General features: G+C 61.9%; 53 protein-coding genes (2 of these 53 cut by a window edge). 23 read left to right on the forward strand and 30 right to left on the reverse strand.

Annotated features, from left to right (window positions below; genetic code table 11):
• Nucleotides 1-83, forward strand: partial view of an aldo/keto reductase gene (locus tag ACYPXD_RS15505; RefSeq protein ID WP_459712763.1) — the 3' portion only. Its footprint begins 748 nt before the window's first position; only the last 83 of its 831 coding nucleotides appear in the window; the start codon falls outside the window, past its left edge; the stop codon is at nt 81-83.
• Between the two features lie 218 nt (nt 84-301).
• A complete protein-coding gene (locus ACYPXD_RS15510) occupies nt 302-892 on the forward strand; it encodes a BPSL1445 family SYLF domain-containing lipoprotein (protein WP_459712765.1) in 591 nt (196 codons plus the stop codon).
• On the opposite strand, the gene ACYPXD_RS15515 is transcribed toward ACYPXD_RS15510, so the two are convergent.
• The gene (locus ACYPXD_RS15515; RefSeq protein ID WP_459712768.1) at nt 889-1,128 is read right to left on the reverse strand and encodes a tautomerase family protein; all 240 of its coding nucleotides are present in this window, start codon (nt 1,126-1,128) and stop codon (nt 889-891) included. The two genes, ACYPXD_RS15510 and ACYPXD_RS15515, sit on opposite strands and share 4 nt — an antisense overlap.
• 105 nt (nt 1,129-1,233) lie before the next feature.
• Nucleotides 1,234-2,214: an alpha/beta fold hydrolase gene (locus ACYPXD_RS15520; RefSeq protein ID WP_459712771.1), complete on the reverse strand. Its 981-nt coding sequence runs from the start codon at nt 2,212-2,214 to the stop codon at nt 1,234-1,236.
• 237 nt (nt 2,215-2,451) lie between these two features.
• On the opposite strand from ACYPXD_RS15520, the gene ACYPXD_RS15525 reads away from it, so the two are divergent.
• Complete coding sequence (locus ACYPXD_RS15525; RefSeq protein WP_459712774.1) at nt 2,452-4,368, forward strand: glycoside hydrolase family 35 protein; 1,917 nt, start codon at nt 2,452-2,454, stop codon at nt 4,366-4,368.
• A gap of 16 nt (nt 4,369-4,384) precedes the next feature.
• Here ACYPXD_RS15525 and ACYPXD_RS15530 read toward each other — a convergent pair whose 3' ends face one another.
• Complete coding sequence (locus tag ACYPXD_RS15530; RefSeq protein ID WP_459712776.1) at nt 4,385-6,364, reverse strand: alpha-amylase family protein; 1,980 nt, start codon at nt 6,362-6,364, stop codon at nt 4,385-4,387.
• Nucleotides 6,365-6,708: 344 nt separating this feature from the next.
• On the opposite strand from ACYPXD_RS15530, the gene ACYPXD_RS15535 reads away from it, so the two are divergent.
• Entirely contained in the window at nt 6,709-7,710 is a 1,002-nt protein-coding gene (locus tag ACYPXD_RS15535; RefSeq protein ID WP_459712778.1) for a helix-turn-helix transcriptional regulator, read from the forward strand.
• A gap of 101 nt (nt 7,711-7,811) precedes the next feature.
• Nucleotides 7,812-8,939: a DMT family transporter gene (locus ACYPXD_RS15540; RefSeq protein ID WP_459712781.1), complete on the forward strand. Its 1,128-nt coding sequence runs from the start codon at nt 7,812-7,814 to the stop codon at nt 8,937-8,939.
• Between the two features lie 79 nt (nt 8,940-9,018).
• Here ACYPXD_RS15540 and ACYPXD_RS15545 read toward each other — a convergent pair whose 3' ends face one another.
• From ACYPXD_RS15545 to msrB, 5 genes are all read right to left on the reverse strand, one after another.
• A complete protein-coding gene (locus ACYPXD_RS15545) occupies nt 9,019-9,522 on the reverse strand; it encodes a DoxX family protein (RefSeq protein WP_459712783.1) in 504 nt (167 codons plus the stop codon).
• A gap of 5 nt (nt 9,523-9,527) precedes the next feature.
• Nucleotides 9,528-10,406 carry an HvfC/BufC N-terminal domain-containing protein gene (locus ACYPXD_RS15550; protein ID WP_459712785.1) on the reverse strand — a complete coding sequence of 293 codons (879 nt, stop codon included), beginning with the start codon at nt 10,404-10,406 and terminating at the stop codon, nt 9,528-9,530.
• Complete coding sequence (gene bufB, locus ACYPXD_RS15555) at nt 10,396-11,280, reverse strand: MNIO family bufferin maturase (RefSeq protein WP_459712788.1); 885 nt, start codon at nt 11,278-11,280, stop codon at nt 10,396-10,398. Before bufB ends, ACYPXD_RS15550 begins: the two co-directional genes overlap by 11 nt.
• A 66-nt stretch (nt 11,281-11,346) precedes the next feature.
• Nucleotides 11,347-11,661, reverse strand: a complete 315-nt coding sequence (locus tag ACYPXD_RS15560; RefSeq protein ID WP_459712791.1) for a BufA1 family periplasmic bufferin-type metallophore — start codon at nt 11,659-11,661, stop codon at nt 11,347-11,349.
• 353 nt (nt 11,662-12,014) lie between these two features.
• Nucleotides 12,015-12,572, reverse strand: coding sequence for a peptide-methionine (R)-S-oxide reductase MsrB (msrB, locus tag ACYPXD_RS15565; RefSeq protein WP_459712793.1), 558 nt, complete (start codon nt 12,570-12,572; stop codon nt 12,015-12,017).
• 184 nt (nt 12,573-12,756) lie between these two features.
• Here msrB and ACYPXD_RS15570 point away from each other — a divergent pair, with 184 nt between their 5' ends.
• Together ACYPXD_RS15570 and ACYPXD_RS15575 are read left to right on the forward strand one after the other, a co-directional pair.
• Nucleotides 12,757-13,479 carry a response regulator transcription factor gene (locus ACYPXD_RS15570; RefSeq protein ID WP_459712796.1) on the forward strand — a complete coding sequence of 241 codons (723 nt, stop codon included), beginning with the start codon at nt 12,757-12,759 and terminating at the stop codon, nt 13,477-13,479.
• A 59-nt stretch (nt 13,480-13,538) separates the two neighbouring features.
• Entirely contained in the window at nt 13,539-15,032 is a 1,494-nt protein-coding gene (locus tag ACYPXD_RS15575) for a sensor histidine kinase (protein WP_459713357.1), read from the forward strand.
• A gap of 59 nt (nt 15,033-15,091) precedes the next feature.
• Here ACYPXD_RS15575 and ACYPXD_RS15580 read toward each other — a convergent pair whose 3' ends face one another.
• The 3 genes from ACYPXD_RS15580 to ACYPXD_RS15590 form a co-directional block, all read right to left on the reverse strand.
• Nucleotides 15,092-15,700 carry a hypothetical protein gene (locus tag ACYPXD_RS15580; protein WP_459712798.1) on the reverse strand — a complete coding sequence of 203 codons (609 nt, stop codon included), beginning with the start codon at nt 15,698-15,700 and terminating at the stop codon, nt 15,092-15,094.
• 49 nt (nt 15,701-15,749) lie between these two features.
• Nucleotides 15,750-16,094, reverse strand: coding sequence for an H-NS histone family protein (locus ACYPXD_RS15585; RefSeq protein WP_459712800.1), 345 nt, complete (start codon nt 16,092-16,094; stop codon nt 15,750-15,752).
• Nucleotides 16,095-16,190: 96 nt separating this feature from the next.
• Entirely contained in the window at nt 16,191-16,553 is a 363-nt protein-coding gene (locus ACYPXD_RS15590) for a hypothetical protein (protein ID WP_459712803.1), read from the reverse strand.
• Between the two features lie 397 nt (nt 16,554-16,950).
• Here ACYPXD_RS15590 and tkt point away from each other — a divergent pair, with 397 nt between their 5' ends.
• From tkt to ACYPXD_RS15610, 4 genes are all read left to right on the forward strand, one after another.
• Nucleotides 16,951-19,032 (forward strand): transketolase, encoded by a 2,082-nt coding sequence (gene tkt, locus ACYPXD_RS15595; protein ID WP_459712805.1) that lies wholly within the window; start codon nt 16,951-16,953, stop codon nt 19,030-19,032.
• Nucleotides 19,033-19,038: 6 nt separating this feature from the next.
• Complete coding sequence (gene gnd, locus ACYPXD_RS15600; protein ID WP_459712807.1) at nt 19,039-20,019, forward strand: phosphogluconate dehydrogenase (NAD(+)-dependent, decarboxylating); 981 nt, start codon at nt 19,039-19,041, stop codon at nt 20,017-20,019.
• Nucleotides 20,020-20,182: 163 nt separating this feature from the next.
• Complete coding sequence (locus ACYPXD_RS15605; RefSeq protein WP_459712809.1) at nt 20,183-20,845, forward strand: TolB family protein; 663 nt, start codon at nt 20,183-20,185, stop codon at nt 20,843-20,845.
• Nucleotides 20,846-21,094: 249 nt separating this feature from the next.
• The gene (locus ACYPXD_RS15610; RefSeq protein WP_459712811.1) at nt 21,095-22,435 is read left to right on the forward strand and encodes a cytosine deaminase; all 1,341 of its coding nucleotides are present in this window, start codon (nt 21,095-21,097) and stop codon (nt 22,433-22,435) included.
• A 78-nt stretch (nt 22,436-22,513) separates the two neighbouring features.
• On the opposite strand, the gene ACYPXD_RS15615 is transcribed toward ACYPXD_RS15610, so the two are convergent.
• From ACYPXD_RS15615 to ACYPXD_RS15625, 3 genes are all read right to left on the reverse strand, one after another.
• The gene (locus ACYPXD_RS15615; RefSeq protein WP_459712813.1) at nt 22,514-24,226 is read right to left on the reverse strand and encodes a thiamine pyrophosphate-dependent enzyme; all 1,713 of its coding nucleotides are present in this window, start codon (nt 24,224-24,226) and stop codon (nt 22,514-22,516) included.
• 147 nt (nt 24,227-24,373) lie between these two features.
• Nucleotides 24,374-27,466 carry an ATP-binding protein gene (locus tag ACYPXD_RS15620; protein WP_459712816.1) on the reverse strand — a complete coding sequence of 1,031 codons (3,093 nt, stop codon included), beginning with the start codon at nt 27,464-27,466 and terminating at the stop codon, nt 24,374-24,376.
• A gap of 14 nt (nt 27,467-27,480) precedes the next feature.
• Nucleotides 27,481-29,037 (reverse strand): LuxR C-terminal-related transcriptional regulator, encoded by a 1,557-nt coding sequence (locus ACYPXD_RS15625; protein WP_459712818.1) that lies wholly within the window; start codon nt 29,035-29,037, stop codon nt 27,481-27,483.
• Nucleotides 29,038-29,372: 335 nt separating this feature from the next.
• Between ACYPXD_RS15625 and ACYPXD_RS15630 the strand changes: the two genes are divergently transcribed.
• The 8 genes from ACYPXD_RS15630 (at nt 29,373) to ACYPXD_RS15665 (ending at nt 36,128) form a co-directional block, all read left to right on the forward strand.
• Nucleotides 29,373-29,765 (forward strand): Ros/MucR family transcriptional regulator, encoded by a 393-nt coding sequence (locus ACYPXD_RS15630; protein WP_459712820.1) that lies wholly within the window; start codon nt 29,373-29,375, stop codon nt 29,763-29,765.
• A 186-nt stretch (nt 29,766-29,951) separates the two neighbouring features.
• Complete coding sequence (locus tag ACYPXD_RS15635; protein ID WP_459712823.1) at nt 29,952-30,278, forward strand: YtcA family lipoprotein; 327 nt, start codon at nt 29,952-29,954, stop codon at nt 30,276-30,278.
• A 16-nt stretch (nt 30,279-30,294) separates the two neighbouring features.
• Complete coding sequence (gene mdtN, locus ACYPXD_RS15640; RefSeq protein WP_459712825.1) at nt 30,295-31,362, forward strand: multidrug transporter subunit MdtN; 1,068 nt, start codon at nt 30,295-30,297, stop codon at nt 31,360-31,362.
• The gene (locus ACYPXD_RS15645) at nt 31,359-33,455 is read left to right on the forward strand and encodes an FUSC family protein (RefSeq protein WP_459712827.1); all 2,097 of its coding nucleotides are present in this window, start codon (nt 31,359-31,361) and stop codon (nt 33,453-33,455) included. Before mdtN ends, ACYPXD_RS15645 begins: the two co-directional genes overlap by 4 nt.
• Nucleotides 33,452-34,930, forward strand: coding sequence for an MdtP family multidrug efflux transporter outer membrane subunit (locus tag ACYPXD_RS15650; protein ID WP_459712829.1), 1,479 nt, complete (start codon nt 33,452-33,454; stop codon nt 34,928-34,930). Before ACYPXD_RS15645 ends, ACYPXD_RS15650 begins: the two co-directional genes overlap by 4 nt.
• Nucleotides 34,931-35,046: 116 nt before the next feature.
• Nucleotides 35,047-35,547, forward strand: a complete 501-nt coding sequence (locus ACYPXD_RS15655) for a hypothetical protein (RefSeq protein WP_459712831.1) — start codon at nt 35,047-35,049, stop codon at nt 35,545-35,547.
• 52 nt (nt 35,548-35,599) lie between these two features.
• The gene (locus tag ACYPXD_RS15660; protein WP_459712833.1) at nt 35,600-35,881 is read left to right on the forward strand and encodes a BrnT family toxin; all 282 of its coding nucleotides are present in this window, start codon (nt 35,600-35,602) and stop codon (nt 35,879-35,881) included.
• A complete protein-coding gene (locus ACYPXD_RS15665; protein ID WP_459712835.1) occupies nt 35,853-36,128 on the forward strand; it encodes a BrnA antitoxin family protein in 276 nt (91 codons plus the stop codon). The genes ACYPXD_RS15660 and ACYPXD_RS15665 overlap by 29 nt, the downstream gene beginning before the upstream one ends.
• 83 nt (nt 36,129-36,211) lie before the next feature.
• Here ACYPXD_RS15665 and ACYPXD_RS15670 read toward each other — a convergent pair whose 3' ends face one another.
• From ACYPXD_RS15670 to ACYPXD_RS15680, 3 genes are all read right to left on the reverse strand, one after another.
• On the reverse strand, nt 36,212-37,111 hold the full coding sequence (locus ACYPXD_RS15670) for a serine protease family protein (protein ID WP_459712838.1): 900 nt from the start codon (nt 37,109-37,111) through the stop codon (nt 36,212-36,214).
• Between the two features lie 166 nt (nt 37,112-37,277).
• The gene (locus tag ACYPXD_RS15675; RefSeq protein ID WP_459712840.1) at nt 37,278-37,616 is read right to left on the reverse strand and encodes a hypothetical protein; all 339 of its coding nucleotides are present in this window, start codon (nt 37,614-37,616) and stop codon (nt 37,278-37,280) included.
• A 412-nt stretch (nt 37,617-38,028) separates the two neighbouring features.
• Nucleotides 38,029-38,820: a rolling circle replication-associated protein gene (locus ACYPXD_RS15680; protein WP_459712843.1), complete on the reverse strand. Its 792-nt coding sequence runs from the start codon at nt 38,818-38,820 to the stop codon at nt 38,029-38,031.
• Nucleotides 38,821-39,466: 646 nt separating this feature from the next.
• Between ACYPXD_RS15680 and ACYPXD_RS15685 the strand changes: the two genes are divergently transcribed.
• Entirely contained in the window at nt 39,467-39,751 is a 285-nt protein-coding gene (locus tag ACYPXD_RS15685) for a hypothetical protein (protein WP_459712845.1), read from the forward strand.
• Nucleotides 39,752-40,094: 343 nt separating this feature from the next.
• Here ACYPXD_RS15685 and ACYPXD_RS15690 read toward each other — a convergent pair whose 3' ends face one another.
• The 9 genes from ACYPXD_RS15690 to ACYPXD_RS15730 form a co-directional block, all read right to left on the reverse strand.
• Complete coding sequence (locus ACYPXD_RS15690) at nt 40,095-41,507, reverse strand: type II secretion system protein GspD (protein WP_459712848.1); 1,413 nt, start codon at nt 41,505-41,507, stop codon at nt 40,095-40,097.
• Nucleotides 41,504-42,424, reverse strand: a complete 921-nt coding sequence (locus tag ACYPXD_RS15695; RefSeq protein WP_459712850.1) for a zonular occludens toxin domain-containing protein — start codon at nt 42,422-42,424, stop codon at nt 41,504-41,506. Before ACYPXD_RS15695 ends, ACYPXD_RS15690 begins: the two co-directional genes overlap by 4 nt.
• 9 nt (nt 42,425-42,433) lie before the next feature.
• Nucleotides 42,434-42,712 carry a DUF2523 family protein gene (locus tag ACYPXD_RS15700; RefSeq protein WP_459712853.1) on the reverse strand — a complete coding sequence of 93 codons (279 nt, stop codon included), beginning with the start codon at nt 42,710-42,712 and terminating at the stop codon, nt 42,434-42,436.
• A gap of 1 nt (nt 42,713) precedes the next feature.
• Nucleotides 42,714-42,986 carry a virulence factor TspB C-terminal domain-related protein gene (locus ACYPXD_RS15705; RefSeq protein WP_459713360.1) on the reverse strand — a complete coding sequence of 91 codons (273 nt, stop codon included), beginning with the start codon at nt 42,984-42,986 and terminating at the stop codon, nt 42,714-42,716.
• 21 nt (nt 42,987-43,007) lie between these two features.
• The gene (locus tag ACYPXD_RS15710; RefSeq protein WP_459712855.1) at nt 43,008-44,357 is read right to left on the reverse strand and encodes a hypothetical protein; all 1,350 of its coding nucleotides are present in this window, start codon (nt 44,355-44,357) and stop codon (nt 43,008-43,010) included.
• An 80-nt stretch (nt 44,358-44,437) separates the two neighbouring features.
• Complete coding sequence (locus tag ACYPXD_RS15715) at nt 44,438-44,731, reverse strand: hypothetical protein (RefSeq protein WP_459712857.1); 294 nt, start codon at nt 44,729-44,731, stop codon at nt 44,438-44,440.
• A gap of 70 nt (nt 44,732-44,801) precedes the next feature.
• The gene (locus tag ACYPXD_RS15720; protein ID WP_459712859.1) at nt 44,802-45,029 is read right to left on the reverse strand and encodes a major capsid protein; all 228 of its coding nucleotides are present in this window, start codon (nt 45,027-45,029) and stop codon (nt 44,802-44,804) included.
• Nucleotides 45,030-45,237: 208 nt separating this feature from the next.
• Nucleotides 45,238-45,384: a hypothetical protein gene (locus ACYPXD_RS15725; protein ID WP_459712861.1), complete on the reverse strand. Its 147-nt coding sequence runs from the start codon at nt 45,382-45,384 to the stop codon at nt 45,238-45,240.
• Nucleotide 45,385: 1 nt separating this feature from the next.
• Nucleotides 45,386-45,706: a cellulose synthase gene (locus tag ACYPXD_RS15730; protein ID WP_459712863.1), complete on the reverse strand. Its 321-nt coding sequence runs from the start codon at nt 45,704-45,706 to the stop codon at nt 45,386-45,388.
• Nucleotides 45,707-46,251: 545 nt separating this feature from the next.
• Between ACYPXD_RS15730 and ACYPXD_RS15735 the strand changes: the two genes are divergently transcribed.
• From ACYPXD_RS15735 to ACYPXD_RS15745, 3 genes are all read left to right on the forward strand, one after another.
• Nucleotides 46,252-46,551 (forward strand): hypothetical protein, encoded by a 300-nt coding sequence (locus ACYPXD_RS15735; protein WP_459712865.1) that lies wholly within the window; start codon nt 46,252-46,254, stop codon nt 46,549-46,551.
• 447 nt (nt 46,552-46,998) lie between these two features.
• On the forward strand, nt 46,999-47,295 hold the full coding sequence (locus tag ACYPXD_RS15740; protein ID WP_459712868.1) for a helix-turn-helix domain-containing protein: 297 nt from the start codon (nt 46,999-47,001) through the stop codon (nt 47,293-47,295).
• A gap of 150 nt (nt 47,296-47,445) precedes the next feature.
• Nucleotides 47,446-48,921, forward strand: coding sequence for an ISNCY family transposase (locus ACYPXD_RS15745; RefSeq protein WP_459712870.1), 1,476 nt, complete (start codon nt 47,446-47,448; stop codon nt 48,919-48,921).
• A 328-nt stretch (nt 48,922-49,249) separates the two neighbouring features.
• On the opposite strand, the gene ACYPXD_RS15750 is transcribed toward ACYPXD_RS15745, so the two are convergent.
• The 4 genes from ACYPXD_RS15750 to ACYPXD_RS15765 all read right to left on the reverse strand — a co-directional run.
• Nucleotides 49,250-50,539: an amidohydrolase family protein gene (locus ACYPXD_RS15750; RefSeq protein ID WP_459712872.1), complete on the reverse strand. Its 1,290-nt coding sequence runs from the start codon at nt 50,537-50,539 to the stop codon at nt 49,250-49,252.
• 431 nt (nt 50,540-50,970) lie between these two features.
• Nucleotides 50,971-54,933 (reverse strand): hypothetical protein, encoded by a 3,963-nt coding sequence (locus tag ACYPXD_RS15755; protein ID WP_459712874.1) that lies wholly within the window; start codon nt 54,931-54,933, stop codon nt 50,971-50,973.
• Between the two features lie 378 nt (nt 54,934-55,311).
• On the reverse strand, nt 55,312-56,415 hold the full coding sequence (locus ACYPXD_RS15760) for a porin (protein WP_459712876.1): 1,104 nt from the start codon (nt 56,413-56,415) through the stop codon (nt 55,312-55,314).
• Between the two features lie 237 nt (nt 56,416-56,652).
• Nucleotides 56,653-56,752: the end of a LysR family transcriptional regulator gene (locus ACYPXD_RS15765; RefSeq protein WP_459712878.1), read on the reverse strand. Its footprint extends 833 nt past the window's final position; 100 of the gene's 933 nt are visible here — the last part of the coding sequence; the start codon falls outside the window, past its right edge — the gene reads right to left on this strand; the stop codon is at nt 56,653-56,655.

The following is a 56,752-nucleotide window of genomic DNA, read 5'->3' on the forward strand; positions in this document are numbered from 1 at the left end:
ACGAAGACCGTCGCGCGATCGCGGCGCTGCCGAAAGACCAGCGTTATGTGTCGCCGCCGTTTGCGCCGAAGTGGGACGACTGATGCGCCACTGACGCACCGCGCGTGCGCCGGCGTTGACGGATTACAACAGCCCGAAGCGCGGCAAGGCTTGCTTTCGACGACACCCTTCAAGTAACGTGCACGGTAATTTGAACCCTGCGTGCCACGCAGCGGTCATCTAACACGAGGGCGACGCGGCTCATCAAAAATCAGCAGAACTCGCGGACTTCGTGAACCGTGTCTGAAGGAGGAAAGCGCGCATGCAACGTCGTCGATTTATCGCCGTTACCCCTGTGCTTGCCGCGTCGGGCGCGCTTGCGCTCGCCGCGTGCACGACCACGCCGCCATCGTCGGATGCGTCGCCCGAGGCCAATGCCGGCCGCCGCCGCACCATCGACGCCGATGCCGACGCGACCATGACGCGCCTCTACGAAACCGTGAAAGGCTCACGCGAGCTCGTCGCGCAGGCGGTCGGAATGCTTGTGTTTCCGCGTGTGATTTCGGCCGGCTTCTGGTTCGGCGGCCAGTACGGGCAGGGCGCGTTGCGCGTCGGCACGCAAACAACCGGTTACTACAGCATTGCAGCCGCTTCGTTCGGGCTGCAGATTGGCGCGCAGTCGAAAGCGGTGATCCTGCTCTTCATGACGAAGAACGCGCTCGACGGTTTCGTGGGCAGCCAGGGCTGGGCCGCCGGCGTCGATGCAACCGTCGCGCTCGTGAAAATCGGCGCGAACGGCAACATCGACACATCCACGGCCACGAGCCCGGTCGAGGCGATCGTCATGACGAATGCCGGCCTGATGGCCGGCGTGTCGCTCGAAGGCTCGAAGATCTCTCGGCTGATCATTTAAGCGCACCATGTGGCGCCGATCGCATCGGTTATCGCGGCGGCGCCCTGTTTCACGGCCTCCTGCTTCGCGTCCTCCCGCTTCACGTCTTCCGGCTTCACGTCTTCAATAATCACTGTGACGGAGCGCGGTTTTTCCCCTTCGAACTCCACCATCACATCGGTCAGTTTCCTGATCAGCTGACGTTTCTGCTCGGGCGTGAAGACGCCTTCGATTCCTTTGACGGTCACCATCGACATCGCAAACCTCCTTGTTCCGGGCGTCGCAAGAGAGAAGGGCACGGGAGCCGACGCTCGAAGCTTCCGCACACGGCGATCGGTACAAGACGCGAGCGGGTCGCTTCCCTAGCCAAGTTCGTCGAGAAATTCGATCAGGGCTGCGTTCACTTCGCGCGGCCGCTCCTGCTGCGTCCAATGGCCACAACCGGACAGAATCAGCGAGCGGCGCAACAGCGGCACACGTTGCGCAAGCGTCGCGAGCACCTCGCTCATGCCGTCGAAGTGCATCACGAGATCGCGCTCGCCGGCGATGTAAAGGGCCGGCACCGTGATCTGCAGACCGTCGAACGGCGCGAGCAACTCCTGATTGCGGTCGATGTTCCTGTACCAGTTCAACCCGCCGCGAAAGCCGGTATGCGCGAACTGCTCGGCGTAGTAGTCGATGTCTTCGTCGGTGAGCCACGCGGGCAGCAGCGGCGCGTCGGGCAGCGCGGCCGCGAGGCCGCGGTTGCGCGGCACCATGCCGAAGCGGCGCGCATCGTCGTCGTCCGGTGTCATCTGCCGGTCGCCGCTCAACGTGTAGAGCACGTTGCGCATGAAACGGCGCACGTCGCGCTCGAGATCGGCTTCAGCGACGCCCGGCTGCTGAAAATAGAGCTGGTAGAACATCTCGTCGTCGGTGCGCGGAAACCGCGTCGACGGATGAACCTTGGCGCGTGGCCTGAACGGCACACTCAGTGCCACGACACCGGAGACGCGGTCCGGACGCAGCAGCGCCGTATGCCACGCAACCGGCGCGCCCCAATCGTGTCCGACGATCACCGCCTTGCCGACATCGAGCGCATCGAGCACGCCGATCACATCGCCGACCAGGTGCAGCATCGTGTATTGCTCGATCTCGTGCGGGCGATCGGTGCGCCCGTAGCCGCGCATATCGACGGCGATCGCGCGAAAGCCCTCTTCGGCAAGCACCGGAATCTGATGACGCCACGAGTACCAGCTCTCGGGAAAGCCGTGGCAGAGCAGCACGGCCGGCCCGTCGCCCTGTTCAACCACGTGGATGTTGATGCCGTTCGCGTTGACCGTTCGATGAATGAGTTCCGACATGGCGTGTGCTCCTCCGGGATTGAATGGCGTACGCGTTCGAGTAGTCGTTTGCGTGTGCCGTGCGCGAGTGGATCGCGTGTTTCCAAAAAACACTGGAGTACGCTTGCTTATTCCGATCCAGCCCGGCGAGCCGTCCGAACGCGGGCCGCGGACCAGCGCGCGGGCACGCGCAGGCAAGCACAGCAGCGCGAATTCGTGTGAGTTCGACAATGAAGCAAACCTCAACGGGTGGGCCGTATGCGGAATTTTTCATTTTCGATCGATGGTGAGCATTTCCTGCTCGACGGCGCGCCGCTGCAGATTCGCAGCGCGGAGATGCATCCCGCGCGCATGCCAGCCGAATACTGGTTGCATCGCATCCGGATGGCGAAAGCGCTGGGCATGAATACGGTTGCGCTCTACGTGATGTGGAATTACCACGAGACGAGCGACGGCGGGTTCGACTTCGAAAGCGGCAATCGCGACATCGCGGCGTTTATCCGTGCGTGCCAGGCGGAAAGCATGTGGGTGCTGCTGCGGCCGGGGCCTTATGTCTGCGCTGAATGGGATCTGGGCGGCTTGCCGTCCTCGCTGCTGAGCGGGCCCGATATGCGCCTGCGCACCGATTCGGCGAGCGAGCCGCGCTATATGGCCGCCGTGGCCCGCTACATCCGCGCGCTCGCGGCGCGCATCGCACCGCTGATGATCGCGGCCGGCGGCCCGATTCTGATGATTCAGATCGAAAACGAGTTCGGCTCGTACGGGAGCAACTCCGCCTATCTCGACGAAATTCGCGCACTGTGGGTCGGCTGCGGTATCGCGGGGCCGTTTTATACCGAAGATGGTCTTGCGCAACTGCGGCAGAACCGCACGACGGTCGGCGGTGGCGCGATCGCGCTCAGCAACGGCGACGCGGCGCAGATCGATGCCGCGCGGCGCGAATTTCCAGGCGTGCCCGTGATGGCCGGCGAGGTGTATCCGGGCTGGCTCACGCATTGGGGCGACGCGGCGCTGCAAGGCACGGCCGTCGATCTGTCCGGCACGCTCGACACGTTGATGCGGCGCGGCCTGTCGTTCAACCTGTACGTCGCGCATGGCGGCACGAGCTTCGGCTTTTATGCGGGGGCGAATCTCGACCCCGCGAGCGGCGAGTATCAGCCCGATATCACGAGCTACGACTACGCGGCGCCGATCAGCGAGCAGGGCGTCGCGACGCCGAAGTTCGTTGCCTACCGGAACATCGTCGCGCGCTACCTGAACGAAGCGTTGCCGGACATCCCGCCCGCGCTTCCAACCATTGAACGCCGTGGGCGCGATGCGTTGCAGCCCGATTTATTCGCGTCTCTTTGGGACAACTTGCCGAACGTACAAAGGGTTGAACGTGAGATAGAAAAAGCGGCTACGCATCGGCATCGGACCGACGCTCGCCCGCAAACATTCGAACAGGCCGGACAGGCATTCGGCTTTGCGTTGTATCGTCATACGATGCGCCATGCGGAAATGGCCCATATGCATGCGATTGCGCTCGAGACCGGTTGCGTTCGCGACTATGCAACCGTGTATGTCGACGAGCGCTATGTGGGCGCCGTGTCGCGAGCCCGCATGCCCGCGGCACAAGCGCTGCCGTTGAACGTCGTGCATGGCGGCGTGCCGCTGCCGCTTTTGTCGAAACACGCGCAATCGCGGGTGAACGGTCGCCAAGCCGACGAAGTCGAGGCGGTACTCGACATCCTCGTGGAGGGCATGGGGCGCATCAATTACGGCGCCGGCGACGCGATGCTGGACCGCAAAGGCCTGATCGGCGACGCCGTACTGCGCGATGCGGCCGGTGCGCGACACACGCTCACGGGCTGGGAGATGTTCCTGCTGCCGATGGACGACGCCTATATCGCGAATCTGCGCGGCGTCTGCTCGAATCCGGGTAGAAGCGGTCTGTTTTTTCGCGCGGGCTTCGAGCTGGACTCGCCCGGCGACACGTACCTCGACATGAGCGGTTGGACCAAAGGCGTGGTGTGGGTCAACGGCCACAATCTCGGCCGCTATTGGCATATCGGTCCGCAAACGAGGCTGTTTTGTCCGGCGCCGTGGTTAAAACGCGGCGAAAACGTCGTGACGATCTTCGATCTGCATCAGACCGCCGCGCCCCCCATCGAACTGAGGCGCACGCTTGACTGATCGGTTGGCATGGGCGCTAGCCCGGCTCGATGGCGGGACCGATCGGATCGAGTTCCAGCGTAAGCACTTCGAAGGGCGCAAGGTCGATGGTTTGCCTCGTGTCCGCATCGAGCTGCGCGATGACGTTTGGGCGGCCAACTTCGGACCATCGCGTATGCGCTTCGAAGCGCGCCTGTGCATCGGCGGGCAATTGCAGTTGCGCACGTAAATCGAGCACGGTTTGGCGCGTGCGGCTATCGGGATTGCGTAGCGTGACGATCGCCTTCGACGGTGTCCACGCGGCCCAGCCGTAGACGTCGAGCTCGTCTGGCGCACCGCCGATCCAATGATTGTCGCGCAGCACGCCGGCCGCGCCGCGCGCCCATTTCGCCGCGTCGGCAAGCGTGTCCCACGCGCGATCGCCGATCAGCGATGGTGTGACGTAGAGCTCCTGCAATTGCGTGCCGCTGCCGAAAAACGCATGCGCGTCGTGCGCGAAGTCCGCGCCTTCGCTCGAATTGAGCCGCGTATTCTCCCGCGCGCAGATCATGCCGTGCAGCATCAGCGAATTCAGCGGAAAGAGCGGACTCTGAAGCACGACGTTCCGATAGATCTGCGTATCGCGATAGGTGATCGATTGCTCGCGGTCGCTGCCGATACCGGCAAAACCGAAGTCCTGGCCGCCGCGCCAGATCGTATCGGCATGGCGCAGCCAGAACGGCGACGGCAGCGTGCCCGTCGACAGGTTGATAAAAGCGTCTGGCGCTTCGCGGCGAATATCGGCAATCAGCGCAATCGCGGCGTCCCAGTCGCTGTCGAAACGGCTGCCGGGAAAAACGCTATTCGCATTGCCGGTGCCGTCGAACTTGAAATGACGGATGCCATGCCGGCGCAGCAGATCCATCGTCACCTGATGAAAGCGGCGATAGTAGTGCGCGCCGGATAGCGCGAAACCGTTGCCCACCGTTTCGAGTCCGGCCGCGGCGCCGCGCGCGACGCGTTCATCACGCGGCGGACCGTAACCGCCCCACGGCGACAACCAGGCACCCGGCGCCGCGCCATAGCGCGCGGCCGCTTTGCACAGCGGCTCGAAGCCGTGCGGAAATGCGTCGCTGAACGACCAGTTGCCGCTGTAATCGTCCCAGCCGTCGTCGAACACGAAGCCATCGATCGTCACGCCGCGCTCGTCGTGCAGCGCGCGCCCGATCGCGGCGATGCGTTCGAGCGCCTGCGCTTGTGTATAGCGCGTGAGGTAACCGATATCGAACCACGAGTTGTAGTGCAGAAAGGCGCGCGACGGATGCGCACGCTCGCGTTCGAGATAGCTGGCGAAATCGCGCCGCAACTGACCGTCGCGCGCGACGCCGGCAACCGTCGAATAGACAACGGTCTTGCCTGGCTCGATCGGCAGGGTTCGCTTCATGGTGAAACGCAGGCCAGCCGTCTCGCCGGTCAGGTCACTTTGCGAAAGCGGATCTTCGCAACCGAGATAAACGTGATCGACGCTAACGGGCAAGCCGTCGATGGTGCCGGTCGTGCGCGCGCCGGGCGTTTCTGTTTCGAGCAGCGAAACGGCACTCACACGCAGCGGTTCGGCCGCCGCGGTAATGGCCAGATGCATCCGCAAATAGGGCGAGCCATCGCGTTGCTCGACGCTCCATTCAATGCGCAGACGGCCGCTTGCGTCCCGCAGCATGACGGCGACGCGGACACCTGCGATGCCGCTGGCGATGCGCGAAGCGGCGGGATCGGCGGCAAGCGGCTCGGTGCGCAGCGGCGCCACCGGTATCAGGTCGGCGAGCCGCAGTGCGCGGCCATCCGCGAAGCGCAATGTGAAGGGCTCGGTAATGCCTGACATGCGGGCGTGGACGCGATCGGCGAGCGCGAATCCGTGAAGGCGCCCGTCGCCGATGGTCCATTGCAACGCAATCGCCGCATTGCCGAAGGTGTGCTGCGCGCCGTCTATCCGCAGGGCGGGACGTCCTGGGGCAAGGAAGGCCATAAGGTTCGTCTGCATCGGATCGCCCCGAAGGTATCGATGCGTCTATCTTGCCACGCGCGATCCACCTCTCGTGCTGAGCGGACTGATCGAGCGGGGCGGGTTACGGGCCGACAGGTAGAACGACCATTCCATATCTGGACGGATGCATCCCATTCTGCAGGCTGTTCAGTACCCGTGCGGGTATCTACCATGAGCAGATTCTTTCAAGACAAAAATGGCCGGCCATTTTCACCGGTAGATGAGGATTGCTACATGCATACGATATCCGTCATTGTCTGTACTACCCAAAAAGAGTACCGCACCCGTCAAAACGTGGCGCGGCGGCACGCGTCGGCTCCGTGAACAAGGAGGGCTGCTCAGTGGACGTACTGGCCCGGCCGCATACATGGTGCGGCACGCCTGTCGATCGTCATGGATGGATCGACGCGATGTCGAAGATCGGCTTGTCGTGCCGCTTCGATGCGTCGTACTTCGGCCCGTCGAGCGCCGCGTACGGGCAGGCGGGGAACATGCTGATCGGCCGGCTCGAGATCGCCGGCCAGACCCTTTCGCCGATCTCGCGCGCGGCCGGCCAGTGGCCGAACCAGGAAATCCGGCTGAAGGTCGTCCGGTCCGGCAGCATGCTGATCGAGCAAAATGGGCAGGCGCTGCGGGTCGGCCCTGGCGAGATCGTGGTCGCCGATCCTTCGTTTCATTTCGTCGCATCGGTTCGCGAGCCGACGCAGTTGTCGATCGTGCGTATTCCGAAGCCCTTGCTGCACGATCGCGGATGGGTGCATCACTTTCATCGGGCCTTCGAAGCGGTGCCGATGTCCGCCGATGTCACCGCGGTGCGCGATTTCGTGCTCGCTCTGACCGCGCAGATCGGCCGCGCGAGCGAGCCGCTGCTCGCGCGCATGGGCATGCAGTGCCTCGATCTGATGGACGTGTTGCTGACGCCTTGTCAGCCGGTGCTCGGGCGCCGCTCGGGCGCGAAGGTCGCGTGGCTGGCGAAGCAGGCAATCGCACGGCGGATCGGCGATGCGTCGCTCGATGTGACGAGCGTGGCCGCGGCGGTCAACGTGTCGCCCAGTTGCCTGTCGCGCGCGCTGAAAGCCGAAGGCCTGTCGGCGATGCGCTATGCGTACTCGCTGCGAATCGAGCATGCGGCGCAACTGCTCGCCAATGTCCCGCACCTGATGATTCGCGAAGTGGCCGACCAGTGCGGCTTCCTGAATGCCGCGCATTTCAGCCGCGTGTTCAAGGAACATCACGGTATGACGCCACGCGAGTTTGCGTTGCGCTGTGCCGCACTTCACAGCACGCAGCGCGCAGAAGCGCCGCCGCATAACGAAGCGACGAGCATCGCGCGCGATGGCTGAGTCGACATTCCACCCTTGCGAAAGGCAGGTTGTTGGCGAACTGTCGGGCGGTGCCCGATACACTGTCGCTTTGCACGCCACTGCGCCCTCGCAGATTGTCAATGAACCCACGATTCGGCGCGATATCGACTGCGCTTGCTGCCGCTGTGCTATTCGGCGCCGCCACGCCGCTTGCAAAGGTGCTGCTTGGCGCGATGTCGCCATTCATGGTCGCGGGGCTGTTTTATCTCGGCAGCGGGATCGGGCTCTTCGCTGTGAGCGTCGTGCGACGGCTGATCAAGCCTTCTCATGCCGGCGACGGCCATCGCGAGCCGCCCGGTTCGGCCAGTACGGCTAGTACGGCTGGTTCGGCCGGTTCCGTTGGCTCGATCGCTCCGGTTAGTCGTGCCGAATGGCCCTGGTTCCTCGGCGCGATTGCGGCAGGCGGTATCGCGGGGCCGGCGCTGCTGATGCTCGGGCTGTGGAGCACACCCGCGGCCACAACCGCGTTATTGCTTAACCTTGAAGGCGTATTGACAGCCGTGATCGCATGGGTCGTGTTCCGCGAGAACGTCGATATCCCCGTGTTTCTCGGCATGGTCGCGATTGTCGCCGGTGGCGTCGTGCTGTCGTGGCAGCCGGGCGATACGGCCGTGCCGCTCGGCGCGCTGCTGATTATCGGCGCATGCCTGTGTTGGGCGATCGACAACAACCTGACGCGCAAGGTGTCGACCAACGATGCGATGGCGATCGCGAGCGTCAAAGGCCTCATCGCGGGCCCGGTGAACCTTGCAATCGCGTTCGCGACCGGTGCGTCGTGGCCTCCGGCGGCGGCGGTGGCCGCCGCGATGTTGACGGGGCTCGTCGGTTACGGCGTGAGTCTCGTGCTATTCGTCGTCGCGCTGCGCCATCTGGGCACGGCGCGCACCGGCGCGTATTTTTCCGTTGCGCCGCTGTTCGGCGTCGCGTTGTCGCTGCTGCTATGGCCCGAATGGCCGCATGTCGCATTCTGGGTCGCCGCGGTGCTGATGACGATCGGTATCGTCTTGCACATGCGCGAGCGGCACGAGCACGAACATACGCACGACTGGCTGGAGCATACGCATCGGCATGTGCACGACGCGCATCATCGGCATGAGCACGACACGCCCTACGAGGGCGATGAACCGCATACGCATCGGCACGTGCATCCGCCGATCACGCATTCGCACGCGCATTTTCCCGATGTTCATCACCGGCATCGGCATTGATGCTTGAGGTTGCCGTCGATGCGCGCGCGAACAGGTCAAGCATTCACGCATGAAGGCGCGCGCGTGCGACGCCGCCGGATCAACCGCGCTTCACCGCCCGCGACAGCAGGTAATCGATCGAGATCGGGCCCGGACCCCATGCGGCAATCCCCAATGCCATCGCGGCCCACGTGATGTGAATCGGCCAGCCGTCGGGGATGGTCAGCTCGATGATGCATGTCATGAGGAACAGGCCCAGCGCCGCAAAGCGGGTGCCGAAACCCAGCACGAGCAGCACGGGAAAACCGACCTCGCCACACGCCGACAGAAAGGCAAAGACCGCAGGCGCCGGAAACGGGTAGGGGCCGCCGGGCAGATGCAACTGGAACGCATCGGTGAAGAGATCCACCGCTGTATCGTTCAGCTGAAGAAATCCATGCCACTTGAGAATGCCCGACCGCCAGAACGGTACGGACAGCGCAAGGCGCAGCACCAGTTGGGTGAGCCAGGGCTGCGCCAGTTGCCGCACGAGGCCGCTTGCCTGGCCGATCTTCGTTGCCACGCAAGCGGCAAAAGCGGGCTTCGCGTTTTCCAGTTCGGACATTGTCCTCAATCTCCACGTTGAATGGCGGTAAATACGCCGGACACGATCATCCCGTTCAGACTGGCCGGGAGGTCGAACGAGGGCGCTTCGTCGAAAGCCGCGGCTACCGCGACGCCCAACGATTCGCCTGCAATAAGCGTGTTCAGGAACGCCGCGCCGCCGTCGGGCAGCTGCGACACGATCACGTCCGCTTCGGGCCGCGTCGCGAGCGCGTCCTCGCGCTTGCCCGCATCGAGCGGTTCAGGCAATTCGGTGGGCCCGTCGCGCCGGTTCGTCGCGAAGATCGAGACCGCGGAATACGCGGAGCGAACGACGCGCGCGGCCGGATGCGGCGTGAAACGCAGTTCGCCTAATTGCGCGGGGTCGATGCCTTCGAATATCTGTACCGGCAAAACCGGCAGGTCGGCCGCGTGGTAGGCGTCGAGCCACGCGCGTTCGATACGCGCGACATCGGCGAGCCACGGCATGCCTTTCGCGTACTCGTACTGTTCGATAAAGCGTGGAAAGTCGCGTCCGTATTCGAACAGCAGCGGCGACACCGGAGGCGTCGCGCGCATGTGAAAGCGCGCCATTGCCCTGAAAAAATCGGCGCCGGTAATGCGTTGCACGGCCGGATAGATCGCCGCAAGCGCGTCGATCAGGCTGACCGTCACGTTGTTGCGATAGACGTTGTAGCGCTTCTGGGCGCCTTTTCTTGTGCTTTTAATTGCGCCTTTAATTGCGCTTTTACCTGCGCCCTTTGCGCCGGTTGCATCGCTTCTCGCGGCCGTTGCCAGTGCGCCCACGACGCCTTCCGGCGGCGGCACGTCCGGGTTCGTCAGGCCACGTGCGAATGCCGCTGCAAAGTCGGTTGCGCGCATATCGCGGCCTTCTTCAGATTTCATTGAAGACGTCCGTCGTAACGGGTATCCGATGCGGTTCCATCAGATCCCTTGCCGCGAGTGCCTGCGCTCTCAGCACGGACCACGCGGGCAGCTTGCTGTCCCACTCGATAAGCGTGGCCGTCGGGCCGATGCGCTCGATGACGTTTTCATAGAGTGCCCAGACCGGATCGGCGACCGGGCCGTCGTGACTGTCGATCAGCAGCCGCTCGCCTTCGTCGTCGACTTGTTCGGCGTGTCCCGCCAGATGGATCTCGTCGACATGATCGAGCGGGAACGCATCGAGGTAAGCCGAAGCGGCATAACCGTGATTGATCGCCGATACGAATACGTTGTTGACGTCGAGCAGCAGCCGGCAGCCGGTGCGACGCACGATTGCCGTGATGAATTCGGTTTCGCTCATCGTTGCCGATTGAAAGGCGACGTAGGTGGACGGGTTTTCCAGCAGGATCGGCCGGGCGATCGCCTGCTGCACTTCGTCGATATGCCGGCATACGCGCGCGAGCGTGTCTTCGGTGTACGGCAGCGGCAGCAGATCGTTGAAGAAGGTACCGCCATGCGTGGACCAGGCGAGATGCTCGGACACGAGCGCGGGCTCATAGCGATCGACCAGCTCGCGAAAACGCGCGAGGTGCGGCTGGTTCAGCGGCTCGCTGCCGCCGATCGACATGCATACGCCGTGAAGCGACACCGGATAGCGCTCGCGTATCGCGGCGAGCATGCGATGCGGCGGGCCACCGGCGCCCATGTAGTTTTCCGCGTGAACCTCGAAAAAGCCATGGTTGACACCGTCGGCAAGAATTGCTGCGAGATGTTCGTGCTTGAAGCTCGTGCCGACCCATCCCGCAGTCTCCGACGTCAAGCCACGGGGACGCATGTCTGCGCGCATCGTTGTGGTGCTGGTCAATCCGCTCATCACAGTCCCCGTGCTTGACACTGGTGTTTAGGACTTGATCGGCGTCAGCGAACCATGGTTGCCGGCCGGCGTGACGATGTCCGTGCACGTGCCCGCCGGGGTGAACTTCCACGAGTTGCCCTGGAAGTCCATGGTCGACGTACCCTGGCACGTCGTGCCGGGACCGGCCGCGCAGTCGTTCTGTCCTTTCAATGCGACGCCAAAGCACTTCTCCTTGTGAGCGGCGGTGGCCGCGCTGACTTCCGCCTTGGTGAGCGGCGCAGCGTGTGCGGCCGTTGCGAGCAGGGTGGCCACTGCGCTTGCGAGCAGGGCGGAGCTAACAGCGTTCTTCTTTGCAGACATTGACATCTCTCCATTGAGTTGGACTGGCGTACCGCAAGAGGTACGGTCGCCGATATTAACCAGGAGCTCATCCGATTGCAGCGGGCCCGTGCTAAGGACCGCCGAATCGGGCGCTCTCCTGATGAGGCTTCTGGCGAACTGCTCGAATTCACGTATTCCTTACAGTTCGCATTGCCACACCTTGCACGCCGCCAGCGATGAGTCGCGCGACGTTTGTAACCGCTAATCCCGCCTTACAAAGGCGCTCCACCGGATAGGTAATACACCGTCGATTTTTGACATACTTGTGAAAAATATTCAAAATTGTCTTGACGCGTAGGCGTATATACCAATTTGGCTACGGCGTTCCGCGCTCAGGCAGAATGCGATAGAAAATTCATTGCGAGCCCGTTCATGCAATAGCGCAGACCTGTCGGTTGCGGTCCATCGTCGAACACATGGCCGAGGTGCCCGCCGCACCGGCTGCAATGAACTTCGGTGCGCGTCATGTGAAACGAACGGTCGGTGTGCGTCGCCACCGCGTGATCGAGCGGCGCGTAAAAGCTCGGCCAACCGGTGTGGCTCTCGAACTTCGTACGCGACGAAAAGAGTTGCAAGGCGCAGCCCGCGCACGCAAAAACGCCCACCCGGTGTTCATCGTTGAGCGGGCTCGAGTACGGGCGCTCGGTCGCCGCTTCGCGCAGCACCGCAAATTGTGCGGGCGTGAGGAGATCGCGCCATTGCGCTTCGGTGTGCGTGACGTCGAAGTGTTCGTCGGCAGTGCGTTCGTTCGTCAGGTGTTCGTCCGATCCTGCGGTCATGGTGCTGGCCGCATCGGGCAGGACGCCTGCCAGCGCGCGCCACTGCGTGAGCGCGGCGAGCGCCGCAAGCGCGGTGGTTCCCGCAATAAGAACGCGTCTACGGTATTGCATGGCTGCCTCCGGGCAGGTCGGGCCGGCGTCGCCGTGCTGCACGCCGTGCCGTTTCGAACATGCAGTCAGACTAACGGCTGCGCGGTGTCCAAGTCCTCACGGAAAGTTAAATTTATCGTGATAACTGACGCGTCCGAAAGACTGCACAATGTGCTCCGGTCGCCACTGTTTTCGTTAAATTCCCATGGCTCAAGCGAAGCGCGTTCTGATCGTCGAAGACGATATCGATATTGCCAACGTGCTGGGTCTGCATCTGCGCGACGAGCAGTACGAGGTCGTGCACTGCGCGAACGGCGATGACGGCCTGCGCCTGCTGACGCAAGGCGGCTGGGACGCGCTCGTGCTCGATCTGATGCTGCCGGGCGTCGACGGCCTCGAGATCTGCAAGCGCGCGCGGGCGATGGCGAGCTACACGCCGATCATCATCATCAGTGCGCGTTCGAGCGAGGTGCACCGCATCATCGGTCTCGAACTCGGTGCTGACGATTACCTTGCAAAACCGTTTTCGGTGCTCGAACTGATCGCGCGCCTCAAGGCGCTGCTGCGCCGCGTCGACGCGATGGCGAAGGACTTGCGCGTCCAGGCCGGCATTCGCACGTCGTTCGGACTGTCAATCGATCCCTTGACGCGCGATGTCAGTATCGACGGACGGCGCGTCGAGCTGACGCCAAGGGAATTCGATCTGCTTTACCACTTCGCGAGCCACCCAGGAAAAGTCTTCTCGCGCATGGATCTTCTGAATACGGTGTGGGGTTACTCGCACGAAGGCTACGAGCACACGGTCAACACACACATCAACCGGCTGCGCGCGAAGATCGAAGCCGATCCAACCGAGCCAGTGCGCATCGTAACCGTCTGGGGACGCGGTTACCGGTTCGACGCCAATCCCGCCTCGGGACAGACGTGAAGCGGCCCGACCGGCGCCTGAGCGCCTGCCTGAGCACCTCGACGCCCCGCGAGAAAGGAATAAACGTGAATCTGTCGCAGCGCCTCTCACTGGTATTTTCTGCACTGCTGCTCGCATGCTGCGCGGTGTCGGCGTGGCTGCAGATTCGCGCAAGCGATCTGCACGACCAGCAGGTGATCCAAAGCGTGTCGCACGATCTCGCGTCGCATATCGCGCAGAACGGTCCGCTGATCGATCGGAGCGGCCCGCGTGACGACATGCTGCGCTCGCTCTTTAGCCAGTTGATGGCTGTGAACCCAAGCGTCGAGGTGTACCTGCTCGATGCGAACGGCGCCATCCGCGGCGACGACGCGCCGCCGGGCCATGTGAAGCGCGATCGCGTCGACGTGCGGCCGATACGGCGCTTTCTTGCCGGCGAGGCGTTGCCGATTTTCGGCGACGATCCGCGCAGCGTCGGCGGCCGCAAGGTGTTTAGCGCCGCCGCATTGCCCGGGACGAACGGTGCGACGGCCGGCTACATCTATGTGGTGCTGCTCGGTGAAGCGCACGACGAGTGGGCCGCGCGCATCGCGACGAATGCCGTTTTGCGCACGACGCTATGGTCGATGACGCTCGTCGCGTTGGCCGGTCTGATCGCCGGCCTGATCGCGTTTCGCCTGATTACGCGGCCGCTTGGCCGCCTGACGGAGGCGGTACGCGATTTCGATGCCGGCGATGAACGCGGCGCGGCCGAGAAACTTTCTTCACTTGGCATGTTGTCCGCGCGTGGCCGCGCGCGCGGCGAAATCGCGATACTCGAACGCACGTTCCAGCAGATGTCGAACCGTATCGCGCAACAATGGCGCGAGCTGACGTACCGCGACCAGGAGCGCCGCGAACTGATCGCGAACATTTCGCACGACCTGCGCACGCCGCTCACTTCGTTGCATGGGTATCTCGAAGCGCTGTCGTTGAAGTTCGATCAGCTCGCCCAGCCCGAGCGTCGGCGCTATCTGAGCATTGCGCTGTTGCAAAGCGCGAAAGTAGGGCGCCTCGCGCAATCGCTCTTCGAGCTCGCGCGGCTCGAGCATGGCCAGATTCAACCGGCGCCGGAAGCGTTTTCGCTGGCGGATCTGTTGCAGGACGTATTCGAGAAGTTCGAGCTCGCCGCGCAGGCGCGCCGCATCAGTCTGCGCGCGCGGATATCGACGCGTCTGCCCGATGTGTCAGCGGACCTCGGCATGATCGAACGCGTCATGACGAATCTGCTCGACAACGCAATACGGCATACGCCGGAGGGCGGGATGATCGAAGTCGAACTCGAGTCTTCAAACGGCAGGGTCGCCGTCACCGTGAGCGACACGGGCCCGGGCATTCCGCCGGCGCTGCGCGATAGCCTCTTTCAGCGGCCGGTCAACGTGGGTGGCGCCCAGCGCATAGGCGGGCTGGGCCTGTTGATCGTTCAGCAGATTCTGCACTTGCATGGCAGTGCCATTGCGCTCGTCGATCGCGAGGGGAAGGGCGGCACGTTCGTGTTCTCGCTCGATACGGCGTTGACGGTTGCGGACCGCTAAGATCAACGAAACATCAACCGAGCATCAACCGACGCATTAATCGATGCATCAACCGAACCTCAGAAGACTCGCTTCGATGCGAGTGCGCATTGCCATGTCGGCGCGGTAGCGGAATAGATTGCGGCTTCGTCGTAGAAACGATAGTCGCCGGTCAAACGATTGAGCGTGTGTGTCTCGCCGTTGAATACCGCGCCCGACGGGTCGCGCGACTGCGTCGTCCAGCGGATTTCCGTGTCGGATACTTCGGCTTGCACGCCATTGACCGTATCGGCGTCGAGATCGACCGAGAGACTTTGCGATGCGGGTTGGCCTTGCACGGTCGCGTTGCACAGCAGCGAGAACCGGTGCGGCGCCGTTGAATGCACGGGTGCCGCGGCTTGCACGGGAGCGGGTGTCTGAACCGGCGCGGGCGCTGGCTCGGGCGTCTGCGGTTGGGCAGGCGCCGCGATTTGTGCGCTCGTCGAGACGGTAGCGGAGGTGGGGAGGGAGGGCGCTTCATCGGGGCGCCTGACTTCGTAACCGGCAGCCTTCAGCACGGACATCGCCTGGCCGACGTCCATCGCGGGCCGCGCTTGTCCCGCGCTGCAATCTTTCACCTCTTCAGCGCGGCGATTGCAGCCGCTCAAAGCAACGGACGCAACGACGACGAAAAGCGCAACTTTGTGCATGGCCTACCCCGAAGGCTTGTGATTGGCTGCCGGTCTAACGCCGGTCAAATCAGATCAGATACAGGCTGCGGTCCTTGACGTTCCTGATCCATGCCGGTGGGCGCGCATGGCCGCTCCACGTTGCGCCCGTCTGCGGGTCGCGGTACTTCGGCGGCAGCTTGCCTTTGCCTTGCGGGACCGCACGCACCGCGCCGCCCGCGGACCCGTGCCGCGAGCCGCGCTTCGCACCGCGCGTTTCATCAAGATGTGCGGCCACGTCCGCTACGGTCAAACCGTGCTTCTCCATGATGCCGCGAATGCGCTCGATCACCGCCGAGTTCTGTTTAGCCGCGGCTGCTTCGGCCTGTGCCCGCAAACGTTCAATCTTTCTCTGGAGTGCTTCCAGCGTGGCCATCTTCTTCTCCGTACGCAAATGGCCGCACTTTGCCACAGAACATGCTTAAAGCGCCATCTTTTGTTGGTGGCTTCCGGTCGATCACACGATTGAAATTTAAAGCGCCTCGTGACACGCTTCGTGACAAAGCGTCATCATTCTTTGCACCATCGTGCTCGCTTCGTTGAGTTCCATTTCGTCGGTGAAGAGCGCGGACACGCTCGAGAGCCGCACCGCGATACCCGCATTTTCAAGGTCGTCGCGCGCGATTTTCAGCGCGAGCTGACCAATGCGTACGCGCTCGAGCCAGCGCATTTTCGTGTCGTTCTTGCGAAGCCACTGGCGGCAGCATTGCACGACATGGTCGACGCGCCATTCCTGCGTGAGCGCATACGAGGCCGCGGCAACCGCGACAAGGAAACACAATAGTTCCGCTCGCGCACGGGTCGCGGGCGTCGATTCGGTGAATTCGCGTTCCATTTCCGTTGATGTCCCTATTTTCCACTCCGCATTCGGGCCTTCAGCACACGTTCAGCTTGCGCCCGGCACACGACACATGCGGACGTCGATGCGAGATTCAATCGACTAATGGTAGCAGCAAGTATCGGAGCGACGCGTCAAACACGGCTGACCGCGCGTTCACCTGAGTAATTTTTCCCGCCGCTGCGCGGTGTTTTCCCGCTGTGTCTTTGCGAAGGGTCGGCTTGTCGGGGCCGCGAGCGCGGCACGCGATTGCCTGAAACAGACCGTGTGGACTGACGCAGAGTACCGAATCTGCAATGCCGCTTCGGAGGCACTACACTTGCTCAATCGACCTGGTTGCCCGCTGCGGCATCTGGTGTGCCGCAGCACACTCTTGATAGGGGAGTTGTCGCTCATGTCCTCAGCACCGAACCTCGATCGCCTCGCCATCGATACCATCCGCACGCTATCGATGGATGCCGTCCAGAAGGCCAATTCGGGCCATCCCGGCACACCGATGGCGCTAGCCCCGGTCGCGTTTCATTTATGGCAGAACCATCTCAGGTATGACCCGGACGAGCCGAACTGGCCGAACCGCGACCGCTTCGTGCTGTCGGTCGGGCACGCCTCGATGCTGCTGTATTCGCTGCTGCATCTATACGGCGTCAAGGAAGTCGATGCGCAAGGCAAGCCGACCGGCAAGCCCGCGGTGTCGCTCGACGACATCAAGCAGTTCCGGCAGCTCGACAGCAAGACGCCGGGCCACCCGGAATATGGCATGACGACCGGCGTCGAAACGACGACGGGCCCGCTTGGCCAGGGGCTTGGCAATAGCGTCGGCATGGCGATGGCCGCGCGCTGGAAAGAGGCGCACTTCAACCAGTCCGATGCGCCGCTGTTCGATTACCGCGTCTATGCGCTATGCGGCGACGGCGACATGATGGAAGGCGTGTCGCATGAAGCCGCATCGCTCGCGGGGCATCTGCAACTCTCGAACCTGATCTGGATTTACGACAGCAACCGCGTCACCATCGAAGGGCATACCGATCTCGCATACAGCGACGACGTCGAAGCGCGCTTTCGCGGCTACAACTGGAACACGCTGCACGTCGACGACGCGAACGACGCGGCCGCGTTCGAATCCGCGCTGCAAAAGGCGAAAGCGACAACCGACCGGCCGACGCTGATCGTCGTGAAAAGCATTATCGGCTGGGGCGCGCCGCATAAGCAGGACACCTCGGGCGCGCATGGCGAGCCGCTCGGCGAGGAAGAAGTGAAGCTCGCGAAGCGCACCTACGGCTGGCCCGAAGACGCGCAATTCCTCGTACCCGATGGCGTGATGGAGCACCTCGCGAAGGGCATGGGCGCACGCGGCAAGAGCGCACATAGCGAGTGGCAAAAGCGTTTCGACACGTACGGCAAGCAGTATCCTGAGCTCGCGAAGGAATTGACGCTGATGCTCGAATCGAAGCTGCCCGATAACTGGGACGCCGCCATTCCGACCTTCGACGCCGATCCGAAAGGCATCGCGACGCGCGAATCGTCGGGCAAGGTGTTGAATGCGATTGCACAGCGCATTCCATGGTTGATCGGCGGCGCGGCGGATCTCTCGCCGTCGACAAAAACGAATCTGAAGTTCGAAGGCGCGGGCAGCTTCGAGCACGGCAGCTATGGCGGCCGCAACCTGCACTTCGGCATACGCGAGCATGGCATGGGCGCGGTGGCGAATGGTCTCGCGCTATCGGGCCTGCGCCCCTATGCGTCGACGTTCCTGATTTTCAGCGACTATATGAAACCGCCGATTCGCCTGTCGGCGATTATGGAAGTACCGGTGGTTTATGTGTTTACGCACGATTCGATCGGCGTCGGCGAAGACGGTCCGACGCACCAGCCGATCGAGCAGCTCGCATCGCTGCGCGGCGTACCGGGGCTCACGACGTTGCGGCCGGCCGATGCGAATGAAGTCGGAGAAGCCTGGCGGGTCGCGCTCACGCATCCGCACGAGCCGGCCTGCATCGTCGTGACACGCCAGCCGCTGCCGACGTTCGATCGCAAGAAATATGGATCGGCCGAGGGTGTACGGCGCGGCGCCTATGTGCTCGCCGACACCGAGGGCGGCAAGAAGCCCGAGGTGCTGCTGCTGGCGACCGGCAGCGAGGTGTCGCTGTGCGTCGAGGCTTACGAGAAACTGAAGGCCGAAGGCGTCGCGGCGCGTGTCGTGTCGATGCCGTCGTGGGACATTTTCGAAAAGCAGGATCTCGCCTATAAGGAGTCGGTGCTGCCGCCCGACGTGCATGCGCGCGTCGCCGTCGAGCAGGCCGCGACGCTCGGCTGGGACCGCTACGTCGGACGCCTCGGCTCGCAAATCGTGATGCATACCTTCGGAGCCTCGGCCCCCTTGAAGGCCCTGAAAACGAAGTTCGGTTTTACGCCCGAGCGCGTCTACGAAGCAGCGAAGAAACAGATCGAGCGAGTGAAATCCAACGGCAAGGAGTGACACATCATGCAGATCGGAATCGTGGGATTGGGACGCATGGGCGGCAATATCGGCCGCCGGCTCATGCGCGGAGGGCATCAGTGCGTTGTTTATGACCACAATCCTCAGGCCACCGAAGCGCTTTCGAAGGAAGGCGCGACCGGCGCGAAGGACCTCGGCGATCTCGTCGCGAAGCTGTCGGCACCGCGCGTGGTCTGGCTGATGCTGCCGGCCGGCAAGATTACCGAGGATACGCTGGGCGATCTGCGCACCTTGCTGAGCAAGGACGACGTCATCATCGACGGCGGCAATACGTTCTACAAGGACGATATTCGCCGCGCCGCGCAGTTGCGCGAGCAGGGCCTGCATTACGTGGACGTCGGCACGTCGGGCGGCATCTGGGGGCTCGAGCGCGGCTACTGCATGATGATTGGCGGTGAAAACGACGTCGTGCAGCGCATCGACCCGATCCTGTCGGTGCTCGCGCCGGGACGCGGCGATATACCAGGCACCCCGAACCGCGAGGGCCGCGACAAGCGCGTGGAGAACGGCTATATGCACGTGGGGCCGGTCGGGTCAGGGCACTTCGTGAAGATGGTGCATAACGGCATCGAGTACGGGCTGATGCAGGCCTATGCCGAAGGGTTCCATATTCTCGAGCACAAGAGCATGGACGAGTTGCCGGAAGACCAGCGGTATCAGATCGATCTCGCCGACGTCGCGGAAGTGTGGCGGCGCGGCAGCGTCGTATCGTCATGGCTGCTCGACCTGACGGCAGGCGCGCTCGCGCAGGACAACACGCTCCAGCATTTTTCGACCGAGGTCGCGGACAGCGGAGAAGGGCGCTGGACCATCGAAGCGGCGATCGAGGAGGCGGTGCCGGCGCAGGTGTTGTCGGCGGCGCTTTATACGCGGTTCCGGTCACGCGATGCGGAGGCATTTCCTGAACGGATGCTTTCGGCGATGCGGTTTGGGTTCGGCGGGCATAAGGAGTTTCCGGTCAAGTAAGCGAAGCGGGTGGCGGTTCCCGAAGGTTCCTGACGATTTCCCGATTGGCGATCGGCCTCAAGACGTTCGATGCGTGGCCGATATAAGCGGTATCGACAATCCGGCGATGGCGGTTTGGCTGCTCCATCGCCCGCTTTTTCAGGAAACCGCGAGGAAACCGCCCATGAGACCGGCATTACCGGCAATCGCTGCAGTTTGCTTTTTCACCTTTGCACCCCATGCGTCACGGGCTGCCGCTCCGATCGGCGCCGTGTCGGTGCAGGAAGGCAACATTGTCTATACGGCGCCCGGCGGCGCCACCGAAGCACTGACCGGAACGGGCGCCGACGACGCGCCCGCGATCTCGCCAGCCGGCGACGCCGTCGCTTTCACGAGGCTGACACGCGGCGTCGACGAGGCGCACGATAGTCCTGCCGTACGCGACCTCTGGGTCATCCATCTGAAAGATCACAGGGCCGTTCGGCTCGTGACCGGCAAGCCGGAGGGGAAGGAAAAGCCAGAGCGCGTGCTGGCGGACATCGATCATCCGATTTTTTCTCCGGACGGCGCGACCGTTTACTTTCTGACTGCGGCGTCGGATGCGACGGCGGCCATTCACGCCGTGCCGACCTCAGGCGGTCCGCAACGATTCGTGGCCGACGGCAACGCGCTGAGCGTGGTGTCGCGCGGCAAGTATATGGGGGCGCTGCTGGTCGAGCAGCATCGCGAGATGAGCGGGCACGGCGCGTGGGATCCGCAGGTGCTCATCTCGTCGAACGGCAAGACGATCAAGGTGGTGGGTGAAGATCCGGACGCGCTGCGGCGTGTCGAGGCGGAGCGGAACTGACTGCTGCTAGCGCCACTGTTCGGAACTCCAGGTGCGACGTGCGGAAAGCCGGCGATTCGACGCGGCGATGGGCTCCCGCGTTGCGCCCCGAACACGGAATTTCTGACACCTCCCCGCTGTTCTGTAGGCAAGGCATTGTTCGATCCACGCCGCCGCACCAGGAAGTGGAAACTTCGCTGCGATCATGCGTGTGCTGGTTCGGAACACAATCTCATGTCTGCCCTCAAACGAGGCCTCAAGCTAGCGTGAATGATGTCCCGGACCTTCATATCGATTCCGCGTCAAACCAGCTACACACTGAGAAACGCAAACCTCCCGGCCTGCCTGTTTGAAGGTGCAGAAACCGAGGTGCGCACACCTCAGCTCGATTTTGTCAATGCGGACATTTTCATTAAAGACGGGATGATTGCTGCGATATCTCCCGCCGGGACAGCGCGCCCGGAAACAGGACCGGATGTCGATCGTTCGATGGTCTTGCCTGGCATGATAGATTGCCACGCGCATCTGGATAAGGCGCAAATTGCGCCGAGAACAGCCAATATAACCGGCGACTTTGCTGGCGCCAGTGTTGCAAACAGGGAAGACCGCGCTGCCCACTGGACTGCGGACGACGTGCGTCGTCGCATGGAGTTTGGCTTATTGACCGCGTTGGCACACGGCGTCGTTGCAATACGCACGAACCTCGACTGTCACGGAACGCAGGCAGATATCACACTGCCGGTTTTCTGCGAACTGCGCGACCAATGGGCGGGGCGTATTGAGCTACAGGCAAACGCACTTATCCCCCTGCAAGACTTCTTATCGATTGATGTCGCGAGATTCGCCGACAGGATCGCACAGGTCAAAGGATCGATCGGTTCCGTATTGAAGGCCACGCGCACCTCTACGGGGCTCACGATGGAGAGCATGGACGAGGCTGTCACCCGATTGCTCCGGGTGGCCGCCGAGAGAGACCTCGATGTCGATCTGCACGTGGATGAAACAGGGGATCAGGACAGTCGCACGCTCGCAGACGTCGCTCGTATAGCGACGCGCGAACGCTTCCCCAGGAGACTTACCTGCAGTCATTGCTGTTCGTTAGCGCTGCAGTCGCAGGACTTCATCGATCAAACCCTTGACGCGTTATTCGCGGCCAATATCTCGATCGTATGTCTGCCTACCGTCAATATGTACCTTCAGGCAAGAGCGAGGGGGCGCACCCCGAAATGGAGAGGGGTAACGCTCGTTCACGAGATGAAAGCTCGAGGGCTGCAGGTGGCCGTGGCAGGTGATAACTGCCGTGACGCGTTTCATGCATATGGCGATCATGACATGCTGGACACGTTCTCCCAGGCCGTCAAAATCCTGCACCTCGATCACCCGTTTGGCGATTGGTTGAAGACGGCAACCGCGACGCCAGCAGCCATCATGGGCATCGAAGATAGATTCGGGACGCTAGCGGCGGGAAGGAAGGCCGATCTGATAATTACCCGTGCAAGAAACTACTCGGAACTGCTTTCCAGACAGCAGTTTGACCGCATCGTGTTGAGGGAAGGGAAGGTAATCGACACAACATTGCCTGATTATCGGGTTCTCGATAGTCTAATGTGAGTGGGGCGGCGATTACGTCGTTCTACGGAACGCCCACACCCCCCACAACGCATCATTCGCACTCGTGCAAGTCATCGGTCAAAGGAAGTTTTCACGTACCATCTCGAGCACGTCCGCCCCGCGTCCATCGAGGATCGCGCGAACGGAGTACAGCGCCATGCCAACCACCGGTTTCGCCTCGAAGAACGGCGGCCTGACCAGTTCCAGCGGGTTGACAACGACGTCAAGAAGCGCCGGGCCCGGCTGAGATAGCCACTCCTGCACGGCCGCTGGAAGCTCGGAGGCGTTTCGAACCGTTTTTCCCCACAGGCCGATTGCCGCAGCCACCTTGCCGAAGTCCGGATTTTTCAGGCGTGTAAACGTGTCGAGCATGCCCTCGGATTTCTGCTCGATTTCCACGAAGCCGAGCTTGCTGTTGTTGAAAACGACGATCTTGATCGGCAAGTCTTCCTGGATCGTGGTTAGGAGTTCACCGAACAGCATCGAAAGCCCGCCGTCTCCGCACATAGCGATAACCTGACGGTCAGGACACGCCTTTTGCAGCCCCAATGCGCTCGGCAAGGCGGTTGCCATGGTCCCGTGCAAAAGGCTGCCGAAGATCTGGCGTTTGCCGTTGGCCTCCAGCACGCGAAGCGCCCACACCACGGCCGTTCCATCGTCTCCACAAAAGAGCGCGTCATCGGCGGCGTGCTCGTTGAGGATCGATGCGAGCCAGGAACCGGGAATCGTGTCGTTGCGTCCCGGTGCGAGTTGCTTCCGTGCGGATGTCATCGCCTCCGTATAACGCGTGACACATTTCTGCTGGAACGATGCGTCGTCTTTCGCGTCCAGGTGCGGCAGCAACGCCTGCAGTGTCGGTTGGATGTCGCCGACCGCGCCGACGGCGATGTGATGGCGCCGCCCGAGGTGCGTTGGGTCGATATCGATCTGAATGATCTGGGCCGCATCAGGATAGAACTGACGCCACGCGAAGTCGGCGCCGAGCAACAGCAGCGTGTCGCATTCGAGCAAAGCGTTGTAACCGGCTTCGTTTCCGAGGATGCCCGTCATGCCGATGTTGTACGGATTGTTCGGCTCGACAAAGCATTTTGCGCGAGAGGTATGGGCGATCGGCGCCTTGAGGCGGTCCGCCACGGCGATAATTTCGTCGAGCGCGTTCTCGCAGCCGGAGCCCGCGTAGATGGCGATCTTTTCGCCGGCATTCAGTGTGCTCGCGATCTGCGCGATTTCAGCGTCGCTCGGCCGGATGGTCGGGCGGACATGCTGGACCCGGTACGGGTAGTCTTCGGTCACTTCGCCATGCGAAACATCGACCGGTACGATCAGCACCGCCACGCCTCGCTTCGCCAACGCGGCCTGGCAAGCCATCACCGTTTTCTTCCTTGCCTGATCGGGCGTGAGGATGGTTTCGCAGAATACCGAGCACCCCTTGAAGACCGACTGGAAGTCAACCTCCTGGACGTACTCGAAGCCCATCTCATTCATCGGCACCTGACTTGCAATCAGAACGACAGGAGCGCGATTACGGTTGGCTTCGTACAAGCCATTGATGAAGTGCAAGCTGCCCGGTCCGCAACTTCCTGCGCAGGCGGTCAGGTTATGTGTGTACTGTGCTTCGGCACCCGCTGCGAAGGCGCCGGCTTCTTCATGACGGACGCTGACCCATTCAATGGAGCTGCGCTCCAGATTCCTCGCGAACAGATTCAGCGTGTCGCCGACGATGCCGTAGCAGCGCGCTACGCCCGCCTGTTCGAGAACCTCGACGATGATTTCTGCAACCTGCTTGCCCATGCGAGTCTCCAAAGCGAGAGAGAGTTGAGGGAATTCCGTGAGGTGCCGGCGCAATAGCGTCAGTCTGGACGAGAGCATGTGCGTGGAGCGATCGCATGGATATCCCCCCGTTGGGGGATCGAGGCGCAGTTGGGGGAGATCGGCTGGTCAGGCAAACGCCGTCGAGGCGCTGCGGCTTTCAAATACCACACGCAAGCGGTGAGCTTGCGGCAAGGTCTGTGCGATACGCTGCCGCGCAAGTGTGCTCGAGTCAGCATGAGCCGTGGCGCGCGCATGATCGCCTGTGGCCGCGAACACCGCGGCGGCCGTCGCGTGAACACGCCATTCGGCGAGCGGCACCGAGGCCTTTGCGCAGGCCGCCAACGCATTGAGCAGGTAGCCGTCGATCTCCCGCGAGGCGGCGTCGGCGGCGAAAGCGGCCTGCGTGAGTGCGTTCCACGCCAGTGCTTGCCAGGTAAGCTCGTCGGTGCGCATGGCGAGTTCGACGAGGCGTTCCGCCTCGCGTCGCGCGCAAGCGTAATCGCCAGCAGCGAGATAAGCGCGGACGCGCCCCCACCGCAGCGGAAGGCACCAGTACCAGTCGAGATGCACCGGTTGCCGTTCCATCTCCTGCTCCGCGCGGCGCAGGTAGCGCAGCGCGGCGTCGCAATGGCCCAAACCTGCTTCTGCGAGGCCGCAAAAGACCATTGAAATTCGAATGTCCACGGGCAAGACACGATCGCGCTCGAGCACCGTTTCATCCGAGCCGCCTGTTTCTGGCGACGCGACGGATTCGCAAGCCTGCAGCACGCCTTCGAAGTCCATCGCGTGAAAGAGCAACATGCCGCGATAGACGCGCAGCGGCCGGACGGCAAGCGGCTCGCCGTTTTCTTCGAACGCGAGGATGCTGGCATCCAATGCGTCGAGCCCCGCGCCGAACTCGCCACGCGAGAACAACGCCCATGGCACGCCGACGTCATGCATCCACGCAAGCCGGACAAGATCGACCTCGATCAGTTTTTCCGAGTTCTCGCGCAGGACCCGGTAGCTATCGATAAGGAGATCGTGCGCCTCCTGATAGCGCGTCGACAGCATGCACAACATGCTATAGGCGGCCTCGGCCTGCGCGGTCGTACGCCGGTCTGCGTGCGCGCGCAGCCGGGCGAGCGCCGCCTCGCAGCGGTGCGCGTCGTCCGCGCTCCAGCCTGCGACCCAGATGCGGCGCACGTGTGCGGTGACGCGCGTGAGATCCCGGTCGAGCGGGTCGTCCAGCCGGTCGCACAGTGCGAGCACCTCGTCGACCTTGCGCAGGCTGTCGTGCAGATCGTGCCAGCTGAGCACATAGGTCAGGCCGAGCAGCGCTCTGATCTGCATATTGGTGTCGCCATGCAGCTTCGCCTGGTCGGCAAGCTGACGGTACGTCGCCGATGCGTGGGGATCGTGCGACGCGGCCTGAATGGCTGCACGCCGCTCAAGAAACTCGAGGTTTGCCGGAATCCGTTCGCTATCCGGAAGGTGCGAAATCATTTCAAGCGCACGATCGACAATCGACAGCGCATCGAAGCGCGCATATCGGGTATTCGCGACGGTGAGCGCCGAACGGAGATAGTCGAGCGAGCGCGGCCAATCGCGTGCACAGGCGAAATGCTGCGCAAGACGCACTGCCAGGTCCTTGCGCTGTGCCGACGGATACAGCGCTTCGAGTTGCTCGCCGATCGCACGGTGCAAGCGGGCGCTTCGCATCTGCGCGATGCGGTGATAGACGACCTGTCGATAAATCGTATGCGTGAACGCATATAGGCGCGTCTGCTCGTGATCGGGCAGGCTCAGCAGTTCGTCGTGGCGTATGACACCGGTGTCGCGCACCAGTTGCTCGCAGACCGCTTCGAAGGCCTGAGTGTCCATGCCCGCGGCGGCCGAGGCGCTCGCCGGGTCGAAGCGATCGCCAGCCACGCTCGCGGCCTCGAGCACGCGCAGCTGATCGTCGGTCATCGTATCGAGCCGCGATTCGATCAGCCGTCCCAGCGTAGGCGGGGGTTCGGATGCGGCACGGTCAAGGGGCGCGACGAGCTGCCAGCCGTGCGTCGTGTGTCTGGCGATGCCTTGTTCGACGAGGTGGTCGAGCGTGATCCGCATGAAGAGCGGGTTACCGCCGCACCGGTCGTGAAGGAAGCGTACAAAAGGGGCACTGGCCGGCTCGCCTTGCGGACCGCCCTGCAAGACCTCCGCGATGGCGGGAGCCGGTAGCGGCCCGAGCCGCAGCTCGATGCATTGTTGGCGGGCCGCGAGTTCACTGGCCATCCGTTTCAGCGGATGGCGCGCCGGGCCTGCCTCTTCCGCGCGATAAGTGCCGATCAGCATCAGCTTTGCGTTCGAACGGCGACGGCACACTGCCGACAGGAAATCGATCGTCGCGTAGTCGGCCCACTGGAGGTCTTCGAGCACGAGGACAAGCGGCCGAACGGCCGCGAGGGTTTCGACGAGGTTCGTCGCTTCCCGCAGCATCCGGCCGCGCGCGCCTTCGAGCAGTTGAGGGTGGATCGCGGCCCGCTGGTCCGCCGGAAATTGCGCTGGCATCTGCACGGCCCAGGCAGGTGCGAGTGCGAGCAGGGTTCGGGCAATGCCGGCGCCACCCGGTCCCTTGCACAGTTCGCCGAGCGCTTCCAGGATCGGATAGTAGGGCTCGATACCTGCAAATCCTTCGATGCAATGCCCTTCGCCCACCAGCGGTTTCGTGAGACGTTGTGCCTGCTCGAGGAACTGGTGGATCAGCGCGGTCTTGCCAATTCCGGGCTCGCCGCTGATGAAAACAGTCCTGGGCCTACCTGAAACCGCTTGCTGAAATGCGTTCAGCAACGAGCTCAGCGATTCACCGCGGCCCACGAAAGCGCCGCTTTTCTCCGCTGCGGCATAAGGAGGCGGCGAATGCGGCGCACTGTCGAATGAACCGACGAACCGATAACCGCGTCCGCGCTGCGTCTCGATGAAATGCCGTCCGTCGCTCCCCTGAGCGAGCGCACTGCGAATGGCCAGGATATGGCTTTTGAGCACCTCCTGCTGCACAGCGGTGTCGGGCCATACCGCTTCAAGCAGTTCCTCGTGCGTGACGAGCCGGTCGCCGTGTTCCACCAGGTAGCGCAGGACGTCGAAGGTCTTGCGCGCCAGCTTGACGCGTTCGACCGCGCCGTGGCCAGTGGTACGCCACACGCACAGGTTCGTCAGATCGATCCGGAATGTCGTCTTGCCCGCCGCCTCGGTCATGCCTGTAAGCTTCCTCACAACAGTCCCAGTGCGCCGGCGCGCGTCAACGCCTCGATACGCGTGCTCACGGCCAGTTTCGCGTAGATGCGCTTGAGATGCGACTTGACGGTCTCGGGTGATATGTCGAGCGCTAGCGCGATTCGTTTGTTTGACAGGCCACCGCAGATCAGCTTCAGGACATCGCGTTCACGCGCGCTCAATACGCCCGACAACGGGCCCGTCGTCGGCAAGGGCCGGATTGCGCGAGCGCCACAGCGCGCGAGCAGACTCCGGATATACGGAAGCAGGGCGCGCTGCGGCGAATCAGGCTCGCCGGCCAGCTCGTAAGCCCGTTTCAAAAGCGAACCCAATTCTCCATCGGCGCCCACAAACGACTGATAGAGTCCCGCGGCGGCGCCGACGCTGAGCGTTTGCACGAACAACGCCGCGGCTAGCGCGAACTCGCCGATAGCCGCGAGCTGCACCGCCAGCTCGACGGCTAACCGGCAGCTGTCGTATTGATCCATTCTGTCCAACGCCTGATGATAAAGCAGTCGGAGAACCGCCACCGCTTCGCTGGTCGGCTGCTGCGCCAGCGAGATGCGCGCAGCGGTCAATGCGCGGTACCGGGCGATCGTGCAGCCATGGCCGCCTGAACCTGTCTGGCGCGCATGCGCATCGAGACGTTCGGCGCAGAGGCGCGCTTCGGCGGTGCGCCTCTGCTGAAGCAGCAGCCATGCACGCTCCGTCAGACTCGCCGCCACGAGCTTTGGCCATCCGCGGCGCGCACCCAGCGCCTCGGCCTCTTGCACGAGCAGCAAGGCGAGGGCGGGATTCGAGCGGCACAAGGCAATGCGCGCCAAAAGAGGATACGCGCGCAACGCGCATTCGCCGCCGCTCTGCATCCGCACGACCGGAAGCCAGTGACGTAACAGCGCGTCGGCGTCGTCAAGGTTTCCTTCCTCGTAAAGCACCTGGGACGCCACGCATGCCGCGAGCGCCCCCGGCCCGTTCGCGCGACGTCCAGATGGTTTCGCGAGGTCCAGCACGTCGAGCGCCAGCCGCTTCGCGGTCGCAAGATGCAATCGATCCAGTTCCATGGCGGCCTCGATCGCCAGATCGAATGCCGCGGTGATCGAGCTTCCTTTACGTAAGTCGGAGGGGAATTTTGGCCGGATCGGCGAAAGGAACGCATCGGCTTGCCCGAGCTGCCACGAAGCGAACCGGTAGAGCGTGTACGCAAGCTGCCGATCCGCACCTGACGCCGTGCCGCCTGATGCGGACAACGCGGCGGAGAGCGCATCGAACGCGTTGCCCTGAAACGCGAAACTGGCCCCTCGAAGCAGGTCGACCGATACACGATAAGGGGCGACGTCCGCCTCCGGCAGATCGTCGAACGCCAGTTCGATGGCATCGATCAACGCACGCGCGTCATCGAGTCGGGCCGCGAGGATCATGTGCGAGGCCCGTGCCAGCGACCGCCGGATTCGCCGAAGCGACATCCCGCTCAGGTTGCGGTACGTACGCAGCCGCGAGAGCGCCTGACTTTCACGCGCGGGCATCGAACGGACCAGACTCGCTTCTTCGAGCATCGCATCACCTGCACATTTGCGGATTCAACACCGAAGGCAGCGTGCCGACGGTCATTGTGAACGGGTGACCTATGTTACATACGCTAATTTCCCGGGTCGTGATGGGATCGTCGCGCTTCGGTAAAGAGCCGGTATCGTTTGGTAACGGATTGGTAATGCCGCCACGTTTGTGTTGATGCGTTGTCCGTCTAATGTGCCGCACGCCCGTTGACCGCCCCCGTTTGTCACGCCATCCCCCCGCGGAGGGGATGGCAACCCGTTCGACGACGCCTAAACTGATAAGGCTGCTTCGTTCGATTGACGTCCGGTAAGCCGCGCCAGGAAAAGGGGAGACCATGATGATGAGCGACGTCAGCCTGACGGAACTGACAGCAGTGATTGTTGCGAGCTTCGTTTCCAACAACCCGCTGGCCACCGCCGAGATTCCGCAATTGATCGCGTCCACGCATGCAGCGCTCGCCCGTCTGGAGTCGGCGGTAGCCCACGCAGGCCGAGGGCCGGCAGTGCCGATCGAAGAGTCGGTTGGCTGGGACTATCTCGTTTGTCTGGAAGATGGCCGCAGACTGCGCACGTTGAAGCGCTATCTGCGACGTCGGCATTCGATGTCGCCGGAGCAGTATCGCAGCAAATGGGCGCTCCCCGAAGACTACCCGATGGTCGCTCCGGGCTACGCGGAATTGCGTTCAAAGATCGCGAAACGGCGCATGTCCCGAATATCAGGGGGATGAGGCGCCGGGGTTTGCCGCCGAGACTTCGCGCGCCGGACATCCCCCACCCGGACATCGCATTCCCCCGACAGGGGGATGTCGACGATGCGCACGAGCCGCTACAGTCACAGCCTCCGAAAAGTGACGCCTGCCGGCGCACACGTCACGCCTCGATGTCATCACGCTCGATGCCCGGCCCCCACGCTCATGACCTACGATTCGCTGAGATCGGTTGACTCATTGCCCGCTGCGATTTCGCATCGATGCTCCATCTGCCGCTGGCCTGTGCTGCTCGCATCCCCCGTCTTCTGTGCAATCAGCGGGTGCGCGAGCGCGCCGTCCATTGCCGTGTTTGGCGCAGGCTTTCCCGATTGGCTCTTCTGCGTTGCCGGCGGCATCGCCGCCACGGCAGCCGTGCACCTGTTGCTCGTCAGGCGCGACAAACAAGGGTGGCTCGCCCCTATCGCGATCAGTTATCCCGCTCTGGGCGCGGCGATCGCCATGGCGATCTGGCTGATCTTTTTCCCAGGCTAACGGCGCGTGCACCGCAATGAATGAAGCCACCCATCAACCGCGTCGCCACAGCGTGCCCGCGCTGATCATCGTGATGGTTGCGGTGGTACTGCTCGTTACCGTGCTGTTGCGCATCGACCGGTTTCCGAGCACAGACGACGCCTACGTCTATGCCGACACGATCAACGTGGTGCCGGAGGTCAACGGCCGTATTGTCGATCTGCCGGTGAAAGACAATCAGGCGGTCAAGCGGGGGGACCTGTTGATGCGGATCGATCCACGACCTTACCGGGACGCCCTTGACGAGGCGCGTGCGCGCCTCAAGACGCTTGACGCCCAGATCGATCTGACCCAGCGCTCGGTCAACGCGCAGCAATATAACGCGGCGTCGGCGAAGGCGGCCGTCGGGCGAGCGCGCGCGCTCGAAGCACAGACGAGCGACACGCTAGCGCGCGTCGAACCGCTGCTCGGTCAAGGCTATGCATCGGCCGAGGAAGTCGACCGTGCGCGCACCGCGCAGCGCTCGGCGCTTGCTGAACTGAACACGGCGTTACTACAAGCCCGGCAAGCGTCGGCAGCGGTGAGCGGCGTGGATGCGCTCGTCGCGCAACGCGCCGAGGTGAGCGCGCAGATCGCCATCGCCGAACTCAATCTCGAGTTCACCGAAGTTCGCGCACCATTCGACGGGCGCGTCGCATCGCTACGCACGACGGTTGGCGAGTTTGCGACCGCGCTGCACCCGATCTTCACGCTGATCGACACACGGCATTGGTATGTCGTCGCCAATTTCAGGGAAACGGAGTTACGGGGCGTTCATCCCGACACGCGCGCGACGGTGTACCTGATGGGCAACACCGGCCGGCACTTTAGCGCTGTCGTCGACTCGATCAGCTACGGCGTATTGCCCGACGATGGCGGCGTCGTGCTGCAAGGATTGCCGAAAGTCGAGCGCACGATCAATTGGGTGCACGTATCGCAGCGGTTTCCGGTCAAGGTCGCCGTGCGGGATCCGGATGCGAGACTGTTCCGCATCGGTGCGTCGGCAGTGGTGACGTTGCACCGCGAAGACAACGGCGAAGGTAACGCACCCGGAGCGGAGCATTGAAAGGCGCCGCGCGGCAGACTGGCGACGGGTTCCGGCTTGCCGGCTTTCTGCGCAGCGAAATGCGCGTCTACCCGGGCCGGGCGAACGTGATGCTGCGGACCCTGCTGTCGAGCGCCATTGTGATCGTGGCCTCGATGGCCTTGCAGGTGCCGCTGCTCGCGCTGTCGCTCATTGCCGTGTTCTATGTGACTCAGGCCAATGTGGTGGTGACGCGTCTGATCGGTATCCTGTTCTTCGTCGGATCGACGCTTGCGATCGGCGTGACCATCGTGCTGCTGAAATTCACTTACGCGTATCCACTGGTGCGAATCGTTGCCGTCGGATTGATGTTCTTCGCCTGCGTGTATTTGATGCGCGTCATGAAGATTGGCGTCGTGTTCTTCATCGTCGGCATCGTGGTCATCTATGGACAGAGCTTCGTCGATCAGACCGATCAGCCCGAACGGGTGGTGCGCAGCCTGCTGTGGGTCTGGGTCGCCATCAACTATGCGATTGCGCTCACGCTCGTGATCAATACGCTGTTTCTGCCCGCTGAGCCCGCGCGCCAGCTCAAGGGCGCGATGCTAAGCCAGCTGAAGGCGGTTGACGACGCACTTGCCGATTTCGAGCAGCATGTGTCCGCGCCGCGGCGGCCGGGTGCACGCGATGTGGAGACAGGCACGCTGGCGTTGCAGAAGCTGCTGCGCTTTGCGACGATGCGCGAGGCCCGCTATCGCCGGCATCAGACTGCCATGCTCGCGGAGGTAACGACTGTTTCACGTCTATACGCGGCTGCGGGTTATTTGCCGCTAGCCGCCGAAGGCGTGGGAGCCGGCGTGGTTGCCGGACTGCGCAGCGCATGTCGTGCATTCGGCGAGGCTGTCGAGCGCGGCGAACCATTTGCGCCGGCGACAGGGCCCGACGGAGCATCGCGTGAAGCGTTGCCGGGCGCGTTGCGGGAGATGCGCAGCGCGCTGCTCGCTTGCGCCGGTCGCGCGTCGACACCCGAGGCAGGCGAATCGACGACGGAAAGGCAACGGCTGCTGTTGCCGGATGCGTCGAGTAATCCGGTGTACGCGCAGTTTGCACTGAAGACCTTGCTCGCAGCGATGCTCGGTTATGTCTTTTATCTGGCAACCGACTGGCAGGGCATCCATACGATCATGCTCACCTGCCTGATCGTCGCGCAGCCGAGTCTCGGTGCGACAGGGCAGCGCGCGGTGCTGCGCATCGGCGGCGCGGCGGCCGGCAGCATCCTCGCGCTGGCGATGGTCGTATGGATTGTGCCGCACCTCCATGGGATCGTCGGTCTGCTGATGATGGTACTGCCGGTGATTGCGCTCGGCGCATGGCTTGCTGCCGGCTCCGAGCGTATCGCCTATGCCGGTGTGCAAATGATGTTTACGTTCTCGCTCGCGTTGCTCGAGCAATTCGGACCATCCACCCATCTGACTGAAATTCGCGACCGCATGGTCGGCATCATGCTGGGCGTCGTGCTTTCCGCAGTCATTCACGCGACGCTATGGCCCGAGGTCGAGGGGGAAGCGCTGCGTCAGCGCGTCGGTACGTTGCTGCGCCGGCTCGCGGCTTCGCTTCGGCCGCAGGTGCGTGAACCCGCGCTCGCGGCCTTATGGACAGAACTGGGCGATTGCGAAACGATTGCGGCGCGCGTCGCACTCGAGCCGACCTGGCAAATCGGCGAGGGGCAGCATGAGGACTTCACGATCCGGATGCAGGCACTGCTTGCACAGATCAGAGAGATTGTCGCAGCGGCCATTGCCTTCGAAGCGGAGGTCGAAACGGTCGAGCGGACGTCACGAACGGCAGCAGCAAGCGACGGGCTACAGCAGGCGCTGGCGACGCTACTCGATACCTACGCAGACAGGCTGACGAACGCTGCGCGGCCGGTTCAGGCATCCCCGGCACCGAGCCTCGCTGGTCTGGCTGCCGCGTGTGCAGCCGACAGCGCACAGGCCGATTCCGCTTCCGTGCGTTTGATGCGCACGCGCATATTGAGCGCTGCCGAGACGCTCGCGGTGCGTGTCGCGGATCTTCCCGCTGCGCCGCCGGGAAGCCGCACCGGTTCGTTTCCCGAATCGGGGCCACGCCAATGAGGCGCATTCTGAATCGTTGCACGCTGTCGTTACTGCTGCGTCGATGGCTTGCGGTTGCTGTGCCGTGCGGGCTTGCCGCATGCGCGCTCGTGCACCACGACAGCCCACCGCTTGCGGAAATTGCGCCGACACAAATCCGGCTTGCCGACGATATTCATCTCGCGGCCGACGGCTGGCCACAAGCGCGCTGGTGGACCACCTATGGCGACGCACAGCTTGATGCACTGATCGAACGCGCGCTGATCGAGGCGCCGACCATTGCCATCGCGCAGATGCGCGTTGCGCAAGCCCGCTCGAACGTCGACCTGGTGAAGGCGGGTAGCGGCGTGCAGATTGTCGCGCTTGCGGCGATTGACCGCGAATATCTGTCGTCGAACGGATTTCTCGGGCCGTTTGCGGGAAACCAGCCGCTGATCGGCGCGAATGGCCCTTGGTATACCGCGGGTCTCGCAGGGTTCGGCGCGGATCTCGATATCGATCTATGGGGCAAGCAGCGCGCGCTGATCGAAGCGTCTGCCGGCGAGCACAACGCGCGTGTCGCAGAGAGCGCAGCGATAGAACTGGAACTGGCTGCCGATGTCGCGCAAATCTACTACGAAATACAGACGAACCGTCAACTGGTCGCGCTGCTCGAGCAGCAGTCGGAGGTCGCGGCCGTCGCACAGCGGGCTCATGCCGCGCGGATGCGGCAGGGACTGGAATCGCGAACCGCTAGCGAACTGGCTCGGGCACAGCAGCTTGCCGCAGAGCGCGAGATCGTCGCCGCACGCACGCAGATCACGTTGTTACGCGAATCGCTTCGTGCTCTAGTCGGCGCTGGCCCTGATTCGCTGCCCGATATCGCGCCCGCGTCGCTGCCCACGCCACAGGCCAGGCTGCCTTCGACGCTTGCGTACGGACTGCTTGCGAGACGACCTGATCTGCAAGCCATGCATTGGTATGTGCAGTCGTCGCTCCATCGGGTCGACGCGGCGAAAGCGGCTTTCTATCCGAACTTCGATATCAAGGCATTCTTCGGTGTGAATGCGCTGCATCTCAATGATCTGTTCACGCACGCAAGTCAGCAGATCAACGTGATACCTGGCTTGTATCTGCCGGTTTTCGACAGCGGCCGGCTGAATGCGAATCTGGGATCGGCACGCAGCGCGAGCAACGCGCTGATCGCCCAGTACAACCAGCGCGTGCTTGAGGCAGTGCGCGATGTCGCGACGACCGCCAGCAGGCTGCAAGACATCGAGAGCGAGCGGTTGCTGCAGTCTCGAAAGGTCGATGCGGTGTCGGTCGCGTTAGCGAGCGTCGTCGCTCGCTATGGACACGGTCTGGTTAGCCAGGCGGATGCGGAGGAGGCGAAATCGCCCGTGATCCTCGAAAAAATCGCGCTACTGAAACTCGAAGGGCAGAAAGTGAGCGCGGATATCGCGCTAAATAAAGCGTTAGGCGGCGGATACCGCCAATCGGCGGAAGGATCGAACTAGTAGAATTTTGTGTCCACACACCAAGCCGACGGACACTGTTTCGCGAACGCGTACGGCCTCAACAAAGTATTTGACATAATATAAATTATCAACCAAAAATCGAGGTTGTAATTTATATGAAAGATACGAACTCACTTCGCGTTTCGCAACGAAACAGCCGCTCCGATGAGCGGCTTTTTTGTCACCGCCTCAGACTGCACACCCTCAGCGAGACCAGCATGACAAAACGCAAACCGAAGATCCTGACGCGCAGCAACGCCGCGTCGCCCAATGAATTTCTGCACTACGCCCGCAGCCTGCCGATGCGCCATCTTTGCCGCACGCTGGGGCGTCACGAACGCACGGTCAAGGACTGGATGAATGGCAAGGCCGTCATTCCGCCCTGGGCGGTCGCCGTGTTGCGCTTGCAGGCGCTCGAGTACGAACTGATGCGCGACCAGATGGGATTCACCGCCATCGAGCGTGAAGCCAGGCGGCAAGACGACATTCCATCGCGGCTTTTGACGCCACCAGCGAACGAAGCGGCTTACGCGAGCCCACTGACGATCAACGCACAACCGGACGACGCTACGCCGCCTATTCGCATCGATCCCGAGTACGCCGGACACGGCAAATAACGTAGTCACAAAAATCTGTTGCGCTCGCAAGTTTCCGTAACTACAATAACCGATGAAAACGACCTTCGATAAGGGCAAGAACGTAGTTAACGAGTGGAAGCACGGTATCTCCCTCAGCGTCGCTGAAGCTATCGACTGGTCATCCGTATGGTGCGCACCCGACGACCGGAAAGACTACGGAGAGCTGCGCGAGATTGGTTATGCCGTGATCGGTGCCCGCCTCTACTGCGTCGTGTTCACGCAGCGCGGCGAAACGTTTCGGGTCATCAGCTTGCGCAAGGCCAACAACCGGGAGATTGATCGCTATGAAAAAGCAACCCAGGCTAATTCGTAACACGCCTGAAGAGGAAGCCGCAATCGCCCGCGGCATTGCCGCCGACCCAGATACGTTCGAGCCAAGCGATGAACAGTTCTCGCAGATGAAGCGACGCGCCGGCCGCCCCAAACTCGAACACCCGAAAGTTGCCGTCACCATCCGCTACGACCCCGAAATCATTGAACGATTCAGGAGCAGCGGCGAAGGTTGGCAAACTCGCATGAATGACGCGCTACGCGATTGGCTCAAAACACACCGACTATGATCGGCCGATGCCATACGAGCCGTCCCCGCGACGGCGCAAACATCGCGCCGCGAGTCTGAACCCGCGCACGCGCGTCAGAACGTTTAATCCGCTGGCACATCGACCCCGACAACTGCGGGTTCGACAAGGTTTTTCGCCGTCGCAACGGCGGCCGCTGCGTTGAGAACTTCCTCAACCGCGCTTACATGCCATACGCGCCCCAAGTCAGACTCTGGATTCACTCTACCGGAATAGATTCCCAGAAACTCCCAAACCGGATCTGGGGAAATCGTGGAAACGACTCTCCCATCACGTACATGACGATAGGAGCCCGCGCGATATGAAACTACCGCAGATCCAGACTGTCCTCTTCGAGAACGGCAGTCGATCAGAAAAACCGGGTTTTCGGGCGTAACCAAACTTAATTCTTGTGCGACAAAACCCGTCGACCAAATAGGAAACTTGCCGGCAGAGGAAAGACCAAAAGGGAACCCAATCACGCTCACAATTTCCGCAGGAGAAGTGTACAAACCCTTGCGATCGAGATCGAGCTTCATGTAATACGGAAGCTTATGTACATCGCTGCCCCAACGTAAGTTGAGCGCCACAACATCCGCCGCAGCTCCCAGACGGGGATGCTCGATCCACCAAGGCGTTCCATCATCTCGGTAAAGTGGGAGCTTGATCTTCTTCCATTGCCCCGCCTCAAGCGGATTCCTGTGAAAATAAATAACAATGCTATCTGGAATTCCACCGGTCTTACTCAGACATTCACCCGTTTCCTGATTTCTACCCGTAACGTTGTGCCTATTTGTTATCAATGCGCAATTCGACTCACGATCATTTGCAGCAAGGAACGCCGTTCCACTGCCAAGCAATGTGTCGCCAAAAAACATCTCAATATAAAGTGATTTTAGCGTCGGAACTTCAAGACCAAAACTAATAGCACTCCCCCCGGGCATCGAAACGATATCCGGCGGGCAATCCGTCATTAGCGGTTCCATATACGTCTGATACTCCAGTTATATTAGACAACCGAAGACAAGGATTTCCGGTGACTCACCAAACCATTAGGTATCCAAATAACCGAAATCCATGCTGCTCGTAGACGACGCCGGCAACCGCCGGCGTACGATCCATCAAGCTTCCAGGAACGGCGTGAGCCGATCGTTAAGCCGCCGCGAGGTTATGCGCAGCCCAGGCGCTCGTTTCGGCGACAAACACGCGGAAACTAAGTCCCGGCCGAAGGCCCGTGGAAACGGCGCGCACAACATCCTGCCTTGCGTCCGCAACCGTACCAACACCAATCCGAAAATACTCGGCAGGAGGCAATACAAACCGTTGGCCGGCGGACCCCATCACCGTGGTCTGATACCCCGCACGGCTCATGCGTGCGTGCAGCTGCGAGTAGTCCTCAGCCGTCGCTGTAAGCGGCTTGTGGAGCAATTCAACGCGGACAATGAACCAAGTCATCTCAAAAATTCCTAAAAGAGTTGCAATCGTCTGCATGGCAGAAACACCATGCGCCAACCAGTCACCACGACTAGCGCAAATCAAGCTCCTTCTTTTAAAGACGCGCTGTATTTGTTCCTTGCACCAGGTGACTAGGGCGACTACAATCCCCCTGCGTTAAGCACCGAGCGCGGCAGCGGAACAGCGCTAACCGACACCGCTCGCGGGGGGCACATGCGCCAACATGTGCCTCCCGGTTCGCATCCTTCCTGTACTACCCCTCCAAACGACCTGATCTCCCACAGCACAATATCTTGTGCCGCCCCTTATTTCTGGCACAGAGTATAGTGGATATTTTTAACTTGACAAATCGAAAAATTTAGCTTGCGCGGGTTGACATTTCGCTTCGCCGCGCCACCGCAAGGCTTTCCGAGTATCAAGCCCAGCTACGTATTCCGGGTAAAGTACGTTACGTCGCTACCATTGATTCACGCGTAGCCAACCAAAAACACCCTAACTCCTGCCTCCAGAACGTTTGACAGCGGTCGAGTGGCGCACCCACGCGACGCGCGGCATCAAATGCAATCTTGAGCGCCTGAACTGGATCGTCGGCGAGAATATGCTCGATGGAAAAATTCTCCGGCACGACGACGCCCCGGCTTGTCCAGTAGCGCTTTTCGTTCATCGCGTGATCGGCGAAGCCTTTCGTGATGTATTTCGCGAGGTACGCAGCGAGCTTGTGCCGCAGTCCACGCTCCTTGAACGGATTGCGAACATGAATGTTGCCATTGTCGACACCCACAATGCTTTGCCAGATCGAGCGAAGAACACGATAGTTTTGCCGACCCTTCACGGCCACATGCAGATGCCAGGCGCCGCGTTTCTGACGCTCCGCGACGGCCACATACTCGAAACCACCGAGCTTCCCGAGGCGACGCCGTAGAGCGTCGAAATCGCGCTTCAAGCGTGCTTTATCTTGCATGTTCTCTCGGTACGTCAGCGTGATCATGCGATCCGCACCAATAGCCTTGCAACGTAAGCGAACCTGCTGCTTCGCTCGCTTCGCCGCGTCCATCAAATTTTCTTCGGAGTTCTCAGATTCTCCCCGCTTGGCTTTCGGCAACGTGTTGAGACGTTGCGCGCCGATGTACCTGTCAAAGCGCGTTGCCGTGATCTCAACTTGACCATCGCCAAAATTGCGACCACGAATCACCCACTCACGTCTGAACGGCGAGAAGTCGCCTATAATCTCTTCGTGCATTGCAACTTGTCCTTGTAATGCTCGTCCATGGAAGCCCTGATCGTTCGCGCGGTCAGGGCTTTTTTTCTTTGCTGCGCTACTTCGTGATCCTTGCTGTACCAGCGTTTGCTGTCCTGTCTGCGTATCTCTTTCCGTTAAGTGTCCCTGATTCAAGTTTAGGCGCGCTGCGCGCGCCGCCTCTGCGGCCTCCGGCTCGCGGGAGGCTCGCGCGCCCGCGCCCCACTACCAACCCTCACTACGTTCCCGCAGCGGCACCACGCGCCCGCATCCGGTCCGCAGCCGCTATCAACATCCCATACGGAGCGCTACACGCTAGGGGCGCTCGCCGCGCGGCGTTTTTGCCGCCCCACACGCCTGACGCCCTGCCGCCAGTCCGCTAAGTCCTTCGCTATTGCCTGGCACGCTAGATCACGACCGTCCGCGGGCCAGCGCTGCGCGCTTTCAAGGGGGTATCCGTAAAAGTCGAACCGCACGACTTTTACAAACCCTCCCCCTTGACCCGCAGCCGCTCGCGCTCTATCGCGGCAACGGGCGAAGAACTCAGCGGACTGGCGGCAAGCAATCCCGCCTGCTGTGCGGCAAAAACATCAAACGTTGGGCTCCGAATCTTGCAGCCCGGCAGCATCAACACCTGGAGTCATCGACCATGACGCAACTGCAACTCCTTCTTACTGGCGGCATCGCCAGCGCCCCGCTGTGGTTCGCACGCGCCAAACGCGCCTCACGCCTGCCCGCTGTGCCGTTCATGCCGTGGCGACAGCTACGCCTACGCCTCCCGTTGCGTGCCCTCATCCGTAAGGGCCAGCACTTCATATGGACGCGCCCCGATGGCCGTCAATTCGTCTGCCGCACCATGCGCAGTCTGGTCGCTCGCGTCATGGACTATGACGGTCATCTACTGAAAGGCATTCTAGAAACCGCCCGGCTATAGTCGACGCCGCATACCCGCATGCGAGCAGCATAAAGATTGCCCTTCGCGCTCAAACGCCTATTGGCGTTGTTAAAATCGCTCGCGCAAAAATTACGGGAACCGACATGAGCCTGGATGAACGCGACTGGTACAGAGACGAACAGCGACGACGCGCCGGTGCGAACCGGTCAGACCGGCAGAACTACATTCACCCCGCGCTGGCACATCTAAATAAGCGCGGTACCTCTCGGCTCATTATCGCGCTCGCATGGACCGCCATAGGCGTCCTCCTATACGCCGCGTTCACATACATACTCAAACGCTAGATCAACGAACCCCGAGACTCGCGCATTACAAGCACAAGTCAGATTCTCTCGACCTGCAAAACCAGCAGAACCTCAGTGCGCCCCTTTGAACTCGACTTGCCATCGAGGAAATGCGGCAACCAGCTTTGATGCTCAGTCGCAGACGAGTCGGAGTCCTGCACCAGCCCGCCGAGGACGACGACCTCGCCATCTTTCATCGATACGCTTGTATTCAACGAACGCGTGTTCTTCGTCGGCGAGCTGTTCACACCCGTTGTGGTCGCAACGAAGCTCGATATCTCTTCGTCAATCGACACGTCAATCGAATCGTTCATCACGGTTGGTTGCACCGAGAACAGCACGCCTGCGTTCTGGTAATCCACCGATTGCACCGCCGTGCCCGCTGCGCCCTGATAGCTCACGCTGCCAATGGTCGGCACCTCAGATCCAACGTTCAGGCTGACTTTCTGCCCCGACGCCACACGCACATGCGGATCGCTCACTTCACGGAAACGCGAGTCCGACGACAGCGCCGAAATTGCCGCATTCAGATAATGTGCGCTGAACGAAAACGCATTGGGATCGGCACCCACCGAACCCGCGCTGATACCGAGCTGGCCATCGAGCACATGCGCAGCCAGCGACCATGCGCTATTGGTCCCATCCGTCAGCGAGACTTCGTACACCCAACCGCGCACGATAACCTGACCGGGCGCGGTATCGAGCGCCTCAACGACTTTTCGCACGTTCGCGATATCCGAGTGTTTGCCGAACACCACCAGCTCGTCATCGGCACCGACCGCAGCCGACGACACGGGCGACGAACCCGACATGAAAGGCTCAGGTAACGAAGCCCCCTTCACGCCCGTCAGTGCGCCCGTAGCCACGCCCATAGCACCCGTACCGGGCGTACTCGCAGGAGTTGCGGCAATGCCCCCCGCAGCGCCCAACGAGGACACCGCGTCCGAGCCGACCGACACATGCGAGAACAATGGCTGCACCAGCTTCGCCAGATACGCGGCCGAGCGGTACTTAGGCCGGTACACGAAAGGCTCCAGCACGTCGGGCTTGACCTGATCCGCGCCCTTCTTGCCCACGAAATCCACACCGTCGCGTGTCTCGACCTTGAAGCCGAGCGAATCCAGAAACGTCAGCATGAAGGCCCGCAGATCGCCCTTGCCCGAATCGAACTGGAACGACACCACCCGCGTGTCTTCGAGCACGTCATTCGAAATGACATGCGGCACATGCAGCGCATCGGCATAGACAAGGTCGACGACCTGCCCTACGTTCGCGAACCGCAGATCAAACGCACCGTGCCTGCCAGCCGACGCAGGCAGAGGCCCTAACGCGGGCGCCGGCGACGCACTCGAGACAACACCGGACGCAATCGCAGGAAACGGCGGTAACACGGGCTCGCCAGCCTGCACCGTCAGGCACACAAACAGCAGCACAATCGCAGCCAGTTTCATTTCGGCAGCCCCATCGAAGGCACAGGAGACGCCGCTACCGCCGCACCCGATGCACCAGTCCAGTAACCCACGCGTTCGCCATCCACCGCGCCCTCCAGCCACACACCGTCACCCGTAAAGCCTTTCCCTTCGACAGCGCGCAGCACCCCTGACGAGTCAGCAATGACGATACCGGCGCGTCCATCGATGACGAAACGCCCGACGATATGCCACGAGTGCGACGGTGAGCCCCGCGGTGCAGACGCACCCACAGCAGCCGGTGTAGCAGAAGCCTTAGCCGCGGCGGATTCATGTGCGCCCGGCTTGAGGTGGTGGAATGCGCGCCACCCGAAGATTACCGCCGCGACCAGCGCAAGCGGCCCGAAGAACAGCGCCTTGGGCACGACGCCTTTCGGCTTCGTGTGCAGTTCCGCACTGGTATAGAGAGCGAAAGCCTTTTTCGGATACGCCCACATGCTTTTGACCGCATCACGAAAACCCGCGCTTGGGTTATGAACCGAGTCCCACTCGTAAATCATGGCCCGGTTCAGGCCGAGCAGCCGACGCACGTGCACATGACGCCCGACAAGATCGCGCACCGTCTTGTTCATCCGGTTCGGATGCTGCGTAATGACCACGATATCCACGCCGAAGTGACGATGCACATGCAGCTTCTCGATATCGACGCTTGCCTTTGAGCCCTGCGGCACGGGCGGCCAGATACGTTGCACTTCGTCGACGACGAGAATGTCGTTCGGCTGCACCACTTCATGCCAGCGCCTCACGTCGTCATCGCTCACCAGCTCGTGATCAAGCGCAAGATCGCGAATACCGTTGACGAGCAGCCGCCGCCCCGATTTCAGTTCACGTTGCAGGTTCCACACGGCCCACAGCGTCTTGCCGCTACCCGGCACCCCCGTCACCAGCGTAATAGCCACGGTCGCCTCCTAGCGAATGAAGAACTTCTTCATGGACGATGCCCCGGCCATGGCCACACGCGCAGCGAACGCGCCGCCGATATAGCCGAAGCCCGTCCAGAAGCCGCCGATCGCGACGATGTTCACCACGTCCGATGACAGGCCGCCCACAGCCGTTGTGACCCACTGCATGGCCTGATTGACCGCAAGGTCCACGCCGGTCACCGTCATCACGCCCACGCCGATCCCGATAAGCGCCTGGATGACGAACGGTGCCGCCACCGACACAAACCACGTTGCCCAGGTCATATCAGATCCCCATTGCGACGATGAAAGCCGCAGCGATGCCGCACACGGCAAGCACGATTGGCCGCACATCCGCCGCGAACGTACACATGGGCGTCCACGAAAACGAGAGTTCGTAACCGAAAACAGGAATGACAACCGGACCCGGACAGGTGCCGGTAGAAGGTCCGATATCCCACGGCGTCAGCGACACGGAAACCGAACTGGACGGCAACGTATCGGCCGTAGCGGTGCCGAGCAGTGCACATGCCGACGCAGAAGGGTCAAGCTCGCACAGGTCTGCGGTATCGGACGACGATTAACCGCCGCCACCATCACCGCTGCCAGTACCGGTTCCAGTACCTGTACCTGTACCTGTACCGGTCCCCGTTCCAGTGCCAGTACCGCTGCCGGTGCCTGTTCCCGTCCCTGATCCCGTGCCGGTACCCGTTCCAGTACCCGAGCCCGTACCTGATCCGGTGCCAGTGCCCGAGCCTGTTCCCGTACCAGTGCCAGTGCCGCTTCCAGTACCCGTTCCTGTACCTGTGCCGGTCCCGCCACTTGGAAACGGCATGCCCGAATACGGCACCGCCATTGAGCCGTCGCCCGTGTTCGCGTCCACCGCATCGCCCACCGTAGGCACCCAGCTCGGATTCGCAGCATTCCAGGCCGTCACGTCATCCGCCGTGATCGGATTCGACGGGTCGTACGGCACCCCTGTATAGCCACTTTGCTCGCTTGCCTGCTGCCACAGCGAATCCGCAAGCGCTGCCGTCAATGCAGGATCAAGCGGCAAGGCAAGGTCCGACTGCGGAATCGAGTTGACCGCATCGCCAATCGGTTCCTGCTGCGGCGTTGGCGGTATGTACACCTGGCATGCACCGCTGTAGAAAAGCCCGCTGGCACACGAAGGAAGAGACCACGTCGACGACGAAAGACTGACCGGCAGCGTGCCCGTAAGCGCAACACTGCCGTCCGTCTCGTCAATAGCGAAAGGACAAGACGCCGTGCCGGTATTGACTATCGTGCAAGGGCCAGTCAGCCGTTCATCTTTCCAACCCGACTGCGCCCAGCTCGTCGCGTTGGCCGACGCATTCCACTGCATACACGCCTGCGCGGCGGCCTCCGGCGTACCACCATCGCAGCTACCTGCGCCGCTCCAGAAACTCTGCCCCTGCACAAGTGCACCTGATGGTTGGTTTGCTACGCCCACCGTTGACGACGGCTTCGGAGAAAAGAGCCAGTTGGCAAGACCGTTCACGCCCAGCTGTACAAACGTTCCGACAACCGTACCCACTGTGATACATCCGGCGACCGCAAAAAGCGCACCGACGCCCCCTGTCGGCAAACCTGCCGCGCCAAAGCACGCGGTACTCACAATGCCGCCCACAATATTGCCCGCGACCGACGAACTGAGGCCAGTCGCGCTATTTACCCCTTCCGCCGTTGCCTGCGCCTGCGCCGATGTAGGCACGACGCCACGTTGCGCCTCTTTAGCCGCAATTACTCCGCCTAGCTGTGCCTGGGCGCGTTCAAACGAACCGGCCACGCCAGGCACGTACGAACCAACGATGTTGCCAGCGCTGTCAAAAATCAGTGCCGTAGCAGCGTGCGCGTATAAGCAAACCGCAAACAGCACCAACGCGAGCAGCAGACGAACGCGACGCATATCGCCTCACAGAAAAAGAATCAGGCCAACCGCCCAGAACGTCGCGACCACCGAGGCCGCGCAGAACAGATACCAGGCCATTATTCGGAAACCTCACTATCGATGAAGCGCCGCACGCTCCGGATTGCCCACGCCGATGCCATTACCAGCAGCATGGCCCCGCCCACCTCCATGCCGACGACCTCGCCGCCCGGAATCGGGCTGTCGGACCCTGACTGCACCGGCTCCATGTAGGCGTACAAGGTCTCGCCCACCGCGTTCAATCCGCACTCAGCCGGTGTACTACCCACGAACAGCGCCGGATCGCTCGCCGGAACATCCGGCTGCAGATAGCAAACGACCGCATACTGTCTTCCCTCAACCGCTGACGCCATCACGCACCCCGGATGAAAAAACGGGGCGCTCAGCTCCCGCCAAACGCCCCGCACTTCACACAGCCCGCCGTCAGCGACCGATGAAACCCTTGATCAGACGGAACGCGAACACCACGACCACCACGCCGAGGACGGCAATGCCAACGTCCTGCACCGTCGTCGACGTGCTCGAAATCGACGCCACGATGCTCGTATCGTCGATTGCCGGGGTTGTCGTGCCCGAGCTCTGCGCGAACGCAGCCACCGGAGCGGCAACAGCCGCCAGAACAAGAGCACCCTTCTCGAACAGCTTCTTCATTACAGCTACTCCTATTGGCCCGTACCGTTTGGACGCGAAGCGCCCGGGCCGTTAGCGCGTTGCGTCGACTTCTTTGGCGGATCGCGACGAAACACCGTGCGAGCCGCGTAATTCAACCCCTTGCAGCAGAGGTAGATACCCACCTGGGCATTGAGCAGCGCGAGCTGCAGCGCAACGCGGTCTACCGCATCAAATGGAAGGCTTTGCATCACCACTCCCCGGCCAGCCCGCCCATCGCATCGATGTGACAGGCAAGCAGAACTTCAATCGAAAGGCCGAAGCGCTCGCGCACACCCTCGTCGCGCATCCAGAGCCACGCGGACAAACCGAGCCGCAACGAGCGCATCAGCGACATGTCAGGCTCCAGCGCCCGCAGCAACACCCGCCCCCGGCTTGCCCTTCGCTCCCGGCATACCGAACGGCTGCAACGACACCACACGCGGTTCGAGCTTGCCCTCGCTCGACCGGAACAGCGAAAACTCCGCGAGGTAGTCACCCGGAGTCGATTCCTTGAGCACTTCGGGCAGGTTGATCGTGCCAACGAGGATCGATTTCCCTTCGCTGTTCTCCTGTTCGAGGATGCACTGCGCCTCGTGAATAGCCCACGGGTTGCCGGTCTTCTTCGAAATGCCTGACCGGTGCGTCACATCGAGAATCGTCAATTTCTGCTTGTTCATACATTCACCTTTCGATTAGTAGTGCTATTCACACTAGGTAAGCCCTTGTCGGGCAAATGGGTCGCAGACTGGCCACGACCGGAGACGCTTAACGCGTCGTTACGGCAACATCACTACACGCACCACAACCGCCCGCACGGTCAACACCGCACCAGGCGCACAACTCCGCTGCGACTTCCATCGACAGCGCACTTACATCGCGTCGACGCACTTCGAGCGGCATCGAGCGCACCGGCGACACCCGACCGTAAAACAGATCCGGTGTCCGCACGTCGTCTGTGCACTTTGCCATGCAGTCAGGTTCGGAAAGGGTTGACCGGCGCGCCGACTTCGACCGGCACCAGCGTAAGAAAATTGGGTTGGCGACCCTGCCGGTACAGTTCGGCGCGAGCCTTGTCGCGCGCTTTTTCGCTGTCTCTTGCGCGGACTTCGACAGTAGCAACGCGCGAATGCGCGTGCTGCGTATAGACGTGAACTCGATATGCAGGCACAGCTAACCCCCGTTATTGACTTTCGATGAGCCGAAACTGTGAAGAGTTATATTTATGGGCACCAACAACAACCGAGAAACAACAATGACACGCCCGACCATTTCATCAATCGCTATTGGAACTGTCATCAAAGACTTCGATGAGGGACCCAATAACGCAAAAGACGCGTGGAAGTTCTATTCAACTGAACTCGATAAGCATGAAAACCCGGTAGCAATCGTCATTTGCAACGACCAAGGCGCATTTTTCGGAGAAGTCTGGAGCCAAAACGACGTTCCAACCTCTTTCGAAAATTTCGAGAACCGTATGGGCATCCTTGGTGTGTATGAAGACGACGACTACGACGAAGAGTGACGCGTTAGCAGATCGCATGCTGTCAACAACGGTAGCACCGCCGTAGCCTTTTTCACGCGGCGTGCTGCTACGTTGCCCATTTCGACCGAACACCAGGCATCACGAACTTCACGCCAGGCAATGCGGCCGCCGCAAAGAACGTGTAGCCAGGAGGACACCTTGCCTTGCTCGACCAGCGCGACAGGCTCAACACCATTAACGGTCAACAACGCCCGTACCGCCTCATAGCGAAGTCGCAACGTGGCTACGTCAGCGATCTCACGACACGTCAGTGTTACCACCACCAAAGAACCTTTCACAGCACCTCCCCGTTTAATGGGTCGTACTCGACGCGCGGGGTTTACCTTTTCCGCCGCGCTGGTAGACTTCGTAACAGAAAAGTTACGCGTAACACATCTGTTACGAATGATGCGCGTAACACATTTGTTACGTCAATCGGAGATTTATATGAACTATGACGAGTTGATAGCTAAGGCACTGCAAGGCCGCTCCGTCAGCGCGACGGCCGCACACCTTGGAATGTCGAAAATGACGTTGAATCGATATGTGCGTGGTAGCCATATTCCCGATTACCGAACCGCTGCGTTGCTTGCTAAAGAAGCGAACGTCTCTCTTGGGGAAGTGATGCAGATAATGGTTGCTAAAGAAGCCGAATTGAAAGGCTCGAAAGAGGTCTTTGCGGCGGGTTTTCGCCTGCTCACTAACGCCGCGAATCGCCTTTTTTCGCGTCTGGCAACCGCGTGAATTGGTGCGTTAGTGAGTTCGACTTTCTATAAATTATCGACAAAACGGATGTAACGGCCATTTAGTAATGTCCGGTTTGGGCCAGTTAGAAATGTCCGGTTCGGGGCTCCGCGAGGCGCATGCTGTGGCGCGCACACGATGGAGCCTGTGATGAACGAACCCGGACTGGTGACGATCAGCATGAACGAACTGCAGCGGGTCAAGATCATCGAGGCGGTTGTCGAAGGACGGCTGAGCGGCGTGCGTGCTGCCGCTCAGCTGGGACTGAGCGAGCGGCAGGTTTCGCGTCTGAGACGCCGCTTTGAGGCGTCGGGGGCCGCCGGTCTGATTTCGGCCAAACGTGGCAGGCCGAGCAACCGGCAACTGCCGGTGAACGTGCGGGCCCGCGTGATCGCCATCGTCCGCGAGCGCTACGCCGATTTTGGGCCGACCCTGGCGCGCGAGAAGTTGTACGAGTGTCACGGCATCCTGCTGGCCAAGGAGACGTTGCGGCAATGGATGTACGATGCCGGGCTCTGGGTGCCGCGCGCGCAGCGTCCGCCGAAGGTGTACCAGCCGCGCAACCGCCGCGCGTGCTATGGCGAGCTGATCCAGATCGATGGCAGCGACCATCGCTGGTTCGAGGAGCGGGCGCCGGCGTGCACGCTGCTGGTGTTCGTTGACGACGCGACCAGCCGGCTGATGGCGCTGCACTTCACGGCCACCAAGTCGACCTTCAGCTATTTCGAGGCGCTGGCGAAGTATCTGTGCGCGCACGGCAAGCCGGTGGCGTTCTACAGCGACAAGGCGAGCGTGTTCTACGTGAAGAACCGGTCCGCCACCGCGGGCAAAGGTGTCACGCAGTTCGGGCGCGCCCTGTACGAACTCAACATCGAGACGTTCTGTGCGAACTCGAGCCAGGCGAAGGGGCGCGTCGAGCGCGCCAACGGTACGCTGCAGGACCGGCTCGTGAAGGAGCTTCGGCTGCGCGGCATCAGCACGCGGGAAGCCGCCAATGCGTATGCGCCCTCCTTCATCGCGGACTTCAACCGGCGTTTTGCGAAGCCGCCGGCGAGCGATTACAACACGCACCGGCCACTGCACGATGAGGAGGACCTGCGGCAGATCCTGGCCTATCGCGTGCCGCGCAAGGTGACGAATTCACTCACGGTGCAGTACGACCGCGTGATGTACCTGCTCGAGGACACCGCGGCCAATCGCCGCCTGATCCATGAGTACGTGGAGGTGGTCGAGTATCCCGATGGTGTGATCGAGGTGCAGGCCGACGGCATGGTGTTGCCGCACACCGAATATGACCGCATCACGAAGCTCGACCAGGGCGCGGAAATCGACAACAAGCGGCTCGCGAGCGCGCTGGAAGTGGCGCGGCAGGTTCAGGCGATACGTGATGACCGGCGCGCGGCGGGCTCCCCTTCCCGGACCCATATCGGTGAAGCGGTCCGTGCGAAGAAGGCGCTCGTCGGGCTGAAGAAGCAGCGTGCGATCAAGGTTGCCGATCTGAACCAGGCCATTCTCGAAGTCAGTGAAAAAGAAATGAGGGGACGGGGGGCGGCTGCGCCGCCCCACCCCAAAACCATAAACAGAACCAAGGCAAAAACGGCTTCAAAACCGGACATTTCTATTTAGCCAGCACCCGGACATTTCAATCTGGCCATGACAACGGATGTAATGGCTAAGTTCAGATGTCCGCTTTTGCGCCGCGTAAGCTGTCCGGCCGCCGGTTGTCCGGCGTCGGGAGCTTGGATGGCTGCGACAGACTCGACCGGTTGAAGATGATCCAGGCGATCGTCGAACTGGGCCTGAAGCCCGGCCGTGCCGCGGAACGCCTGGCTGCGAGATAACGGGATGACGCAGACTGCGGCGCATCGAGCGGCATATTGAGCGCGACGCACGCATTGCGTGCTGATGTGCCAGATAACCGGGGCATTGCAAGCTTTGCAATGCCCCGGTTTTTTCATGCTCGATGCAGTTTGAAATCGACCTCCCTCGGACGGCCGTCGAGCGCCAATGCCGCGCGCGCGGCCGGTGACCGGCTGACCACCTTGCCGCGGCTCACCACGGCAAGACGCGCCGCGCGCAGACGAATCGCTTCCACTTCATCGCGAGCATCGAGCACCACACAATTGGCCGCGCAGCCCGGCGCGATGCCGTAGCCATCGAGACCGAGAATGCGCGCCGCGCTGAAAGTGACTGCGTCGAAGCACGCGCGCATCGCATCGGTACCCGTCATTTGCGCGACGTGCAGCCCCATCTGCGCGACTTCCAGCATGTCGCCGGAGCCGAGGCTGTACCACGGGTCCATCACGCAGTCGTGGCCGAACGCGACGTTGATCCCCGCCGCCAGCATCTCCGGCACGCGTGTCATGCCACGCCGCTTCGGGTAGGTATCGGAGCGTCCCTGTAGCGTAATGTTGATCAGCGGATTCGCAATCGCCGCGACACCCGATTCGCGCATCAACGGCAAAAGCTTGCTGACGTAGTAGTTGTCCATCGAATGCATCGACGTCAGATGCGAACCCGTCACCCGGCCGTGCAAACCCAGACGGTGCGTGTGCGCAGCGAGCGTTTCGATATGGCGCGACAGCGGGTCATCTGATTCGTCGCAATGCATATCGACGCGAAGCCCTTTCTGCGCGGCGAACTCGCAGAGCAGGCGCACCGATTCGGCGCCATCCGCCATCGTCCGCTCGAAATGCGGAATGCCGCCGACGACGTCGACACCGAGGTCGATTGCACGCTTCAGGTTGTCGAATGCGCGCGGGCTGCGCAGCAGGCCATCCTGCGGAAAAGCGACCAGTTGCAAGTCCATGTAGTGCGCAACACGGCGCCGCACTTCAAGCAGTGCGTGAACAGCAAACAAGCGCTCGTCGCACACGTCGACATGCGTGCGAATCGCCAACAAGCCGCGCGCGACCGCCCAGTCGCAATACTGCAGCGCGCGCTCGACCAGCGCGTCCTGCGTCAGATGCGGTTTCAGTTCGCCCCATAACGCAATGCCTTCGAGCAGCGTGCCGGATGCGTTGACGCGCGGCAACCCGTACGACAACGTCGCGTCCATATGAAAGTGCGCGTCGACGAACGGCGGCGTAACAAGCGAGCCGTCCGCGTTGATTTCGTCGCGCGCGTGAGCGGCAAGATGCGGTTCGACCGCGACGATCCGCGTGTCTTCAATGCCAATATCGACTGGCGATTCTCCACCTGCTGCGCTGCGCGGCAACACCGCGTTACGGATGATCAGGTCCATGCGCGTCCCCTTTCTGATTCTCACCGATTCTATCGGCAGAAAAAAAGCGTGGGGAGTTCGGAGACACGGCCGGTCACGTTCGTCCGAAATACGCACCGCGGTCTCATGCTGGATGGGTTTTTTGTGCAAGCCCCTAAATTTTCGCCCGATTTGCGTCGATACGGCCGGATACGGACGCAGTCATCGGGACCGCGTCGCGAACGGAGCGCGCAGATGTTGCACAAATGGATTTCGTCATGGTCGTGGGCCGGAGCCTTGGGTCTGGCCAAAAGATTCGTATTGCCGCTGGTCATCGTGACCGCGTGGACCAACCAGAAAACGCCCGCACAACATAAGCAATAGTGCACGGCCTCGCGCGCTGCCGGCACACAAACGACAGACGGCGAGCGCGCACAACACGCGCTCGCCGCCCTTGCCACAGCCGCTACCGCTTACTCGTCAGCCTCTGCAACGTTCCGGCGCCGCAGCCCGTCCGTGATGAACTCGGACGGACGCGCGTTCGTCGAATGCTCGGCGACTTCCTCCGTCGCGATCATGTTCTCGTACGCCTTGCGCCGCTCCTCGACCTCCGGATGATGGAAAACACCTTCGTAGTTCCCGGTGGCCACCTTCTCCGTAATGCCCTTGAACCGAGCATCGTGCTCTCCCAGCGTATCGAAGATGTCGTACATCGGGCGCAGTACGCGCGTATTCATCGCGTAAGCGGCATCTCCATGCGCCTTGATGCCGACTGCGAGCGCATCGGTGCCGAACAGCAACCGGTCGCGATGCGCGTTGAACAGATACAGCCAGTTGTTCCCCTGATTGCCATGCGCCGTCGCCAGCCTGACGAATGCGTCGCGCACCGCGGGTTTGTCCATTTCCGCTTTGACTCGGTCCTTGAAGTCGGCGAGCGCCTGGAAATACGTGTGCGCGACATTTTCTCCAGCCTGACGATGCACCGCGGCCAGGTTCAGATCGCCGAGGTCGTCGGCCTTGTCCGCACGGCCCCCTTCTTCCGCGAAAGTCTTGTAGAGCTTCAGCAGGTTCTGAATGCCGGAGCGGATCGGTTCCGAGAGCCCCGCGCGCGTGAGCTGATCGTGTACGTTCTCGAGAATGTCATGAGCGATGAAGTCCCATGACAGATCGAGCGACAGCACATCCTTCAGCTTTTCCTTCGACAACAGCGCGTCGAGGCTGCGGGTGTGGTCGGCGCCTTCGGCCGTAAAGCGCGAAATGCCCGCGCCATGCGCCCAGACAATCTTCGGCACGATCGGCGGGATGTTCGTCACGCCTTTCTTTGCGAGAATGTCGTTGCCCTTCCATCCCATGCGCCCGACCCATTCCTCGATGGCCGCGATCACCTGGTTCGCGTACCGGTTCTTGTCGCCGGGCACGCCGCGGTCGCAGTGCAGGATCAACGGCAGGCCGCGCTGTGCGCACGCATCGAACAACATCTGCGTGTCCTTGCTGTTGATACTCGGATTGTGCGGATTCTTGCCCGTGATGATCTCTTTCTTGAGCGTGACTTCGCCGACCGCCTTGTACGCGCCCGGATTCATCCGCATCCGGTTCTTCATTTCCTGCCCGATATTGGCGCCGTTCGTAATATCGAAGCCGGTCATGCTCAGGTCGAAACGCTCTTTCAGTTCGGCCGGCAGGTTATCGTATTGCGCCGCAAGCGGCATATCGTGATCGCGGTAGTCGATGCCGTGCTGCGAGTTCGCGTAGTACTTTCGCTCGGCGGTCGGCTTGTAGACCTGCGACGGAATACCGGCGAGGTTCGTGTACTTGATGTTGCTGCGATCCATGAACGCGGCGAGCTGCTTGAGCGAATTGACACGGCCGGAATAGCTGGTCGGATGGAAATGCGCGTCGTGCTGGTCGATATGGTCGAGCTTGACCGGCTCCCCGTCGATCGCGAGACTCATCGCACTGGCCGTGAGCCCTCGCTGAACCGCCGGCATCGCCTGCTGATCGCGCCACATCGAGCGCAGCATGTTTTCCGCGGCGCCTTCCATGCTCTGGTCGCGCTCGACCGGCGCCTCCTGTTCGATCGCTTCGTGGAACGCCGCCGGCAGTGCACGCAGATAGTTGTGTCTTGCAAGTGCAGCGGCGCTCGGCCCGGTCTGCGCTTCGATGTCGCTGGGCCCGCTGCTTGTGGTGGGAAGCGCGTCGGCGTCCTTGAGTCTCGTCAACTCCTGCTTCAGCGCCTTCAGCGAAAACTGGCCGCCCTCGAATGCGGCGGTGAAATTGCGTTTCGCGTGGGCCAGTGCCGCCTCATTTTCCGGGGTGTCCTCCGTTCCGACCTTCGCGAACCCATCAAACAGATTGCGCACGGTCGAACGACCCTCATCGGCCGCGTCCTCGGACTGGAGTTTCGATGCATCGAATCTGAGCATATTGCCGAGCAACATCAGCTTCGCGCCGACAAAACCCGGCTGCTGGCCGCGGAACGCTTCGTTGAACATGCGGCCGGTTGTCGCCAGCAACTGCTCCTTGTCATCCGAGGCCGGATGGGAAGCCATGTGATCGGCAATATCCCGGACCAGCACGCGGCCATGCGCCTTCGCACCCAGCGATGCGACAGCCTGCTGCGCGCTCATGCGTCCGGCGCCATATTCGACAGCGTTGTCGACGAACGCGCGCGCAAGGCCCTGACGGTCGACCTGACGCAGCGCGGCAAACGTCGGCATCAGCGTCTTGCTCAATTCCGTCACGGTTGCCGCATGCTCGAACACCTGGTCCGGGCCGCCGAGCTGGAACTGGCTTTGCAGCAACAGCGCCTGGACGTCGCGTATCCGGTTGCCCACATCCTGGAGTTCCGGCTGGATCGGCGTGCCGTTCTCCGCGCTTTCCTTTGCGATCCTCAGCGACTCCGCCGCGTTGTTCAGGACCTGCGCCATCTTCTTCACCGTACCCGTCGACACCGTGTCGCCCGGTTCCAGTTTTGACGCCGCATCGAGCAGCCTGCCGCGCAGATCGTCGATCTGTTGCAACGCGTCGCCCTTTTCGCGGAATGCGGCGCCGTTGAATACGTTCACCGCCTGCTCGAATTGCCGCGCCGGCTCTGCGCCCCACTTGCCGTCGCGAATATCGACCCCCGATTTATCGAGCAGATTTTCGAACTCGTTCATCGCCGAGCCTCGAATCTGTTGCGACAGCACATCGCTTCCGGCGATACCGAACTTGTTCGCGTGCTTCGCGGGATCGTTGAGCGCGTAAGTGAAGGCCGTCCGCGCGAGGCTGCCGATCAGCAGGAACAGGCTGATACCCGCGAAAATGTTCAACGCATTGCGCGATTCCGGGTTCGACGTCGCCTTCTCGCCGGCCTCGCGTATCAAACCGTACACGGCGGCGCCGAGCACCGCGCCCAATGCGCGCGAGGTCAATTCGTATGTCTTGTTCAGCCGCGTCGTGCGGTCCGCCAGCGCGGGCTCCGCGGTCAGATAGATGCCGTTCGGTATCGAGCGGTTGTGCGTGGTCTCAGGCAGATATTTCGCCTCGTCGACGCCATTGCGCTTGAGCGTATGCGCCGCACCCAGCGAAATCGCGCCCTGCCCGATCACGCTCATCGCGAGTCCTGACGCAAGCGAACGGACCGGCGCCCCCCACGCATGCGAATTCACGTTCGACGAAGCATCGATCGCACTGCCGACGGCGCCATATATCAGGAGGTTGCTGATCGCCAGGATGGCATCGCCGAGAATGGCCTTATAGGTGCCCGCATTCGCGGAATTCTGCGTCGCGAGCCGCAATTGTGCGTTCGCGCCGCCCAGCTTGCGCAGCGCGACCGATGCGAGTTCGGTGCCCGCCACCGAAGCCGGCGCCAGCGCCACCGAATACGCGAGCGACTGACGATGCTCGGGAAGAAACGCGGAGATCACCGTCGGCACAAAGAAGCCGAGCACGTTGCTGGTGAGCGCGGCAGCCATGTTGGCCATGGCCTGCCGGGCGCCCGGCGTGACCGCTTGTGCCGGCGCTTTCGAAAGCTCGCGCAAATGCGCGCTCACTTCGTCGAGATATTTCCCCATCGCCTGCTGCTGGGCGGGAGTCGGCACGCCGCCGGGGCTGACGTTCTTCAATTCATCACGGAGCCGCTCCTGCGCGCTGAACACAGCAGGCGGCAATTCCGCATGGCTCGCTGCCGCCGCCTGGGGCGCCGCGGTCGAGGTCGTTCGCGACTGCCCCGGCAGGCTGACCCGCAGACGGGAAGGGGCGGTGCCAGTCTTCGTGGCGGGGTCGTTCGCGCTTGCCGTCGCTCGCGAAAGTGCGATCGGCATATTGGGATCGATGCTCGGTTGCTTCGACGACGTGACGGTCGCGTCTTTCTTGCCCGACTCCGAAGCCAAACTCTCCAGCGGCACATCGTATGTCCGGCTGCTATCGCTCGTTGCACCCATTGGCGCTGTCATGGTAGGTCCTCTTCTCTGGTACGGCCGACGTCCGGACGAATCGTTTCCGGCCGGCCGATGGGTTTAAGAAACATTCAGTCATGCGAATAACTACGTCGTGCAGTAAAACTGCATCGATGACCTAAGCTTCGTATTTTCAGAAGACCGATGAACAGCGGGGGACGAAGAAAAGCTACAGGACGCGAACGCGGCGGCGAACGCGGGCGACGAACACGTATGCGTGCAACATCTCCGTGCTATGCGCAAACGCACATCGCCCGTCGCCGGTGCACAGAAGCACCGGGGACGGGCGTTCGCACGGAAGTGCGTGTCGTCAGAACTGCGAGAGGCGGGCCGGCACGCGCCTCCGGCCTCGCATCGAGCGCGAAGCTCGCGCGATCAGAACAGCGTGCGCAGGCTCAGGCTCACGCCGACATTATTCTTGTCGCCCGCGAAGGTCAACGGCCCGTTCGGGTCGTTGACCGATGCACCTGCCAGATGGCTGCGGTCCACCTCGAGATAGACGTCCGTGCGCTTGCTCAGCACATAGTCGGCAATGCCATAGACGGTTTGAATCGTGCCGTTGCTGCCCGGTGAGACATTGTTCGCATGATCGTACGCGTACGACACGGTGAAACGCCATTGCGCGGCCGGCTGCCACGCGAAACCCGCACGTACGAACAGATCCGTGCGCGCTGCCGTCTGCACGCCGCCGCCCGCGACCGTCGCGTTGCTGACGATGCTGGTGTTCGCGAGCGGGCCGCCGCTATTGGTCGCCGCGACCGCGAAGCCGGCATCGCGTCGCGCATCGATTCCGTACAGATAGAAGTTGAACAGTCCGTATGCGTAGGTGCCGCCCAGCGACCCGACCAGCAGCTTGTGCCCGCTCGCGTCCTTGGATTCGGCGCCCGCAATACCGGCCTTGCCGCCGGTGAAGTTGTAGATCAGGTACGCGGTATTCGTGCTGCCGGTGCTCGCGCTGCCCGGCTGACCGCCGAACGAATGCTGGAGCTGCACGGTAACCGGGCCGATCCGGTTGTCGTACTCAGCCGTATTGTCGAAGCGGATGCCCGTCAGAAACAGCGACCAGTCGGTCGCATTGATATTGCCGCCGCCGATCGGGTCGAAGTTGAACGCATAGAAGTTGTAGATGCCGCCATACTGCCGGCCGAGCTTCAGCGTGCCGTAGGTATCCTGTTGCAGGCCGACCCACGCGAAGCGCCCGAACAGCTGCTGCTGCTGATCGCTCTTGCCGTTCGCGATGTTAAAGCCCGATTCGAGATTGAAGATCGCGTGCATGCCGGCGCCGAGATCCTCGCTTCCCTTCAGGCCGAAGCGATTGCCGTTGATCGCGCCTTCGTTGACCGATACCACGTTGCCCGTATTGGAAGTCTGGAACCGCACAGCCTCATCGATCAGGCCGTATAAAGTGACGCTCGACTGCGCATACGCGCTGCTACAACCGAGAACGGCAAGCGCTGCCCCGCATACGTACTGTTTCATCGTATTCCTTGTTTTTGACCATTGCCCCTGCAACTTCGTGCTCTGGCGGCACGCCGTTGCCTCCTGCCGCATAGCGGCATGCACGCGGGCACACGCAGGTCCGGTTCGCTGCCGGCCTTATCGTCTTTCCCCGAGCAGGGCAAATTTTTATGCAATCCCGCTCATTGGTCGAACAAGAAATTTAAATTCGATATACAAACAAAATACATATCGCGGGGCAATCGCCGCCGCACGAACTCACACGACCACGTGCGCCGCCCCCTCGCCGAGTCTCGACGCGTAGCGGCGAATCGTTTCGATCGCAATCTCGACGAGCCGCTCCGTACTGTCCGTTCCG

The organism is Paraburkholderia sp. 2C (assembly GCF_054589215.1).

Bases quoted from the DNA above. Each gene is read 5' to 3' on its own strand.
- ACYPXD_RS15510 (WP_459712765.1), top strand. From the start codon at position 302: ATGCAACGTCGTCGATTTATCGCCGTTACCCCTGTGCTTGCCGCGTCG.
- ACYPXD_RS15515 (WP_459712768.1), bottom strand. From the start codon at position 1,128: ATGTCGATGGTGACCGTCAAAGGAATCGAAGGCGTCTTCACGCCCGAG.
- ACYPXD_RS15520 (WP_459712771.1), bottom strand. From the start codon at position 2,214: ATGTCGGAACTCATTCATCGAACGGTCAACGCGAACGGCATCAACATC.
- ACYPXD_RS15525 (WP_459712774.1), top strand. From the start codon at position 2,452: ATGCGGAATTTTTCATTTTCGATCGATGGTGAGCATTTCCTGCTCGAC.
- ACYPXD_RS15530 (WP_459712776.1), bottom strand. From the start codon at position 6,364: ATGCAGACGAACCTTATGGCCTTCCTTGCCCCAGGACGTCCCGCCCTG.
- ACYPXD_RS15540 (WP_459712781.1), top strand. From the start codon at position 7,812: ATGAACCCACGATTCGGCGCGATATCGACTGCGCTTGCTGCCGCTGTG.
- ACYPXD_RS15545 (WP_459712783.1), bottom strand. From the start codon at position 9,522: ATGTCCGAACTGGAAAACGCGAAGCCCGCTTTTGCCGCTTGCGTGGCA.
- ACYPXD_RS15550 (WP_459712785.1), bottom strand. From the start codon at position 10,406: ATGAAATCTGAAGAAGGCCGCGATATGCGCGCAACCGACTTTGCAGCG.
- bufB (WP_459712788.1), bottom strand. From the start codon at position 11,280: ATGCGTCCCCGTGGCTTGACGTCGGAGACTGCGGGATGGGTCGGCACG.
- ACYPXD_RS15560 (WP_459712791.1), bottom strand. From the start codon at position 11,661: ATGTCTGCAAAGAAGAACGCTGTTAGCTCCGCCCTGCTCGCAAGCGCA.
- msrB (WP_459712793.1), bottom strand. From the start codon at position 12,572: ATGCAATACCGTAGACGCGTTCTTATTGCGGGAACCACCGCGCTTGCG.
- ACYPXD_RS15570 (WP_459712796.1), top strand. From the start codon at position 12,757: ATGGCTCAAGCGAAGCGCGTTCTGATCGTCGAAGACGATATCGATATT.
- ACYPXD_RS15580 (WP_459712798.1), bottom strand. From the start codon at position 15,700: ATGCACAAAGTTGCGCTTTTCGTCGTCGTTGCGTCCGTTGCTTTGAGC.
- ACYPXD_RS15585 (WP_459712800.1), bottom strand. From the start codon at position 16,094: ATGGCCACGCTGGAAGCACTCCAGAGAAAGATTGAACGTTTGCGGGCA.
- ACYPXD_RS15590 (WP_459712803.1), bottom strand. From the start codon at position 16,553: ATGGAACGCGAATTCACCGAATCGACGCCCGCGACCCGTGCGCGAGCG.
- tkt (WP_459712805.1), top strand. From the start codon at position 16,951: ATGTCCTCAGCACCGAACCTCGATCGCCTCGCCATCGATACCATCCGC.
- gnd (WP_459712807.1), top strand. From the start codon at position 19,039: ATGCAGATCGGAATCGTGGGATTGGGACGCATGGGCGGCAATATCGGC.
- ACYPXD_RS15605 (WP_459712809.1), top strand. From the start codon at position 20,183: ATGAGACCGGCATTACCGGCAATCGCTGCAGTTTGCTTTTTCACCTTT.
- ACYPXD_RS15610 (WP_459712811.1), top strand. From the start codon at position 21,095: ATGATGTCCCGGACCTTCATATCGATTCCGCGTCAAACCAGCTACACA.
- ACYPXD_RS15615 (WP_459712813.1), bottom strand. From the start codon at position 24,226: ATGGGCAAGCAGGTTGCAGAAATCATCGTCGAGGTTCTCGAACAGGCG.
- ACYPXD_RS15620 (WP_459712816.1), bottom strand. From the start codon at position 27,466: ATGACCGAGGCGGCGGGCAAGACGACATTCCGGATCGATCTGACGAAC.
- ACYPXD_RS15625 (WP_459712818.1), bottom strand. From the start codon at position 29,037: ATGCTCGAAGAAGCGAGTCTGGTCCGTTCGATGCCCGCGCGTGAAAGT.
- ACYPXD_RS15630 (WP_459712820.1), top strand. From the start codon at position 29,373: ATGATGATGAGCGACGTCAGCCTGACGGAACTGACAGCAGTGATTGTT.
- ACYPXD_RS15635 (WP_459712823.1), top strand. From the start codon at position 29,952: ATGACCTACGATTCGCTGAGATCGGTTGACTCATTGCCCGCTGCGATT.
- mdtN (WP_459712825.1), top strand. From the start codon at position 30,295: ATGAATGAAGCCACCCATCAACCGCGTCGCCACAGCGTGCCCGCGCTG.
- ACYPXD_RS15650 (WP_459712829.1), top strand. From the start codon at position 33,452: ATGAGGCGCATTCTGAATCGTTGCACGCTGTCGTTACTGCTGCGTCGA.
- ACYPXD_RS15655 (WP_459712831.1), top strand. From the start codon at position 35,047: ATGAAAGATACGAACTCACTTCGCGTTTCGCAACGAAACAGCCGCTCC.
- ACYPXD_RS15660 (WP_459712833.1), top strand. From the start codon at position 35,600: ATGAAAACGACCTTCGATAAGGGCAAGAACGTAGTTAACGAGTGGAAG.
- ACYPXD_RS15665 (WP_459712835.1), top strand. From the start codon at position 35,853: ATGAAAAAGCAACCCAGGCTAATTCGTAACACGCCTGAAGAGGAAGCC.
- ACYPXD_RS15670 (WP_459712838.1), bottom strand. From the start codon at position 37,111: ATGGAACCGCTAATGACGGATTGCCCGCCGGATATCGTTTCGATGCCC.
- ACYPXD_RS15675 (WP_459712840.1), bottom strand. From the start codon at position 37,616: ATGCAGACGATTGCAACTCTTTTAGGAATTTTTGAGATGACTTGGTTC.
- ACYPXD_RS15680 (WP_459712843.1), bottom strand. From the start codon at position 38,820: ATGCACGAAGAGATTATAGGCGACTTCTCGCCGTTCAGACGTGAGTGG.
- ACYPXD_RS15685 (WP_459712845.1), top strand. From the start codon at position 39,467: ATGACGCAACTGCAACTCCTTCTTACTGGCGGCATCGCCAGCGCCCCG.
- ACYPXD_RS15690 (WP_459712848.1), bottom strand. From the start codon at position 41,507: ATGAAACTGGCTGCGATTGTGCTGCTGTTTGTGTGCCTGACGGTGCAG.
- ACYPXD_RS15700 (WP_459712853.1), bottom strand. From the start codon at position 42,712: ATGACCTGGGCAACGTGGTTTGTGTCGGTGGCGGCACCGTTCGTCATC.
- ACYPXD_RS15710 (WP_459712855.1), bottom strand. From the start codon at position 44,357: ATGCGTCGCGTTCGTCTGCTGCTCGCGTTGGTGCTGTTTGCGGTTTGC.
- ACYPXD_RS15715 (WP_459712857.1), bottom strand. From the start codon at position 44,731: ATGGCGTCAGCGGTTGAGGGAAGACAGTATGCGGTCGTTTGCTATCTG.
- ACYPXD_RS15720 (WP_459712859.1), bottom strand. From the start codon at position 45,029: ATGAAGAAGCTGTTCGAGAAGGGTGCTCTTGTTCTGGCGGCTGTTGCC.
- ACYPXD_RS15725 (WP_459712861.1), bottom strand. From the start codon at position 45,384: ATGTCGCTGATGCGCTCGTTGCGGCTCGGTTTGTCCGCGTGGCTCTGG.
- ACYPXD_RS15730 (WP_459712863.1), bottom strand. From the start codon at position 45,706: ATGAACAAGCAGAAATTGACGATTCTCGATGTGACGCACCGGTCAGGC.
- ACYPXD_RS15735 (WP_459712865.1), top strand. From the start codon at position 46,252: ATGGGCACCAACAACAACCGAGAAACAACAATGACACGCCCGACCATT.
- ACYPXD_RS15740 (WP_459712868.1), top strand. From the start codon at position 46,999: ATGAACTATGACGAGTTGATAGCTAAGGCACTGCAAGGCCGCTCCGTC.
- ACYPXD_RS15745 (WP_459712870.1), top strand. From the start codon at position 47,446: ATGAACGAACCCGGACTGGTGACGATCAGCATGAACGAACTGCAGCGG.
- ACYPXD_RS15750 (WP_459712872.1), bottom strand. From the start codon at position 50,539: ATGGACCTGATCATCCGTAACGCGGTGTTGCCGCGCAGCGCAGCAGGT.
- ACYPXD_RS15755 (WP_459712874.1), bottom strand. From the start codon at position 54,933: ATGACAGCGCCAATGGGTGCAACGAGCGATAGCAGCCGGACATACGAT.
- ACYPXD_RS15760 (WP_459712876.1), bottom strand. From the start codon at position 56,415: ATGAAACAGTACGTATGCGGGGCAGCGCTTGCCGTTCTCGGTTGTAGC.